Genomic DNA, 56,279 nt, shown 5'->3' with positions numbered 1-56,279 from the left:
CCGGTTTGGTGAGCGAGCTCATCACGAAGCTGCCGGCGCTGACATGGACATGGTCAACGATCTCCAGGTGCCCCAGCACCATGGCGGCGCCGCCAAAGGTGCAGTGCGCGCCGATGCGGGCACTGCCGGCCACGCCGACGCAGCCGGCCATCGCAGTATGGGCGCCGATGCGCACGTTGTGGGCGATCTGGATCAGGTTGTCGAGCTTGACGCCGTCGGCCAGCACCGTGTCATCGAGCGCGCCGCGGTCGATGCAAGTGTTGGCGCCGATGTCGACGTCGTCGCCGATCACCACGCTGCCGAGCTGCTCGATCTTCTCCCATCGGCCCTGGTGGGGCGCGAAGCCGAAGCCGTCGGAGCCCACCACCGCGCCGGGCTGCAGCGTGCCGCGCGCGCCGATCACGCAACCCGCACCGAAGTGCACCCTGGCGATCAGCCGCGTGCCCTCGCCCACCACCGCGTCCGCGCCGACCAGGCACTGCGGGCCGATGACGGCGCCAGCGGCGATCCGCGCACCGTCCTCGATCACCGCCTGGGCCCCCACGTGCGCGCTGGGATGCAGCTCGACGCCGCGGCCGATCACCGCGCTGCAATGCACACCGGCCGCCGCCACCGGGCGCCAGCGCGCGGCGAACCAGCGGGTCAGGCGGGCGTAGTAGAGGTAGGGATCGGGGGTGACGATGACCGCGGCGCCACGGGCCAGTGCGGCCTCGCGCAGGTCCTCGCGCACCACCAGCACCCCGGCGGCGCTGCGCTCCAGCAGCGGCCGAAGCCGGGCCTGGGCGACGAAGCTGAGATCCGCCGGACCGGCGTTGTCGAGGGAGGCGATGCGCGCGACACAGCGGTCGGCATCGCCATGCAGCTCACCGCCCAGCTCGCCGATGATCTCGGCCAGGCGGATGGTCGACAGGGCGCCTGACGTCGCCGTCATGCCCTGCCGCGGTGTCACTTGCCGGCGTTGAGCGCGTCGATCACCTTCTTGGTGATGTCGACACGCGGACCGGCAAAGACCACGTCCTGCAGGATCAGGTCGTACTTCTCGGTCTCGAAGATCTGCTTGATGACCTTGCTGGCGCGTTCGCTGACCGCGGCCAGTTCCTCGTTCTTGCGCTGGTTCAGGTCTTCCAGCAGCTCGCGGCGCTTGCGTTCGAAGTCGCGCTGCTGCTCGGCCAGGTCACGCTGGCGGCGGGTGCGCTCGGCTTCGGACAGCGTGGGGCCGTCCTTCTCGAGCTTCTCGAAGGCCTGGCGCAGCTTGTTGCCGGTGTCGTTCAGCTCGGTCTCGCGCTTCTTGAACTCGGCCTCGAGCTTGGCCTGGGCGGCCTTGGCGGGCGATGCCTCGCGCAGCACGCGTTCGCCGTTCACGTAGCCGATCTTCAGCTCCTGGGCCTGGGCGGCGGCGAACGAGAGCGCCAGCGCCGATGCGGCGAGCAGCGATTTCACGGGAGAGGTCATCATCAGAAAGCCGTTCCGATCTGAAACTGGAAGCGTTGGATTTTATCGCCACTGAAGGAGCGAATCGGTGTCCCCCAACTGAGCTTGAAGGGGCCCACCGGGGACACCCAGCTCACGCCGATGCCGGCGGAGGCGCGCAGGTCGCGCAGCGACAGCGGTTGACCCAGGCGCCAGACGTTGCCGGCGTCGGCAAAGGCGAAGACGCGCAGCGACTTGTCGTTGCCGCTGCCGGGCACCGGCAGGTAGAGCTCGCTGTTGAGGTTCAGGCGCTTGGGGCCGCCGTCATAGGCGCCGGTGATGTCGACGCTGCCGAAGGAGCCCTGGTCGAAGACCCGCACCGAGCCCAGACCGCCGCCATAGAAGTTCTTGAACAGCGGATAGGGCTTGCCGCGCAGACCGTAGCCCAGGCCGAGCTCGCCGTTGATGCCCAGCGTCAGCTTGTTGGTGATCGCGAAGTACTGCTGGTACTGGCCATTCAGGCGCGCGTAGGTGACGTCGCCCAGCAGGCTGATGTCGACGTTGACGCGCTGGTAGCGGCCCTTGGTGGGCACCATCGGGTTGTCGCGCTCCTCGCGGGCCCAGCCGATGGTCAGCGGGAACGAGGTGGAGTAGGCGCCGAAGGTCTCGCGGTAGGTGTAGTAGCTGTTGGGCACGCCCGACGAGGTGCCGATGATGGTCTGCTCGACGCCCAGGCCGAAGAAGACGGTGTCGTACTCGGTGAAGGGCACGCCAAAGCGCACCGCCATGCCCGGCGTGGCCAGCTGGTAGGCGTCGCCCAGGCTGTTCAGCGGCTTGGAGGTGCGGTAGTACAGGTCCAGCGCGCGCGACACGCCGTCGTCGGTGAAGTACGGGTCGACGGTGCTGATCAGCAGGTTGCGCTGCGACTTGCTGGTGTTGACGTCCACGCCCAGGTAGTTGCCCGAGCCCAGGATGTTCTCCTTGCGCACAGACGCCGACAGCGACAGCTTGTCGTACTGCGAGAAGCCGGCGGCCAGCTGCAGCGTGCCGGTCTGCTTCTCGGTGACGTTGATCACCAGGTCCACCTGGTCCGGCGCGCCGGGCACCTCGTTGGTGTCGATCGTGACTTCCTCGAAGAAGCCCAGGCGCTCGACGCGGTCGCGCGAGAGCTTGATCTTGGCGCCGTCGTACCAGGCCGATTCGAACTGGCGGAACTCGCGGCGGATGACCTCGTCGCGGGTGACGGTGTTGCCGGCCACGTTGACGCGGCGCACGTACACGCGCTGGCCCGGTTGGCCCTGGAAGACCACCACCACCTGGCCGGTCTTGCGGTCGATCTCGGTGCGCGGCTCGACGCGCGCGAAGGCATAGCCGTACGCGGCGTAGATCTCGCTGAAGGCCTTGACGGTGGCCGTGACCTCTTCGCCGCGGTAGTTCTGGCCCGGGCGCACCTGGATCTGGTCGCGGAAATCGCCGTCGCGGCCCAGGAACTCGCCGTCCAGCTTGACCGCGGTCACCACGTAGGGCTGGCCTTCGTCGACGGTGATCGTGATCGAGATGTCCTGCTTGTCCGGCGAGATCGTGACCTGGGTCGACTTGATGTCGAATTCCAGGTAGCCGCGGTTCAGGTAGTAGGAGCGGATCTTTTCAAGGTCGGCGTTGAGCTTGGTGCGGGCGTAGCGGTCCGACTTGGTGTACCAGGTGAGCCAGCCACCGGTGGTCAGGTCCAGCAGGTCCAGCAGCGTGGACTCGGACACCGCCTGGGTGCCCAGGATGCGGATCTCGCGGATCTTGGCGATGTCGCCTTCGCTGACGGTGAAGGCGATGTTGACCCGGTTGCGCTCGATCGGAGTGACGGTGGTCGTGACCTCGGCGCCGTAGAAGCTGCGGCTCAGGTACTGGCGCTTGATTTCCTGCTCGGCGCGGTCGATCACCGCCTTGTCGAAGGGCTGGCCTTCACCGATGCCGTTGTCCTTCAGTGCCTTGGCCAGGGTGTCCTTGTCGAACTCCTTGAGGCCGCTGAAGCTGACGGTGGCGATCAGCGAACGCTCGTCGACCACCACCACCACGACCTTGCCGTCGATGTCCAGGCGCACGTCCTTGAACAGGCCGGTGGCGAACAGCGCCCGCAGCGCGGCGGAACCCTTGTCGTCGTTGTAGCTGTCACCGACCCGGAAGGGCAGCGCATTGAACACGCTGCCGGGGTCGCCGCGCTGCAGACCCTCGATGCGGATGTCTTCGATCTGGAAGGGCTCGGCAGCCCAGGCGGGCGCCACGATGGCGGCGAGCGCCATGGTCACACCAGCCGGCACCGGGCGCAGCCGGCTCGTCAGGAAAGGAAATGGCATCGGAGGAGTCAATGCAGGCCCAGCAAGCGGGCCACGTCGTTGGACAGGGCGATGGACATCATCAGCAGGAGCACCACGGCGCCGCCTCGCTGCAGCCTGCGCAACCAGACATCCGTGACCGGACGACCGGTCAGGCCCTCGAAAAGATAATACATCAGGTGTCCGCCATCCAGGATCGGCAGCGGCAGCAGGTTCAGCACGCCCAGGCCCACACTGACGTTGGCCAGGAAGACCAGGAACTCGGTCAGGCCGACGCGCGCCGTCTGGCCGGCGTAGTCGGCAATCGTGAGCGGGCCGCTGAGGTTCTTGACCGACGCCTCGCCGATCAGCATCCGCCCCAGCATCTTCAGGCTCAGCTGGGCGGTTTCCAGCACCTGGCGAACACCTCGCAGCGCGCCTTCGATCGGCCCCATGCGCACGGTCAGCATCTGCGGCGGCTCGCCGATGTAGGCGTCAATCCGGCCGAAGACCTGGCCGCCCTCTTCCACCCGCCGTGGCTGCACCTCGAGTTGCATCACCACGCCGCTGCGGTCGATCGTCCAGCGCATCGGCTGTCCGGCGCCCTGGCGGATGCGCTCGCGCAGCGCCGCGCCGTCGGCCACCGGCACGTCGTCCACCCGCAGCACGCGGTCGCCCTGGCGCAGACCGGCCTGCTCGGCCGGTCCGCCGGCCACCAGCGTGCCCATCACCGGGTCGGTCCAGGGCCCCGGCAGGCCGATCTGGCGCCAGGTGGCGGCGTCCAGGTCGTGGCCCTGCAGCCGGTCCAGCGCGAGTGTCAGCACGCGGCGGTGGTTGCCGCGCTCATCGGTCACCTCCAGCTGCAGCGGGCGGTGCTCGGCGGCGGCCTGGGTGATGCGCCAGCGCAGATCGGTGAGCGATCGGATCTCCAGCCGCTCGTCGTCGTCGATGACCGCGTCCACACGGTCGCCCGGCTGCAGACCGGCCTGCGCCGCCAGGCCCGCCGCCGGCGGGGTGGCCAGGTAGGCCGCGGGCTCCCGGGTGCCGATCCAGTGCGTGGCCGTGAACAGCAGCGCGGCCAGCAGCAGGTTGGCCAGCGGCCCGGCGGCGACGATGGCCACGCGCGAGCGCAGCGGCTGCTGGTCGAAGGCCTGGGCGCGCCAGGCCTCGGGGACCGGGCCCTCGCGCGAATCGAGCATGCGCACATAGCCGCCCAAGGGCAGCAGCGACAGCGTGTATTCGGTGGACGAGGCGTCGCGCTGGCGGCGCCAGATCACGCGGCCGAAGCCGATCGAAAAGCGCAGCACCCGCACGCCGCACCAGCGGGCCACCTGGAAGTGGCCCCACTCATGGACGGCGATCAGCACGCCCAGCGTGACGAGAAAGGCCAGAACCGTGGTCATCGACAGGTCAGAGCGCCGCGCGGGCGATCAGTTCCCGTGCCGCCAGGCGGGCGCGCTGGTCCAGCGCCAGCAGTTCTTCCACCGCAGCCTGCGGCGGCAGCGCCGGGGTCACGCGCTCCAGCGTGCCCTGGTTGATGCGGTGGATGCCGTCGAAGGCCAGGCGCCGGTCCAGGAACGCCGCCACGGCTTCCTCGTTGGCGGCGTTGAGCACGGCGGTGCTGCCCTCGGGGCCGCGCAGCGCCTCCCAGGCCAGGAACAGGCCCGGGAAGCGTTCGGGGCTGGGCGCCTCGAATTCCAGTGCGCGCAGCGACAGCAGGTCCAGCGCCGACGCGCCGGATTCAATGCGCTCCGGGAAGGACAGGCCGAAGGCGATGGGCACCCGCATGTCCGGCGTGCCCAGTTGCGCCAGCACCGACTGGTCGCGGCACACCACCATCGAGTGGATGATGCTTTGCGGGTGGATCACCACCCGGATCTGCTCGGGTGTCAGGTCGAACAGCCAGCGTGCCTCGATGACCTCGAGGGCCTTGTTCATCATCGTCGCCGAATCGACCGAGATCTTGCGACCCATCACCCAGTTGGGGTGCGCGCAGGCCTCTTCCGGCGTGACCTGGGCCAGGCTGGCGCGGTCGCGCTGGCGGAACGGGCCGCCCGAGGCGGTCAGCACGATGTGGTCGATGCGCTGCTTCCAGACCGAGCGGTCCTGGGGCAGGCACTGGAAGATGGCCGAGTGCTCTGAATCGATCGGCAGCAAGGTGGCGCCGCCTTCGGCCACCGCCGCCATGAAGGCTGCGCCGCCCACGACCAGGGCTTCCTTGTTGGCCAGCAGCAGGCGCTTGCCGGCGCGCGCTGCCGCCATGCAGGGCGGCAGGCCGGCGGCGCCGACGATGGCGGCCATCACCGCATCCACCTCGGGGTGGGCGGCCAGCTCGACCAGGGCCTGCGGGCCGTCCAGCACTTCGGTGCGGCTGCCGGCCTCCCGCAGGCGGCGGCGCAGCTCGGCCGCGGCGCCACTGTCCGACATTGCGGCAAAGCGCGGCGCCACTTGCAGGCACTGGGCCAGCAGCTCCTCGACGCGGGCATGGCCGGTCAGCGCAAAGGCCTCGAAACGATCGGGGTGGCGCGCCACCACGTCCAGCGTGTTGGTGCCGATCGAGCCGGTGGCGCCGAGGATGCAGAGCTGGAGTCGTTTCATCGGTGGATCCTCGTTCAGGGCGCCAGCGAGGCCAGGGCCATCGCGGCGGGCAGCGTGGGCAGCAGCGCGTCGACCCGGTCGAGCACACCCCCATGCCCCGGCAGCAGGCGGCTCGAGTCCTTGGCCCCCACGGCGCGCTTGGCCAGCGACTCGATCAGGTCGCCCATCACGCTCAGCGCACACAGGAAGACGATGCCCAGCGCCAGGCCGGGCCAACCCAGGCGCTGCTGGATGGTTTCGAAGATGCTGGGTGCCACGCCAGCCCGCGCGGGCGACAGCGCCAGCCACAGCGCGGCCAGCAGCGCCACGCCGGTCATGCCCGACCAGACACCCTCCCAGCTCTTGCCCGGGCTAATCGCCGGCGCCAGCTTGCGCCGGCCGAAGCGGCGACCCCCAAAGTAGGCGGCGATGTCGGCCATCCAGACCACGCAGAAGACCGACAGCAGGAACTCCAGACCGCGCGCCCGACCAGCGCTGAGCGCCAGCCAGGCCGCACACAGCACGACCACGCCGATCACCAGGCGCAGCCCCTGCGACAGCTGCGGCCAGGCCGTGGGCCCCTTGGCCAGCGCCAGCGAGCCGCCCAGCACCCAGCAGGCGGTGGCCAGCCACCACACGGCCGGGGGCACCTGCTGCACCATCCCCTGCGACCAGGCCAGGCCGCACAGCGCAGCCACCAGCGCACCCAGGCCCAGCGACGGGGCGAAGGCCAGGCCGTTGAGCCGACCCCATTCCCAGCCGCCAGCACCGATCAGCACCAGGGTCAGCAGGGCGAAGGGCCAGGCCACCGGCGCCAGCAGTGCCGGCAACAGCAGCGCCAGCAGAACCAGCGCGGTGATCACGCGTTGCAGCAGCATGGACAACAGACCCGGTGGTCGATCAGGCGATCGAGGGAGTGGAACCGGCGGTCTTGACCCCACCGAAACGGCGGTCACGGCCCGCGAAGGCGGCCAGGGCGCGATCGACTTCGTGCTCGTCGAAATCGGGCCACAGGCAGTCGGTGAAATGGAACTCGGCGTAAGCGATCTGCCACAGCAGGTAGTTGCTGACGCGCAGCTCGCCCCCGGTGCGGATGAACAGGTCCGGATCGGGCGCGTAGGCCAGCGACATGCGGGCCGACAGCGCCTCTTCGGTGAGTTGCTCCGGTGCCAGGCCCTCGGCCATCGCCCGGCGCGCGGCCTGCACGATGTCCCAGCGGCCACCGTAGTTGAAGCAGACGGTCAGCACCAGGCCGGTGTTGGCCGCGGTGTCGGCTTCGGACTGGTTCCAGGCGGCGCGGACCTTCTCGGACACCGCACTGCGGTCGCCGACGATGCGCACCCGCACCCCCTGGCTGGCCAGCTTGCCCAGGTACTTGGCCACGCCGACCAGCACCAGGTTCATCAGGCCGGAAACCTCGTCCTCGGGGCGCTTCCAGTTCTCGGACGAAAAGGCGTAGACGGTCAGGTATTCGACGCCGCGCTTCTGGCAGTGGTCGACCACCCGGATCAGCGCGTCCATGCCGGCCTTGTGGCCCACGACGCGCGGCATGAAGCGCTTCTTGGCCCAGCGGCCGTTGCCATCCATGACGATGGCCACGTGCCGTGGGACGGCGGGATCGTGCGCGGCCACGTCAGACGGCCAGGATGTCGGCTTCCTTGGCGTGGACCAGCTTGTCGATCTCGGCCACCACCTTGTCGGTCAGCTTCTGGACATCGTCCTGGGCGCGACGCTCGTCGTCCTCGGAGATCTCCTTGTCCTTGAGCAGCTTCTTCAGGTGGTCGTTGGCATCGCGGCGCAGGTTGCGCACCGCGACCTTGGCGTTCTCGCCCTCGTGGCGGACGACCTTGGTCAGCTCCTTGCGGCGCTCCTCGGTCAGCGCGGGCATCGGCACGCGCAGCAGGTCGCCCTGGGCCGACGGGTTCAGACCCAGGTCGGACTCGCGGATGGCCTTCTCGATCTTCGCGCCCATGCCCTTTTCCCAGGGCGTGACGCTGATCGTGCGGGCGTCCAGCAGGCTGACGTTGGCGACCTGGCTGATCGGCACCATCGAGCCGTAGTAGTCCACATGGACCTGGTCCAGGATGCCCGGGTGGGCGCGACCGGTGCGGACCTTCTGCAGGTCGCTCTTGAGCGCCTCGACGGACTTGGCCATCTTGGACTCGGCGTTCTTCTTGATGTCGGCAATCGTCATGGTCGTGATCCTCAGACGTGAACCAGCGTGCCCTCGTCCTCGCCCTGCACCACGCGCTTGAGCGCGCCGGGCTTGAAGATCGAGAACACCTTGATCGGCAGCTTCTGGTCGCGGCACAGGGCGAACGCGGTGGCGTCCATCACCTGCAGGTTCTTCGCGATCGCCTCGTCGAAGCTGATGTTGGTGTAGCGCGTGGCGCTGGGGTCCTTCTTGGGGTCGGCGGTGTAGACGCCATCAACCTTGGTGGCCTTGAGCACCACCTGGGCACCGATCTCGGCGCCGCGCAGCGCGGCGGCGGTGTCGGTGGTGAAGAAGGGGTTGCCGGTGCCGGCGGCGAAGATCACCACCTTGCCCTCTTCCAGGTACTGCAGCGCCTTCGGGCGGACATAGGGCTCGACCACCTGCTCGATCGAGATGGCCGACATCACGCGGGCCGTCATGCCCTCCAGGCGCATCGTGTCGGCCAGGGCCAGCGAGTTCATCACGGTGGCCAGCATGCCCATGTAGTCGGCGGTGGCGCGGTCCATGCCCACCGAGCCGCCGGCCACGCCGCGGAAGATGTTGCCGCCGCCGATCACCACCGCCACCTCGCAGCCCAGCTGGGTCACCTCCTGCACCTCGCGCACCATGCGCACGATGGTGGCGCGGTTGATGCCGTAGGCGTCATCGCCCATCAGGGCCTCGCCGGAGAGTTTCAGCAGGATGCGCTTGTAGGCGGGCATGCAGGGGTGTCCTTGTAGGCGTCGGTCAGCAGGAAAAACAGTGTAGCCGGGCACCCCCTTGTGAGCGGCGCCCGGCGGCGGCGCTTTACGCGCCCTTGGCGGCGGCGACCTGGGCAGCCACCTCGGCCGCGAAGTCGTCGACCTTCTTCTCGATGCCTTCACCCACCACGTACAGGGTGAAGCCCTTGACGGTGGTGTTGGCCGACTTGACGTAGGCGCCCACGGTCTGCTTGCCGTCGGCGGCCTTCACGAAGACCTGGTCGAACAGCGAGACTTCCTTCAGGTACTTCTGCACCGAACCGTCGACCATCTTGGCGACGATCTCGGCCGGCTTGCCGGACTCGGCGGCCTTGGCGGCGGCCACCGAGCGCTCGCGCTCGATCAGCTCGGCCGGCACGTCGGCCGAGGTCAGCGCGACAGGCTTCATCGCGGCCACGTGCATGGCGACGTCCTTGGCGGCGACGGCGTCACCGTCGAACTCCACCACCACGCCGATGCGGGTGCCGTGCAGGTAGCCGGCCAGGGCGCTGCCCTCGAAGCGCTTGAAGCGGCGGAAAGACATGTTCTCGCCGATCTTGCCGACCAGGCCCTTGCGCACGTCTTCCAGCGTCGGGCCGAAACCGTCCTGCTCGTAGGCCAGCGCGCCCAGGGCGGCGATGTCGGCCGGGTTGTGCTTGGCGATCAGCGCGGCGGCGCCCTGGGCCAGGGCCAGGAAGCTGTCGTTCTTGGTGACGAAGTCGGTCTCGCAGTTGACCTCGATCATGGCGCCCACGGTGCCGTCGATCGCCGAGGCGACCACGCCTTCGGCGGTGACGCGCGACGCGGCCTTGCCGGCCTTGGTGCCCAGCTTGACGCGCAGGATTTCCTCGGCCTTGACCAGGTCGCCTTCGGCCTCGGTCAGCGCCTTCTTGCATTCCATCATCGGGGCGTCGGTCTTGGCGCGCAGTTCGGCAACCATGCCGGCGGTGATAGCAGCCATCGTGTGTTCTCCGTTGCTGGCGGCGGTGCCTTGGGCGCCCGCCGCGGGTTTGCTTCAGTGTTCGGTGGGGGGTGTGAAAAAGGGGCTGTGACAGCCCCTGCTTCACGACGGCGCCCGAGGGCGCCGGGAGCATCAGGCCTGCTCGTTGACCTCGACGAACTCGTCGCCGTCGGCGGCCACGGCCTGGGTCAGCTCGGTGGTGGCGTTGGCCTTGCCTTCCAGCACGGCGTCAGCCACGGCCTTGGCGTACAGCGCCACGGCCTTGGCCGAGTCGTCGTTGCCGGGGATCACGTAGTCCACGCCATCGGGCGAGTGGTTGGTGTCGACCACGCCGATCACCGGAATGCCCAGCTTCTGGGCTTCGGCCACGGCGATCTTGTGGAAGCCCACGTCGATCACGAAGATGGCGTCGGGCAGCGCGTTCATGTCCTGGATGCCGCCGATGTCCTTCTCGAGCTTGGCCAGCTCGCGGTCGAACATCAGGGCTTCCTTCTTGATGCGCATCTCGGCGCCAGAGTCCTTCTGGGCCTGCATGTCCTTGAGCTTCTTCAGCGAGCCCTTGACCGTCTTGAAGTTGGTCAGCATGCCGCCCAGCCAGCGCTGGTCAACGTAGGGCATGCCGGCGCGCTGCGCCTCGGCGGCCACCACTTCGCGCGCCTGGCGCTTGGTGCCGACGATCAGGATCGTGCCGCGCTTGGAGGCCAGCTGGCGCACGAACTTCATGGCTTCTTCGAACTTGGGAAGCGTCTTCTCCAAGTTGATGATGTGGATCTTGTTGCGATGGCCGTAAATGAACGGGGCCATCTTGGGGTTCCAGAAGCGGGTCTGGTGGCCAAAGTGGACACCGGCTTCCAGCATTTCACGCATCGACACGGACATAGGTCACTCCGAAGGTTGGGTCTAGAATCCCGACACGAATCGCTGCATGGGTTGACACCTCGTCACACCTGCTTGCAGCGACACCTGGATGGGTCGGGTTCGCGAATCGGGCCGCCCCGTCCGGCGGTGCAAGGCAAACGCCTTTCACCATCCTCACGACGAGACTCTCGGCCCGGCTTGTCTGGACGCCGCGCGATGCATCGCACCCCATGGTCCTCCAGATAAACCCGCAGAGTATAGCATCCCGCAGCGCCCCCGGCCTGGCCCGGATGCTCGAACCGATCCCGCAGGGCCGCCTGAGCTGCCGCGACCTGCTGGAACACCACCTGGCGCGCGCAGCCTCCCCTGACGCGGCGCAGGCCCACCTGCGCCTCTTCACGGCGTCGGCCCGCGCCCAGGCCGATGCGCTGGACGCGCAGCGCGGCCGCGGCCAGGCGCTGCCGCCGCTGGCCGGGCTGGTGCTGGGCGTCAAGGACCTGTTCGACGTCGCCGGTCAGCCCGCCACCGGCGGCTCGGTGGTGCTGGATGGCCGCAGCTCGGCGCTGAGCGGCTGGCCCGCCGCCCGGACCGCCGATGCGGGCGCCGTGGCCCGGCTGCGCGCGGCCGGCGCCGTGCTGATCGGCCACCACAACTGCACCGAGTTCGCCTTCTCCGGTGTCGGCCAGAACCCGCACCACGGCACGCCGACGAACCCGGTGACCGCGCTGCTGGACGCCACGCCGCGCATCGCTGGCGGCTCCACCAGCGGTGGCGCCCAGGCGCTGGCGCTGGGCGCCTGCATGACCGCGCTGGGCAGCGACACCGGCGGCTCGATCCGCATTCCTGCGGCCTTGTGCGGCCTGGTGGGCTACAAGTCCACCCAGTCCCTGGTGCCACGCGACGGCTGCATCCCGCTGTCCGACACCCTGGACACGGCCTGTGCGATGACGCCCGATGTCGACGGGGCGATCCGCGTGCACGAGGTGCTGGCCGCGCGCCGCGTCGACCGCACGGCGGCACGCCTGGCCGGCAGCCGGCTGGCCCTGCCCCAGGACCTGATGCTTGACGGCCTGGAAGCGCCCGTGGCCCGTGCGCTGGAGTCCGCGCTGACGCGGCTCTCAGCCGCCGGCGCGCGGATCGAATCCCTGCGCTGCCCCCTGCTGCCCGACGGCGCGGCCCTGCAAGGCGCCTTCAGCCTGGCGGCGGTCGAGGCCCACGCCTGGCACCGCCACCGCCTGGCCCATGACGCTGCGCGCTACGACCCGCGGGTGCTGACCCGGCTGCTGCGCGGTGCTGGCGTGTCGGCCGACGACTACCTCGACCTGTGCCGCGCCCGCCGGGCCTGGATCGACGCGCTGCAATCGGCGCTGAGCGGCTTCGACGCCGCGCTCAGCCCCACCGTCCCGCTGCTCGCGCCGCCGAGCGCGCCCTTGCTGTCTGACGACGACGTGTTCCACCGCACCAATGCTGCGCTGCTGCGCAATCCCTCGCTGGTCAATCTCTTCGATGGCTGTGCGATCAGCCTGCCCTGCCAGGCGCCCGGCGAGATGCCGGTGGGTCTGATGCTGTGGGCCGGCGCCGGCCGCGATGACGCTCTGCTGGGCCTGGCGCTGGACGCAGAGGCCGCGTTGGCCGGGCACGGAGGCTGACATGCATGTGGCCGTCATCGGCGCCGGCCTGGCCGGCGTGTGCAGCGCGTTCGAACTGGCCGCGGCGGGTCACCAGGTCACCGTGGTCGACCGCCACGCCGGGGTGGCCGCCGAGGGCAGCTTCGCCAACGGCGGGCTGCTGGCCGGCGCCTACACCGCCGCCTGGCAGGCGCCGGGCCTGCCCACCCGGCCGCTGGCGCCGGTGCAGGCCGGCGGCTGGGGCTGGCAGGGCCTGCGCCCGTCGGTGTGGTCGCCCTGGTGGCGCCAGCGCCAGCACCGCCGCTCGCCGCACATGGCGGCCAGCCGCTCGGCGATGCTGGCCCTCTCGCGCCTGAGCCGCGCCCGGCTGGACGAGCTGACGCTGCGCCTGGGACTGGCCCGCGAACACGCCGACGGCCTGCTGGTGCTGCTGCGCTCGGAGCGTGAGCTGGCGCAGATGCGCGCCGGTCTGGACTGGCTGGGCGAACAAGGGGTGGTGCACCACTGTGTCGATGCCGACGGCGCGCGGGCGATCGAGCCGGGCCTGAGCACCGAGCCAGGCTTGCACGCCGCCCTGCACTTCCCGGGCGATGCTGCGGCCAACAGCCGGCAGTTCGTCCACCAGCTGAAGACCGAAGCCCAGGCCTTGGGTGTGCGCTGGCTGTTCCAGCACCAGCTCACCGGCCTGTCCAGCGGCCTGGGCGGCGGCCCGCTGCAGCTCAGCTTGGCCGAGTCACGCGATCCGGTGCCGGCAGGACGCACCGGCGAGACGGTGTCGTCACTCAGTGTCGACGCGGTGGTGCTGTGCGCGGCGCAGGGCGCCCCGGCCCTGCTGCAGTCGCTGGGCGTGCGCCTGCCAGCGGTGGTCCACAGTGCCTGCAGCTTCACCGCGCCGCTGCGGCTGGAAGACGGCCTGCTCGATCCCACGCCGCGCGCCGCCATCCTGGACCAGCGCCAACAGATCAGCATTGCGCGCCAGGGCGACCGGGTGCGCGTGGCGGGCAGCATCCGCCCCGGTGTGCAACTGGGCCGCCCGCACCCGGCCGACATGCGGCGTCTGTACCGCGCATTGGACGACTGGTTCCCGGGCGCCGCCCACACCAGCCGCAGTCTGGAGTGGTGCGGCCCGCGCCTGGCGGTGGCCGACGGCCTGCCGGTGATCGGCCCCAGCGGCGTGCCCGGCGTGTGGCTCAACACCGCCCATGGCGCCAGCGGCTGGACCCTGGCCTGCGGCGCGGCCCTGCAACTGGCGTCGCAGATCGGCCAGCAGGCCGCGCCGGTCGATCCGGCGCCCTTCGCGATGGAGCGCTTGCGCTAAGCTCGGCGGCATGGCCGTCGACCTGCGCCTCGTCCTTCCCGGTACCACCGCTGCGCCCCTGCACGGACTGGCGGCGTCCCGGGCGATCGAGGCCCAGGCCTGTGCCCGCGCGGGTGATTTCACGCTGATGCTGCGCGCCGGCACCGATGCCGCCCGTCTGGCCCTGGCCCGCTGGCCGCACGCGCGACGCGTCTGGGTGGCCTGCGGCCCCGGCAACAACGGTGGCGACGGCCTGGTGATGGCGCGCTGCCTGCACCAGCTGGGCCGACAGGTCACGGTCACGCACCTGAGCGGTCGCGGCACCGTCCCGGCCGATGCACAGCGTGCGCTGGCCCAGGCCGTGCAGGCTGGCGTGACCTTCGGGGACGCACCCGCCCCTGGTGCGGTGGACCTGGCGGTCGACGCCCTGCTTGGCCTGGGCCAGGATCGCCCGCCCGGCGAGGCCGTGCTTGCGCTGATCGATGCGCTGCACGCCTGCCAGGCGCCGATCCTGGCGCTGGACCTGCCCACCGGCCTGGCCGCCGACAGCGGCCAGACCCTGGGTGAACACGGCGTGCGCGCCAGCGCCACGCTGTCGCTGCTGACGCTCAAGCCGGGCCTCTTCACCGCCGACGGCCGGGACCATGCTGGCGAGATCTGGTGGTCGACGCTGGGCGCCACACTGGACGGCGCCGCGCCGGATGCCCTGCTGCTGGGCGCCGACGAGGCCCGGCGCCTGCCGCCGCGGCCCCATGCCGGACACAAGGGCGCGTTCGGCGACCTGTGGGTGCTGGGTGGTGCTGCGGGCATGCAAGGCGCGGCGGTGCTGGCGGCCCACGCGGCGCTGGCAGCCGGCGCTGGCCGGGTCTATCTGGCCACGCTGGCCGATACCGCGGTCCACGCCCTGCCAGGCGCGCCGGCCGCGCTGATGCACCGCGACACCCACGCGCTGCGCCAGCCCGAGCGGCTGGCCGCGGCCACCGTGGTGGCCGGCTGCGGCGGCGGCGGCGACATGGGCGCCGAGTTGCCCGCACCGATCCGCCATGCAGCGCGGCTGGTGCTGGACGCCGACGCACTGAACGCCGTCGCCGCCGAGCCCGCGCTGGCCACCGCCCTGGTGGCCCGCGGCCACGCTGCCCGCCCAACCGTGCTCACGCCCCACCCGCTGGAAGCCGCGCGCCTGCTGGACAGCAGCACGCGTGCCGTGCAGGCCGACCGCCTGGCGGCCGCACGGGCGCTGGCCCGGCGCTTCGGCGCGGTGGTGGTGCTCAAGGGCTCGGGCAGCGTCATCGCCACGCCGGAGGGTCCGCCGTGGATCAACGCCACCGGCAACGCCCGGCTGGCCAGTGCCGGCACCGGCGATGTGCTCGCAGGCTGGCTGGGCGGACGCTGGGCGGCGCTGGGCGACGCCACCGACGCGGCCGCCCGTGCGGCCCGCGAGGCCGTCTGGCGCCACGGCCTGGCGGCCGACCGCGCCGGCCCGCATGTGCTGATCGCCGATTCGCTGATCGAGGCGATGCTGGCCAGCACGGCCGACGCCGCCTGACCCCGCGCCGACCGGCGGAGCGGGTCAGCCGCTCATCGCCTCATCTCAGCGCCGCCGGGTCGCCTTGCGCCGGCTGCTGGTCTTGCCCGAGGCAGCGTCCTGCCGCGGCGAGGTCTTGGACTTGGCCTTGCCCGCGCCAGTACGGCCCGAGGGCGACTGGCGCGCCTTGGCCGCCTTGGTGGCGCGCTTTTGCACCCGGTCCTCGGCCTCCACGCGCTCCAGCGGCGCCAGGCGCTCCTTGCCCGTCGGGCGGCCCTTGGCCAGCAGGCGGTCGGACTCGCCCTCGCGCACCATGCGGAAGTCGATGCGCCGGCCGTCCAGGTCGACCCGGCTGACCTGCACCCGCACCCGCGCGCCCACCGCGTAGCGCTGGCCGCTGCGCTCGCCGCGCAGTTCCTGGCGCGCCTCGTCGAACCGGAAGTACTCGCTGCCCAGTTCGGTGATGTGGACCAGGCCCTCCACGTACAACGCGTCCAGCGTGACGAAGACACCGAAGGTGGTGACCGCGCTGACGGTGCCCGAGTACTCCTCGCCCAGGCGTTCGCGCATGTAGCGGCACTTCAGCCAGGCTTCGACATCGCGCGAGGCCTCGTCGGCACGGCGCTCGTTGGCACTGCAATGCGCCCCCACCTGCTCCCAGCGCTCGAGCTCGGCGGCCTGGCCACGCGGCGGCTTGCCGCCCTTGCGCACCGGCGCGCCCACCAGCTCGCCGGTGCTCAGGTGGTAGCGGCGCGACTGCAGGATGGCCTTGATCACCCGGTGCACCAGCAGGTCCGGATAGCGACGGATGGGGCTGGTGAAGTGGGTGTAGGCCTGGTAGGCCAGGCCGAAGTGGCCGCTGTTGGCCGGCGTGTAGATCGCCTGCTGCATCGAGCGCAGCAGCATGGTGTGGATCTGCTGCGCGTCCGGGCGGTCCTTGGTGGCGGCGGCGATCGCCTGGAACTCGCCTGGCTTGGGGTCATCGCTGACCGACAGGCCCAGGCCCAGCGCGCGCAGGTAGTTCTGCAGGGTCTGGCGCTTCTCGGGCGTAGGCCCCTCGTGCACGCGGTAGAGCGACGCATGTTCAGCGCCGGCGATGAAGTCCGCTGCGCAGACGTTGGCGGCCAGCATGGCCTCCTCGATCAGGCGATGCGCCTCGGTGCGGGTGCGCGGCACGATCTTCTCGATGCGGCCGTTGTCGTCGCAGACGATCTGGGTCTCCGTGGTTTCGAAATCCACCGCACCACGTTGGGCGCGGGCCTTCAGCAGCGCGCGGTAGACATCGAGCAGGTCGAGCAGCTGCGGCATCAGCGCAGCGCGGCGCGTGGCTTCAGGGCCGCGGCTGTTGAGCAGCGCCGCAGCCACTTCGGTGTAGGTCAGCCGCGCATGCGAGCAGATCACCGCCGGGTAGAACTGGTAGGCGGTGACCTCGCCCTCGGCGCTGACCAGCATGTCGCAGACCATGCTCAGACGATCCACCTCGGGGTTCAGCGAGCACAGGCCGTTGGACAGCTTCTCCGGCAGCATCGGGATCACCCGGCGCGGGAAGTAGACCGAGGTGGCGCGCTCGAAGGCATCGTCGTCCAGCGCTTCACCGGGCTTGACGTAGTGGCTGACGTCGGCGATGGCCACCAGCAGCCGCCAGCCCTTGCTGGCCTTCTTGCCCTTGCCCTGGACATGCGGTTCGCAGTAGACGGCGTCGTCGAAGTCGCGCGCGTCCTCACCGTCGATGGTCACCAGCGGCACATCGCGCAGGTCGACGCGGTGCTTCAGGTCGGCGGCGCGCAGCTTGTCGGGCAAGGCCGCCGCCTGGGCCAGGGCCTCGGGCGAGAAGCGGTGCGGCACCTCGTACTTGCGCACCGCGATCTCGATCTCCATGCCCGGGTCGTCGATCTCGCCCAGCACCTCGGCCACGCGGCCCACCGGCTGCGAGTACATCGACGGCGGCTCGGTCAGCTCGACCGATACCACCTGGCCGGCACGCGCATTGGCCGCGGCGTTCTTCGGGATCAGGATGTCCTGGCCGTAGCGCTTGTCCTCGGGCGCGACGATCCAGCTGCCGCCCTCGTGCAGCAGGCGGCCGATGATCGGCGTCTTGCGCCGCTCGATGATGTCGACGACACGGCCCTCCGGGCGGCCCTTGCGGTCGAAGCGCAGGATGCGGGCGCGCACGCGGTCGCGGTGCAGCACCGCACGCATCTCCTGCGGCGAGAGGTACAGATCAGGTTCGCCGTCGTCGCGCTGCACGAAGCCGTGCCCGTCGCGGTGTCCGTTCACCGTGCCTTCGATCTCGGTCATGGTGACGCCCGGCAGCTTGTCGCTGCTTGAAATGATCTTTGTCTTGATGGTATAGTCCTATCTTTCGCTGATACGCGATGTTCTCACCAAAGAGCGTTGCCGTCTCGACGAAGCCCAGGTGGCGGAATTGGTAGACGCACTAGTTTCAGGTACTAGCGCTGAGAGGCGTGGAGGTTCGAGTCCTCTCCTGGGCACCAAGCATGCAAAGGCCAGCACGGAAGTGCTGGCCTTTTTTGCTTGGGGGACAGGAAGCAAGGCCCACTGCGGGCCTTGCGCGAGGACGAGAAAGGCCGGGCATGCAGGCCCGGCCGGGGTCGCGCCCATGTGACCGAGTCCTCTCCTGGGCACCAAGCATACAAAAGGCCAGCACGAGAGTGCTGGCCTTTTTGCATGGGCGCGACGCTGGTCGCGGTGCCGCTCGAAAAGTGGATGCGCGTTTCAAGTCGCTTGAAATCCATGCTATAGTTCAAGGCTCTGCTGATGACGAAAGTCTTCAACGCAGACATGCCCAGGTGGCGGAATTGGTAGACGCACTAGTTTCAGGTACTAGCGCTGAGAGGCGTGGAGGTTCGAGTCCTCTCCTGGGCACCAAGCATGCAAAGGCCAGCACGGAAGTGCTGGCCTTTTTTGCTTGGGGGACAGGAAGCAAGGCCCACTGCGGGCCTTGCGCGAGGACGAGAAAGGCCGGGCATGCAGGCCCGGCCGGGGTCGCGCCCGTGTGACCGAGTCCTCTCCTGGGCACCAGGCATGCGAAGGCCAGCACGGAAGTGCTGGCCTTTTTTGCTTCCGGTGCGACCGACCGCAGGCCGAACGCAGCCGTGCCATGACGAAGGGGCCCGCAGGCCCCTTCTCGTTGATGCTTCAGACCGACAACTTCTTGGCCAGGCCCTCGGGACGCAGTGCGTCGTACTCCTCGAAGGGTTGGTGGATCCAGGGGCTGGTGGCCAGCGCCTCGACGTAGTAGTCGGGCGTGTAGCTCGACACCGCCTTGGTCCAGATCACCGCCGAGCGCAGTTCGGTGATGGCCGGCATGCCACGCAGGCGGTCAACCACCGCCTTGAGGGTGACGCCCGAGTCGGCCAGGTCGTCCACCAGCAGCACGCGGCCGGCCAGTTCGCCCTTGGGCATGGTGATGTACTTGGCCATGTCCAGGCGGCCCTGGATCGTGCCCGCCTCGGCGCGGTAGCTGCTGGTGCTCATGATCGCCAGCGGCTTGTCGAACACGCGCGACAGGATGTCGCCGGGGCGCATGCCGCCGCGGGCGAGGCACAGGATCTGATCGAAGGCCCAGCCGCTGTTGTGGATCTTGAGCGCCAGGCGCTCGGTCAGCAGGTGGTACTCGTCCCAGGACACGTACAGGTGCTTGCCGTCGTCGGTGAGCATGGGGTCTCCAGCGTGGTCGGTTGGTGGGGAGGTGCCGCTCAGGCCTGGTAGGGCTGGCGCAGCAGGATGGTGTGGTCGCGGTCGGGGCTGGTCGAGATGACGTGGATCGGCACGCCGGTGACTTCCTCGATGCGGTTCAGGTAGCGGCGCGCATTGGCCGGCAGCTTGTCGAGTTCGGTGACGCCCACCGTGGTCTCGGTCCAGCCAGGCAGAGTCTCGTAGATCGGCTCGCAGCGGGCAATCTCGTCGGCGCCCATCGGCAACAGGTCGATGTCCTCGCCGTCCAGGCGGTAGCCGGTGCACAGCTTCAGCTCGGAAAGGCCATCGAGGACGTCGAGCTTGGTGATGCACAGGCCCGACAGGCCGTTGACCTGGGCCGAGCGCTTGAGCAGCGCGGCGTCGAACCAGCCGCAGCGGCGCGAACGACCGGTGGTGACGCCCTTCTCGGCGCCCACGGTGCTCATGTGGTAGCCCGGCGTGCCCGGCACTTCCCAGTCCAGCTCCGTGGGGAACGGGCCGCCACCGACGCGTGTGCAATAGGCCTTGGTGATGCCCAGCACATAGTGCAGCAGGCCCGGGCCGACGCCGGAGCCGGCCGCCGCATTGCCCGCCACGCAGTTGCTGGAGGTGACGTAGGGGTAGGTGCCGTGGTCGACGTCCAGCAGCGTGCCCTGGGCACCCTCGAACAGCAGGTTCTGGCCAGCCATGTGCGCCGCGTTGAGCTCGCGCGAGACGTCGGCCATCATCGGCTTGAGTTCCTCGGCGTGGCGCATCGCCTCGTCGTAGACGACCTGGAACTGCACCTCGCCGTTGGCGATGTACGGGCGCATGGCTTCCGGGAAGGTGAAGCCGCGTGAGCCCAGGAAGCTGGTCAGCACGTGGTTGTGCAGCGCCAGCAGCTCGCGCAGCTTGGCCGCAAAGCGCTCGGGATACTTCAGGTCCTGCACGCGCAGCGCGCGGCGGGCGATCTTGTCCTCGTAGGCCGGGCCGATGCCGCGACCGGTGGTGCCGATCTTCTCGGTGCCACCCTGCTCCCGCGCGGCCTCGCGCGCCACGTCCAGTGCGGCGTGGAAGGGCAGGATCAACGGGCAGGCCTCGGAGATGCGCAGGCGCGAACGCACCTCGACACCGGCCTTCTCCAGCCCGGCGATCTCTTCGAGCAGCTTGGCCGCGGACAGCACCACGCCATTGCCGATGTAGCAGCGCACGCCGGGGCGCATGATGCCGCTGGGGATCAGGTGCAGCGCCGTCTTGACGCCGTTGATCACCAGGGTGTGGCCGGCGTTGTGGCCGCCCTGGAAGCGCACCACGCCCTGGGCGCTTTCGGTCAGCCAGTCGACCAGCTTGCCCTTGCCCTCGTCACCCCATTGGGTGCCGACGACGACGACATTGCGCCCGCGCGCGGTGGAGCCTTGTTGCATCGCTGTGCTCGTCATGCTTGAAGATTCTGTGGGGACGGTCCGCGGCGCATTCACAGCGCGCGCAGGACCCACCGTCCGTCGACCTCGATCAGCTCGCGGTCGCATTCGAATTCCTGGGCCTCGTGCTCATGGCCCGGCAGTGCGCAGACCACGGTCTCGCCCTGGCGGCGCAGACTGCGCACCGCGGCACGCAGGCCCTCGGCCTCGCCCCAGGGGGCGCGGATCGCGCCCTCGGTGCGGGCGGCGCGGGACACCTCGGCCAGACCCTTCAGGTCCAGGCTGAAGCCCACCGCCGGGCGGTTTCGGCCGAATACCGCGCCCACCTCGTCGTAGCGGCCGCCGCGGGCCAGCGCATCGGTGGAGCCGCGGCCATAGACCGCGAAGCGGATGCCGCTGTAGTAGGCGTAGCCGTTCATGTCGGCCAGGTCGAAGCCCAGGCGAACATCCGGGAAGGCCTGACGCACATGGCCGGCCAGCCAGGCCAGGTCGCCCAGCGCGGTGCTGATCTGGCTGCGCTTGGGCAGGCGCTCGGCCGCCTGGGCCAGCACCTCCTCGCCACCGTACAGGTCGGGCAGGATGGCCAGCGCCTCGCGGGCCTCGGCCGGGCAGCCGGCCGACAGCGCGCGCAGCGTGGGCTGGTCCTTGACGCTCAGCGCCGTGACCAGCGCCTCCAGTTCGGCAGGGCCCAGCGGCAGACCGGCCAGCACCGAGCGCACGACGCGGGCATCGCCCAGGTCGATGGTGAGGTCGCGCACGCCGGCGGCGTGCAGACCATCCAGGGCCAGCTCCTGCACCTCCAGGTCGGCTTCCAGGCCGGCATGGCCGTAGATCTCGGCGCCCAGTTGCAGCGGCTCGCGCGTGGCGCGCAGACCCGACGGCCGGGTGTGCAGCACCGGGCCGCAGTAGCACAGACGGGTGACGCCCTGGCGGTTCAGCAGATGGGCATCGATGCGGGCGACCTGGGGCGTGGCGTCGGCACGCAGGCCCAGCGTGCGGCCGCTGAGCTGGTCGACCAGCTTGAAGGTCTTGAGGTCGAGGTCGCGGCCGGTGCCAGAGAGCAGCGAGTCCAGGTGCTCGAGCATCGGCGGCATGACCAGCTCGAAGCCATAGCTGCGGGCCAGGTCCAGCCACTGGCGGCGGAGTTCTTCGATGCGCCGCGCCTCGGCGGGCAGGACATCGGCGATGTGCTCAGGCAGCAGCCAGGCAGACGACATGAAACGGCGACCGGGTTAAAAACGGCATTGTACCCGCGTCGCCCGGGCCCGGCGCCAGCCAAGGCGCCTGTTCACACGACCGGAAGGGATTGCGAACAGGCCCTAGCTGCTCAGCCAGAGCACCAGCGCCCCGATCGCGATGCTGGCCAGACCGATGAAGCGGATCTGGCCATCCTGCATCGCCAGCACGCGCCGGAAGACCTCGCGCCAGCCCTGCGGGTGCAGCAGCGGCATCAGGCCCTCGAGCACCAGCATCAGGCCCAGCGCGGGCCACAGCCAGTCGGTCCAGCTGCCGCCGTCGGGCATCATTTGCGCGGCGCCGCCGGTGCTGCGGCGCCGGTGCCGCGCATCGCCTTGAAGAACTCGCTGCCCGGATCGACCACCATCACGTCGGACTTGTTGCGCCAGCTGGCGCGGTAGGCCTCGAGGCTGCGGTAGAACTGGGCGAACTGCGGGTCGCGCCCGAATGCGTCGGCATAGAGCGCAGACGCCTTGGCGTCGCCTTCGCCCTTGATCTTCTGGGCGTCACGGTAGGCCTCGGCGAGGATCACCTCGCGCTGGCGGTCAGCGTCGGCGCGGATCTTCTCGCCCTCGGCCTGGCCGGTCGAGCGCAGTTCGTTGGCCACCTGCTTGCGCTCGGACTCCATGCGGCGGTAGACGGCGTCGGTGATGTTGGCGACGAAGTCGACCCGCTTGATGCGCACATCGACGATCTCGATGCCGAAGCTCTTGGCCTCGTCACCCAGGCGCTGGCGCACATCGTTCATGATCTTCTCGCGCTCGCCGGCCAGCACGCCGCCGACCGTGCGCTTGGTGATCTCCTCGTTGAACGCGGCCTGCACCACCGGGCCCAGCCGGGCCTCCAGGTTGCGCAGGTCGGGGCCGCTGTTGCGGATGAACTGGCGCGGATCAGCGATGCGCCACTTCACCAGCCAGTCGATGACCAGGCTCTTCTTCTCGGCGGTGAAGATCGGACGGCTCTCGGGGCTGTCCAGGGTCTGGATGCGGCGGTCGAGGAAGACCACGTTCTGGAACGGCGGCGGCAGCTTCCACTGCAGCCCCGGCTCGGCGATGACTTCCTTGATCTCGCCCAGCGCGTAGATCACGGCGACCTTGCGCTGGTCGACGACGAACAGGGTGGAGGCGGCGAGCATCAGAAGGACGAGGCCCGCGGCGACGATACTGGCGATTCGGTTCATGGTGTGTCCCTGTGGCAGTCCGGATCAGCGGCCTTCACGGTCGCGGCTGCGGGCGTTGTCGCGGTTGCGCACATCCACGGTGGTGCTCTCGGTGGCGGCCGGTGCGGGCTGGGCCGCCGGGGCGGTGGCCGCCGCGGCGGCCGGAGCGCTCTGCTGGACCAGCTTGTCCAGCGGCAGGTACAGCAGGTTCGAGCCGCTGCGGCTGTCGGTCATCACCTTGGTGACGTTGCTGTAGACCTCGCGCATGGTGTCGATGTAGAGGCGGTCGCGGGTCACGGCCGGTGCCTTCTGGTACTCGGTGTAGACCGAGTTGAAGCGCTGCGCATCACCCTCGGCCTGTGCCACCACCCTGCCCTTGTAGCCTTCGGCCTCCTGACGCAGGCGTGCGGCCGTGCCCTGGGCCTTGGGAATGACGTCGCTGGCGTAGGCCTGGCCTTCGTTCTTGAAGCGGTCGCGGTCGGCGCCGGCCTTGACGGCATCGTCGAAGGCGGTCTGCACCTGGTCGGGCACCTGCACGTTCTGCAGGTTGACGTTGGCGATCGCCACGCCGGCGTTGAGGCGGTCGAGCTGTTGCTGGATCGACTTGACGAGGTCGGCGGCGATCGCGTCGCGGCGCTCGTAGAGCACCGAGTCGACCTTGCTGCGGCCGACGATCTCGCGCACCGCCGATTCAGCGGCCTGGGCCACGGCTTCCTCGGTGCTGGCGTTCTCGAACAGGAAGGCGCGGGCGTCCTTCAACCGGTACTGCACGGTGAAGCGGATGTCGACGATGTTCTCGTCCTGGGTGAGCATCGACGAGTCGCGCAGGCCGGTGGCGGGCACGGTGGAGGTGCGGCCGATCTCGACCGAGCGCAGCTGCGTGACACGCACCGTCTCGTGCGACTGGATCGGGTAGGGCAGGCGCCACTGGATGCCGGCGCCGGCCGTGCTGCTGTAGCGGCCGAAGGTGGTGACCACCGCCTGCTCGCCTTCCTGCACGATGAACACGCCGCTGCCGGCCCAGATCAGCGCCACCACGCCGGCGATCAGGCCGACGCCCACACCGGCACCCTTCATGTCGGGCGAGAAGTTGGGCGGATCCTCGGGCGGCTGGGCGCCACCGCCCTTGCCACTGAACAGGCCCGAGAGCTTGCGGTTGAAGTCGCGCCAGAGCTCGTCGAGGTCCGGCGGGCCGTCGTTGCGGCCATTGCTCAGCAGGCGCCAGCCCTTGGCCAGCCCAGCGGCCAGGCGTGCGCGCTGGGGGTGTCGCCGCGGTGCTGCCGACGCGCTCATTCGCTCGGTGTGCAGGGGCTCATCCATGGTGATCGTTGTCTCTAGTGTTGAGGGGGTGTGGCCGGCACCGCGGTGCCGTCCGGCAACTGGCTCACGACGCTGCGATCAGGGCTGTCGGGTGGCACCGCCTGCGCCGCGATCAGGCGGCGCAGCTGGTCCAGGCCCTGCCCTGTTCGGGCGCTGATGAACACGCGTGGGACCCGCAGACCCGCCGACAGTTCCAGCTCATCGCAGACTTGGCGCGGCTGCTGGGATTCGGGCAGCAGATCGGCCTTGTTGTAGACCAGGATCTGCGCAATGCCCTCGGCGCCGATCTCCTCCAGCACGCGCTCCACTTCGGCCCGCTGCTCCGCCAGCAAAGGGCTGGCAGCGTCGACCACGTGCAGCAGCAGGTCGGCATCGGCCGCTTCCTGCAGCGTGGCACGGAAGGCCTCGACCAGCTTATGCGGCAGGTCGCGGATGAAGCCCACGGTGTCGGAGAGCGACACGGCACGCCCCGCCTCGCCCAGGTAGAGCGAGCGGGTGGTGGTGTCCAGCGTGGCGAACAGCTGATCGGCAGCGTAGGCACGGGCCTTGGTCAGCGCATTGAACAGCGTGGACTTGCCGGCGTTGGTGTAGCCCACCAGCGAGACGCGGAAGGTGCCGCTGCGCTCACGCGCGCGGCGCTGCGTGCCGCGCTGGCGCTTGACCTTCTCCAGCCGCTCCTTGAGCTGCTTGATGCGGTCGCCGATCATCCGGCGGTCCAGCTCGATCTGGGCCTCACCCGGGCCACCGCGGTGGCCCACGCCGCCGCGCTGACGCTCCAGGTGGCTCCAGCGGCGTACGAGCCGCGTGGACAGGTACTGCAGCCGGGCCAGCTCGACCTGCAGCTTGCCCTCGTGGCTCTGCGCCCGCTGGGCGAAGATCTCGAGGATCAGCGCCGTGCGGTCGGCCACCGGCACGCCCAGGTGGCGCTCCAGGTTGCGCTGCTGCGCTGGCGAGAGCGCCTGGTCGAAGATGACGCCATGGGCGCCATGCACCAGCACCAGTTCCTTGATCTCGTCGGCCTTGCCCGAGCCGACGAACAGCGCCGGATCGGGCGAGCGGCGCTTGGCCAGCACCTTGGCCACGGTCAGGTCACCGGCCGATTCGGCCAGCAACTGCAACTCGTCAAGCGTGGGGTCGAACGAGGCGCCGGGGCCCAGGTCGACGCCGACCAGAACGGCGCGATTGCTGTCGACGTCCTGGGGCGTGCCGTGCTTGCTCAAGGCGCGCTCGGGTGGGAGGGGTCGGCGAGCGGCGCGGCCGGTTGGCCGGCGCCGGCCCTGTTCAGCGGGCTCAGTGGGCGTCGCCCTGATCGGCCGGGTGGAAATTGACGGCCCGGCCCGGCACGACGGTGGAGATGGCGTGCTTGTAGACCATCTGGGTCACGGTGTTGCGCAGCAGCACCACGTACTGGTCGAAGGACTCGATGTGGCCCTGCAGCTTGATGCCGTTGACCAGGTAGATCGAGACCGGAACATGCTCCTTGCGCAGCAGGTTCAGGAACGGGTCTTGTAGAAGTTGCCCTTTGTTGCTCACGATATTGGCTCCGTGTTGGAAGAAGTTGGAAAGCTGGCACCTTATCACAGGGCGACAGACCCTGTCGGAGCATCCGGCCCGGGGAAGGTTCCCGGCCTCAGGCGCTCTTGTCGGTGAAGGGGTTGGTGGAGTGCTTCATGTCGATGCGCAGGGGCGTACCGACCAGCTTGAAGTGGGCGCGAAAGCGCGCTTCGAGGAAGCGCTTGTAGGCGTCGGTGACGTGCTCCAACGCGTTGCCGTGGATCACGATCACCGGCGGGTTCATGCCGCCCTGGTGGGCATAGCGCAGCTTGGGCCGGCTGGTGCCCGCGCGCTTGGGCGCCTGGTGCTCCACCGCCTCGTGCAGCAGGCGCGTCAGCACCGGCGTGGGCATCTTGCAGTGGGCCGAGGCGTGGGCATCGGCAATCGCCTTCCACAGCGGGCCCAGGCCCTGGCGGCGGATGGCCGAGATGTGCAGGATCGGCGCGAACTTCAGGAAGGCCAGGCGCGTCTCCACCGAGCGGGCCAGTTGCTCGCGCTGGTAGGCATCCACCGCGTCCCACTTGTTGATCGCAATGACGACGGCGCGGCCCGACTCCAGCACATAGCCGGCGATGTGCGCGTCCTGCTCGCTGACGCCCTGGGTGGCGTCGACCATCAGCACGACCACGCTGGCGTCGGCGATGGCCTGCAGGGTCTTGACCACCGAGAACTTCTCGATCGCCTCGAAGACCTTACCCTTGCGGCGCAGGCCGGCGGTGTCGATCAGCTCGTAGCGACGGCCGTCGCGCTCCAGCGGCACGCGGATCGCGTCGCGCGTGGTGCCGGGCATGTCGAAGGCGATCAGGCGCTCCTCGCCCAGCCAGGTGTTGATCAGCGTGGACTTGCCCACGTTGGGCCGTCCGGCCACGGCCAGACGGATCGGTTTGTCGGCCTCGTCCTCGTCGTCGGCGTCGTCGTCTTCCGGGATGTCCTCGAGGGCGGCCTCCAGCAGGCTGCGAATACCCTGCCCGTGCGCCGCCGACACCGGGTGCGGCTCGCCCAGCCCCAGTTCATGGAACTCGGCCAGCAGCGGCGATTCCTGCATGCCCTCGGCCTTGTTCACCGCCAGCAGCACACGCTTGTTGGCCTGGCGCAGGTAGCGGGCGATGTCGGCGTCCTGGGCCGACAGGCCCGAGCGCAGGTCGGTGACGAAGATCACCACGTCGGCCTCGGCCACGGCCTGCCGGGTCTGGCGGGCCATTTCCTTGACGATGCCGGTGGTGCTGTCGGGCTCGAAGCCGCCGGTGTCGACCACGATGAAATGGCGCGAACCCAGCCGCCCGTCGCCATAGTGGCGGTCACGGGTCAGGCCGGCGAAGTCGGCGACGATCGCGTCGCGGCTCTTCGTCAGGCGGTTGAACAGCGTGGACTTGCCCACATTCGGGCGGCCCACCAGCGCGAGAACAGGTTTCACGGCCTCATTCCGGCCGGAAGGCGAAAACCCCGCCCTTGGCGGTGACCGCGAGCAGGTTGGTGTCGGAGAGCACCAGCGGCGCGGCGATGCGCGCGCCATCGGTGGGCAGGCGCAGCAGCGGCGCGCCGGTGTCCTTGGCCAGGAAATGCAGCTGGCCTTCAAAGTCGCCGAAGACCACCGCCGGGCCGGCCACCACCGGCGCGCTCAGGCCGCGGTTGAGCAGCAGCTCAGACGTCCAGGCCAGACCGCCACCGGCGCGCTGACGCGCGGTGACACGGTCGCTGGCATCCGCGCCGACGACGATGCTGGCGTCGCCGCCGATCGCCTTCTGGCCGCCCCCGTTCTGCGACCACTGCAGCGAGCGGGTGGCCGCGTTGACGCAGCCCACCGCGTTCTGGAAGGCGCGCACGCAGAAGCTGTCGCCCACGCGCGAGGCCGGTCCGGCCAGGTCGGCCAGGCGCTCGACCTCGTTGGTGCCGCGCGGGCTGGTGACGGCCACTTCCCAGCGCAGACTGCCCTTGAGCGGGTCCAGCGCCACCAGGCGGGCGCCCTGCCCCACCAGCAAGGTGTCCTGCCAGGCCGCCAGCAGGCCCGGGTGGGCCAGCATCAGCGGGTCGCCCGGGCGGCGGAAGGTCCACAGGCGGCGGCCATCCAGCGCGTCGAAGGCATGCACCGCGCGGTCCACGCCCAGCACGAAGACGCGCTCACCCGCCACCAGCGGCGGCGTGACCACGCCCGCCTCCAGCGGCACGCTCCAGCGTTGGGCGCCGCCATCCAGCAGCACCAGTTGCTGGTCGCGCGTGGCCACGGCGGCGAACCGTCCATCGCTGCCGACGCCGGCCGACAGGCGGGCGCCGACCTGGGCACGCCACAGCTCACGCCCGGTGGCAGCGTCCAGCGCCGCCACGGTGCCGTCATCCGAGGCCACCACGAACTGGCCCGCGCGCACCGCCACCTGCAGCGGGAAGCTCACGCTGCCGATCTGCGTCGACCAGACCTGGCGGCCGGCGATCGTGGGCGTGATCGGCTGCAGCGCCGCCGGTGTCGGCTTGTCGGCCGAGCAGGCCGCCAGCCACAGGGCCAGCGCCGGGGCCGCCAGGCGGGCGGCACGCGTCCACATCGCACTCATTGGGTGGCCTCCGACGCCGCCGACGCGGCCGGGGCCGGCGCGCGGCCCTGGGCATCGAGCTTGGCTTCGACGATGCGGCGGTACTGCTGCTCCTCGGGCAGCGCCTTCCAGGCGGCCTGCCAGGCGGCCACGGCCTCGTCCTTCTTGCCCTGGGCCATCAGCACATCGCCGCGGCGGTCCTGGACCAGGCCCTTGTAGGCCTCGTCGGTGACCGCATCGAGCTGCTTGAGCGCGTCGTCCAGGGACTTCTTGTCGATCAGCAGACCGGCCAGGCGCAGGCGGGCGACCGGGCCCAGGCCCTCGCTGCCGCTTTGCTCGGCCAGCCAGCCCAGGCTGGCGATCGCGGCGTCGGGTTGGCCCTTGTCGGCCTGCACGCGCGCGGTCAGCAGCGCGCCCTGGCGGGTCAGTTCGGCGCCACCGAAGCGCTCCTTCATGTCGCCGAAGATGCGCGTGGTGGCGTCGGCATCGCCCCGTTGCGCGGCCGCTTCGAGCTCACCGAACATGCCGGCGGCGCCCACCGCCTGCTTGGACTGCCAGTAGTTCCAGCCGTTGAAGCCGGCAATGCCGGCCAGCACCAGCGTGATCAGCCAGGTGATGAGGTTGCCGTATTGCTTCCAGAACGCCTTCAGCTCGTCGAGCTGTTCCTGTTCCTGGAGGTCGAGATTGCTTGCCATCGTGGATGTGTCAACAAGAAAGGCGCGGCCACAGGCTGGCGCCGAAGTCAGCGATTATGCGTTGCGCAGCGACGGCGCCCAGTCGGCCACCGCGTCGAGCGGGCGCAGCTGCTGCTCGGCGGCAGCGTCACGCAGCGGCTTGACCGCCACCTGGCCGGCCGCCAGTTCGTCGGCACCGAAGATCAGCGCGAAGCGGGCACCGCTGGCATCGGCCTTCTTGAACTGCGACTTCATGCTGGACTGGCCGGGGTGCAGCACCACCGACAGGCCGGCCTCGCGCAGCGCTTCGAGTGCCACCATCACCCGCGGCAGGCCCTCGGCCGAGGGCACGATGGCGTAGGCGTCGGGCACCGGCGCGGCGGGCGCCACGCCCACCTCCTCCAGCAGCAGCAGCATGCGCTCCAGGCCCATGCCGAAGCCCACCGCCGGGGTGGGCTTGCCACCCAGCTGCTCGATCAGGCCGTCGTAGCGTCCACCGCCACAGACCGTGCCCTGGGCGCCGAGCTTGTCGGTGATCCACTCGAAGACGGTGAGGTTGTAGTAGTCCAGGCCGCGCACCAGGCGCGGGTTGATCGTGTAGCGGATGCCCGCGGCATCCAGGATGGCGCGCACGCCGTTGAAGTGCGCCAGCGAGGCCTCGCCCAGGAAGTCCAGCAGCTTGGGTGCGGCATTGGCCATGTCCTGCAGCGCCGGGTTCTTGGTGTCAAGCACGCGCAGCGGGTTGGTGTACAGGCGGCGCTGGCCGTCCTCGTCGAGCAGGTCCTTGTGCGCTTCAAGATGGGCGATCAGGGCCTCGCGGTGGGCGCGGCGCTCGCTCAGCTCGCCCAGGCAGTTCAGCTCCAGGCGCACATGCTCGCCGTCGACCAGGCCCAGCTCCTTGAGCAGGCGCGCGCCCAGCAGGATGACCTCGGCGTCCACATCGGGGCCATGAAAGCCCAGGGCCTCGATGCCCATCTGGTGGAACTGGCGGTAGCGGCCCTTCTGCGGGCGCTCGCGGCGGAACATCGGGCCGAAGTAGTAGAGCCTGCGGCCGCCCTCGCGCAGGAAGGCGTGCTCGATCATCGCCCGCACCACGCCGGCGGTCATCTCCGGACGCAGCGCCAGGTGCTCGGCCTGGCCGTGCTTGTCGGCCCGGTCCTCGAAGGCGTACATCTCCTTCTCGACGATGTCGGTCACCTCGCCGATGCCGCGCACGAACAGCGCCGTGGGCTCGACGATGGGCGTGCGCACGTTCTGGTAGCCATAGCGCTGCAGCACGCTGCGCATGCGGGCTTCCAGCCACTCCCAGCGCGCCGATTCCGGCGGCAGGATGTCGTTCATGCCCTTGACGGCCTTGAGGGTCTCGCTCATCTTGGAAAAAAGGGCGCCCGAGGCGCCCGCCGGTGGGTGACAGGCAGCGTCAGGCGGCGTGGCCGAAGCGCTGGCGGATGTAGTTCTCGACGATGGCGTGGAACTCGGCGGCGATGTTGTCGCCGCGCAAGGTCAGCGCCTTCTCGCCGTCGATGAAGACCGGGGCGGCTGGCGCCTCACCGGTGCCCGGCAGGCTGATGCCGATGTCGGCATGCTTGCTTTCGCCAGGGCCGTTGACGATGCAGCCCATCACCGCGACCTTGAGGTTCTCGACGCCGGCGTACTGGCTACGCCAGACGGGCATCTGGGCACGCAGGAAGTCGTCGATCTGCTTGGCCAGCTCCTGGAAGGTGGTGCTGGTGGTGCGGCCGCAGCCCGGGCAGGCAGTGACGCTGGGGTTGAAGCTGCGCAGGCCCAGCGCTTGCAGGATCTCCAGCGCGATCACCACCTCCTGCGTGCGGGCCTCGCCCGGCTGCGGCGTCAGCGAGACGCGGATGGTGTCGCCAATGCCCTGCTGCAGCAGCACCGACAGCGCCGTGGCCGAGGCCACTGTGCCCTTGGTGGCCATGCCGGCCTCGGTCAGGCCCAGGTGGAGGGGGTAGTCGCAGCGCTGGGCCAGGCCCTGGTAGACCGAGATCAGGTCCTGCACGCCGCTGACCTTGCAGCTGATGATGATCTGGTTCGGGTCCATGCCCATCTCGCGGGCGGCCTGGGCCGACTGCAGCGCCGACTGGATCAGCGCCTGGTACATCACCTGCTTGGCGTCCCAGGGCTGGGTGCGGCGCGAGTTGTCGTCCATCATCTGGGCCAGCAGTTCCTGGTCCAGGCTGCCCCAGTTGACGCCGATGCGCACCGGCTTGTTCCAGCGGCAGGCGGCCTCGATCATCTGGCCGAACTGGCGGTCACGCTTCTCGCCCTTGCCCACGTTGCCGGGGTTGATGCGGTACTTGGACAGTGCCTCGGCGCAGGCCGGGTGCTCGGTCAGCAGGCGGTGGCCGTTGTAGTGGAAGTCGCCGATCAGGGGCACGTCGATGCCCATGCGGTCGAGCTGTTCGCGGATCGCCGGCACGGCGTCGGCCGCCTCCGGCGTGTTGACCGTGATGCGCACCATCTCGGAGCCGGCGATCGCCAGCTCCTTGACCTGGATCGCGGTGCCGATGACATCGACCGTGTCGGTGTTGGTCATCGACTGCACGCGCACCGGTGCATCGCCGCCGACGGTGACCACGCGCTCGCCCCAGACCACGCGGGCCTGGCGGCTGCGCCGCGGCGCCGGGCTGGCTTGGGTGACGGGCTGGTCGGGTGCTTCGCTCATGGGGCAGGATTCACTTCAGTTCGAGACGGGCCACGTTGTCGCGCGTGGCGGCGGCCAGATCGACCGGCTGGCCGCGGAAACGCAGCTCGGTGCCGACGGCATTGCCTATCTTGACACGCAGTGGCAAGGCCCCATCCAGGTCCACGGATTCACCCGGTTGCAGGGTGCGCGAGATCATGGCCTGGCCATTGCCGTCGAGCACCTCGACCCAGGACTCCACCGTGGCGCGCACCTGCAGCAGGTGGTCGGGCACCAGCACCGGGGCGGCCGGCGCCGGCGGCACGGCCGCGACGCTGGCGGCCGCCGCCGGGGCGGAGGCGATGGCGGACACGGTGGCCGTGGAGGCCGGCGCCGAAGCGGGCGTCAGTGCCGCGACGACCTGCGAGGCCGCCCCCAGGACCTGATCGACCGCCGCCGCCGAGGCGGCCGCGGTGGCGCCCTCCGGGTTGGCGGGCTGGCGCGGCACCAACCACATCAGGGCCGCGCCCACCAGCAGCACCAGCACGGTGACCAGCACGCCCTTGCCCTTGGCGTCCAGTTCCAGCGTCGGGTCGCGGCGCATGCCGTGCTCGCGGAACGGCGCGTTCAGACCGCCGCCCACATCGTCCAGCGTGCGCTGGCCGGCGGGCGGCAGCAGCGCCAGGATCGGCGCCGGGTCGATCTTCAAGGCCCGGCAGGCCGCCTGGGCCAGGGCGCGCACGAAGGTGGGGCCCTGCAGTTCGTCGTGGCGGTCCTGTTCCAGCGCCTCGAGCTTGCGCGGCGAGACCTTCAGGTGCGTGGCCAGCACGGCGATGTGCATGCCCTGTGCCTGGCGTGCCGCGCGCAGCAATGCGCCGGCACTGCCGGACAGCGGCTGGGTGTCGCCGGCGTCGCGCGGCTCAGTCATCGAAGCGCCTCCGCTCGTACAGGCCGGCCTCGGGCGAGTTCGGGAAACGGCTGCTCAGCAGGCTGCCGAGTTGATCGACCTGGCCCGCCTGGCCCAGCTGGCGCTCGATGCGCAGCGCCAGCCACAGCGATTGCGCGGTCACCTGGTCATCGATCTGGTTGACGCGGCGCACGTAGAAACGGGCCCGCTCATGCTCGCCGCGGCGGAACAGCACATCGGCGAGGTTGAAGCCGGTGGCGGGGTTGGACGGGTCCAGTTCATAGGAGCGGGCCAGCGAGCGCTCGGCCTCGGGCCAGCGCTGGGCGCGGGCCTGGCAGATGCCCTGGGCCAGCAGCGTGCGGGCCAGGTCCGGGTAGGCCGGCACCTGGGCCGCCAGCGCGAACTGCTGGTCGGCTTCAGCAAAGCGCCGCTCCTGGCAGAGGAACCAGCCGTAGTTGTGCAGCGTGTCCGGGTCGCGCGAGGACAGGCGCAGGCCCTGCCGGAAGCTCTCCTCGGCCTGGCCGGCGTCGCCCATGGCGGCATAGATCAGGCCGCGCAGGCCATAGGCCGGCACCTGGTTCGGATCGGCCTGCAGCGCCGCCTTGATCTCCTGCAGCGCGGTGGCGTTCTGGCCCCGCTGGAAGTAGGCCGCGGCCAGTTCCAGGCGGGTCTGCGACAGACGGGCCGCATCGGCCTTGGGTGGCGCGTCGGGCACGGGGTCGGGCGTGCGATTGCGCTCCGGCGCCGGGCTGGCACAGCCCGCGAGCAGCGCCAGCACAGCCAGCGCGGCGCCGACACGGGACTTCACACCAGGGCGACGTGGCTTCATCAGTGAGGCTCCGGGCCACCCGGGGCGGCCGAGGGGAACGATGGGGATGGGTTGGCGGCGCTGATCCAGGTGACCGGCTGGCGCTTCATGCGTTCATGGGCCCGGGTGCGGTCCTGCACCTCGCCGGCCAGTTGGCCGCAGGCGGCGTCGATGTCGTCGCCACGGGTCTTGCGGATGGTCGTCACCACGCCCGCATCCTGCAGGTGCTTGGCGAAGGCGGTCACCCGCTCGCGCGGCGACCGGGTCAGACCGGACGCGGGAAAGGGGTTGAACGGGATCAGGTTGAACTTGCACGGCACGCGCTGTGTGCCGCGGCCGTTGACCAGGGCCAGCAGGGCCTCGGCGTGCTCGTCGCTGTCGTTGACGCCGTCGAGCATGCAGTACTCGAAGGTGATGAAGTCGCGCGGAGCCGCGCTCAGGTAGCGCTGGCAGGCCGCCATCAGCTCGGCCAGCGGGTACTTGCGGTTCAGTGGCACCAGTTCGTCGCGCAGCGCATCCCAGGGCGCATGCAGGCTGACGGCCAGCGCCACCGGGCAGTCCTCGCGCAGGCGGTCGATCATCGGCACCACCCCGGAGGTGGACACGGTGACACGGCGGCGCGACAGGCCGTAGCCGTGGTCGTCGAGCATCACGCGCAGCGCCGGCACCAGCGCGGCGTAGTTCTGCAGCGGCTCGCCCATGCCCATCATCACGACGTTCGTGATGGCACGCTCGCCCGTGCCCAGGCCCAGGCGCACGCGCAGGCTGCGCTCGGCATGCCACAGCTGGGCCAGGATTTCGCCGGTGCTGAGGTTGCGCGAAAAGCCCTGGTGGCCGGTGGAACAGAACCGGCAACCCACGGCGCAACCCGCCTGCGAGGACACGCACAGCGTGCCGCGGTCGTCCTCGGGGATGAAGACGGTCTCGACCGCATTGCCGGCGCCGACATCGAACAGCCACTTGACGGTGCCGTCGGCGGAGACATGCTCGGAGACCACGGGCAGGTCACGGACCTCGGCCACGCCCTCGAGCTTGCTGCGCAGGGACTTGGCCAGGTCGGTCATGGCCGAGAAATCGGCCGCGCCCCGCTGGTGGATCCAGCGGAACAGCTGGACGGCACGAAAGCGCTTCTCCCCGAGGGACTCGCAGTAGGCGGCGAGCCCGTCGAGGTCGAAGTCGAGCAGGTTGACCTTGCTCACGCGTCGTGCCCGCCCGGCGCTGAAATCAGCGCTGGTAGACGTTCATGCCGGGGAAGAAGAAGGCCACTTCGACGGCGGCCGTCTCGGCGGCGTCGGAGCCGTGCACGGCGTTGGCGTCGATCGAGTCGGCGAAGTCGGCGCGGATCGTGCCCTTGTCGGCCTTCTTGGGGTCGGTGGCGCCCATCAGTTCGCGGTTCTTGGCGATCGCGTTCTCGCCTTCCAGGACCTGGATCATCACCGGGCCGGAGATCATGAAGTCGACCAGGTCCTTGAAGAACGGACGGGCCTTGTGCACGGCATAGAACTGCTCGGCATCGGCGCGCGACAGGTGCACCAGCTTGGCGGCGGCGATCTTCAGGCCAGCGCCTTCGAAGCGCGAGTAGATCTGGCCGATGACGTTCTTGGCGACGGCGTCGGGCTTGATGATCGAGAGGGTACGTTCGATGGCCATGAGGCGCTCCTTGGAGTCAATGGTGTACCGCGCCACGCGCGGCAACGGGAATGGGCAAAGCCCTTGATTCTAGTGCTGTAACAGCGTGTTCAGCGGCGGCGACGGCCGCCACCGCTGCCGCTGCCGCCGCCTCCGCGGCCTTGCAGCTTCTTGGCAAAGGCGTCGGCGCCGATGTAGCCCACCGAGGTGCGCATCGGGTCGGGCTGGCCGCCCTGGCCACCACCACCACCCTTGCCGCCGGGCTTGCCGCGCTTGCCGCCCCCCAGGCCACGATCGCCCTGGACAAAGCGCTTGTCGTAGGTCTGCTGCAGCGGGTTGGGGATGAAGTTCTCGTAGTCGATCTCGCGCGAGGGCTGACGCTCGCGCTGCACCTGGCGGCGGTCGAAGGTCTGCTGCAGCGGATTCGGGATGCGGCTCGGGTCGCCCGGTTCGCGGTCCTCGTCGTAATCGGGGCGCTCCTCGCGCTGGCGGCGCTGCTGCTGCTGCTGTTGCTGCTGCTGCGCGTTGCGGTTCTGCCCGCCACCCTGCGGCGCGCCGCCGCCCTTGCCCTTGCCGCCTTGGCGGTTGTCGGGGCCGCGGGACGGCTGGCTGGGGCGGCCGCCATCGCGCGGCTGGTCGGTCAGGCGGCGCAGCAGGCGCAGGTCGTCGCCGGACAGGTCCACCCAGTCACCGCGCTTGAGCCCGCGCGGCAGCACCACGCTGCCGTAGCGGATGCGGATCAGGCGGCTGACGGTCAGGCCCACGGTGTCGAAGAGCTTGCGCACCTCGCGGTTGCGACCTTCGGTGATGACGCAGCGGTACCAGTGGTTCACGCCCTCGCCGCCACCGTCAGCGATCGACACGAAGGACGCCGTCTGGCCCTCGATCTCGACGCCCGCCAGCAGGCGGTCACGGGCCTCGTTCTCGAGCGTGCCGAGCACGCGCACCGCGTACTCGCGCTCGACGCCGAAGCGCGGGTGCATCAGCTTGTTGGCCAGGTCCCCTGAGGTGGTGAACAGCAGCAGGCCTTCGGTGTTGATGTCGAGTCGGCCCACCGACTGCCACTTGCCGTGCTGCAGGCGCGGCAGGCGGCGGAACACCGTGGGGCGCTGCTGCGGGTCATCCAGCGTGACAACCTCGCCCACCGGCTTGTGGTAGGCGATGACACGCGCCGGCGGCGGCGCGATGCGCACCTTCACCGGCTTGCCATCGAGCGTGATGCGGTCGCCGAAGGAGATGCGCATGCCCACATGGGCGGGCTCGCCATTGACCTCGACCCGGCCGGCCTCGATGGCCTGCTCCATGTCGCGGCGCGAGCCGACACCGGACTGCGCCAGCACCTTGTGCAGCTTGGGCGCGTCGGCGTCCGGGGCCAGCACGCGCTTGTCGTCGGCAGGCTCGGCCGGCGCAGCGGCTTCGGGCTCCGCCGGGGACGGCGCCGGCTCGGCCAGCGGCTGGTCGGCCGTGGCATCGAACTCGCCGGCCAGCACGCTGGCGAAGACCTCGGTGCTGTCGACCCCTGGCGTGGCGGGAGCCGCGTCGGCGGCTGGCGCCGCAGCGGCACTGTTCTCGCCCTCCCCCTCGCCCCGGCGCGAGCCGCGGCGGCCGCGGCGGCGGCGGTTGCGGCGGCTGCCGCCGTCCTCGCCCCCCTCGCCGGCACCGTCGTCCTGGCCATCGCCCTGGCGCTCATCCGGACCGTCACCCGCGTCGTCGCCACCCTCGTCGGCCCGCACGGCGGCGGGCACCGGCGCGACGGGTGCAGGCGCAGGCGCAGGTGCCGCCGGGACCGGCGCAGCCTCAGCGGCAGCGGGGGCTGGTGCAGCGGCCTGGCTGGCCTCGCCGGCATCGGCCGCGGCGGCGGCCGGCTTGCGTGGCTTGCGCGGGGCCCGGGCGGGCTTGGCAGGCGCCGAGGCCTCGGCGTCCGCGGCCGGTGCCTCAGCGGCCGCTGCGGGGGCGGCGGCATCGCCGGCCGGTGCGGCTGCGCTGCGCGTGCGCCGGCGAGGCTTCGGGGCCTCGGTGGGCTCGTCGGGAACGGTGGGTTCTTGCGCGTCGTTGCTCATGGCTCGCTGGGGTCCTTCGGCACGTCGGCCTGGGGCAGTTCGGCGTCCGCAGGCGGCGCCGTCGTGAGGGGGGGCTGCTCGCCGGGGTCGGCGGGCGCGGGGGACGGGGTCTCGGGGGCCTCGTCCAGTGGCAGTTCGGGTTGTTCGTCGAGCAGATCCACCTGCTCGCCGGTCAGGGGCGCCAGCGTCTGGGCCGACAGCGGCCCATCGAGCGCAGGCAGGCGATCCAGGCTGTCCAGGCCGAGGTCGTCGAGGAACTGGCGCGTCGTTGCGTACAGCGACGGACGGCCGGGGCCATCGCGGTGTCCGATCACCTCGACCCAGTGGCGGTCCTCGAGCTGCTTGAGGATCTGGCTGGAGACGACCACACCGCGGATGTCCTCGATGTCGCCGCGGGTCACGGGCTGTCGGTAGGCAATGATGGCCAGGGTTTCCAGCACGGCGCGCGAGTAACGCGGCGGCTTCTCGGGGTTGAGCCGATCGAGGTACTCGCGCATCTCGGGACGGCTCTGGAAGCGCCAGCCACTGGCCAGGGCCACCAGCTCGACGCCGCGACCGGCCCAGTCACGCAGCAGCTCATCGAGCAGCTGGCGCAGGGTGTCGGCGCCGACCTGGTCGTTGAACAGCGCGCGCAGGTCGCGCATGGACAACGGCTGGTTGGCGCAGATGAGCGCCGTTTCTAGAACGCGCTTGGCATCCTGGGTATTCATGGACACATGTGTCGGGCGCCGGCGGGGTGCCACGGCGCGTCAGGCGGTCAGGGCCGGACCCCGGTGGCACGTCGGACACCGATGTCCGACATCGGACAGACGCGTGACTGGGGTTCAGGCAGCCCGCCGGCATGGACCTGCCTACGCGGCAGACCGGGCGGTCGGTGTCGGCCGGGCCGATCGGACCGCCCCACTCTCGGGGGGCTTGGGCACTGATTGTAGCGCGCTTCGCGTGGCGCGATGTGACGCAGGCGCGGTGCTCAGCCAGGGACCACGGCCTGCCAGGCCTGGGCGAAGTCGGCCGGCGGCGCGCACTCGAAGCGCATCGGCCGTCCGTCGATCGGGTGTGCAAAGCCCAGCTCGGTGGCGTGCAGCGCCTGGCGGGTCATGCCCAGCGCCGGCGCACCGCCGTACACCGCATCGGCCACCAGCGGATGGCCCTGGGAGGCCAGGTGGATCCGGATCTGGTGCGTGCGCCCGGTGTGCAGCGCGCAGCGCACGGCACTGATCTCTCCACGCAGCCCGAGGCGCTCGATGTCGGTGCGCGCCGGCTTGCCGCCGGCCACCACTGCCATGCGCACGCGGGCCGACGGGTCCCGACCGATCGGTGCCTCGATGCTGAACGGCGCCGCCGCCACGCGCCCGTGGGCCAGCGCCAGGTAGCGCCGGCGCACCGTGCGCGCAGCGATGTCGCGCACCAGTGCCGTCATGGCCGGCAGGCTGCGCGCCACGACCATCAGCCCCGAGGTGTCCTTGTCCAGCCGGTGCACGATGCCGGCACGCGGCAGCTGGGCACAGGCCGGGTCACGGGCCAGCAGGCCGTTGAGCAACGTGCCGGTCCAGTTGCCGGCCGCGGGGTGCACCACCAGGCCGGCAGGCTTGTCCAGCACCAGCAGGTGGGCGTCCTCGAACAGCACCGCCAGGTCCATGGCCTGCGGCAGGAACGCGCGGCTTTCCTCGGGCAGCTCCAGCCTCACCTCGACCGCCTGGCCGGCCTTGAGCCGGCGCGAGGCCTGCAGCGCGGCCTGGCCCGCGACCCGCACCAGCCCCCGCTCGATCAGCGACTGCAGGTGGCTGCGCGAGAACTCCGGCGCCAGCGTGGTGAGGTAGCGGTCCAGGCGGGCGCCATGGGCAGCGTCCGGCACCGTCGCGGCGCGGCTTTCGGCCTGGCCGTCCAGGTCGGTGTCGTCGATGCCCGTCTGCTCCAAGGAGCCCTCCTATAATCGGCCGCCTCTTCGCAGACCTTCCAACATGACCGCAGCTTCCTCGTCGCGCCGCCTGGCACGCCTTCTCTCGGCCCTGGCCCTGATCGCGCTGGCCGCCTGCAGCTCGACACCGCGGGAAGACGACGCGAAGAAGTCCGCTGAAAAATTGTATGCGGAGGCCAAGGACGACATGGCCACCGGCGCCTGGGACCAGGCGATCAAGACGCTGGAACGCGTGGAAGGCCGGGCCGCCGGCACCCTGCTGGCCCAGCAGGCGCAGCTGGACATCGGCTACGCCCAGTGGAAGACCAACGAGAAGGCCAAGGCCTTGTCGACCCTGGACCGCTTCGTCAAGGTCCACCCGTCCAGCCCCGGTGTGGATTACGCGCTCTACCTGCGCGGCCTGATCAACTTCAACGACAACCTGGGTCTGCTCGGTTTCCTGGCCGGCCAGTCGCTGACCGACCGCGACCAGCAGGCCTCGCGCGACGCCTACCAGTCCTTCCGTCAGCTGGTCGAGCAGTTCCCCGACTCGCGCTATGCCGACGATGCCCGCGTGCGCATGGACTACATCGTCAACTCGCTGGCCGAGTACGAGGTGCATGTGGCGCGCTACTACCTGCGTCGCGGCGCGCTGCTGGCGGCCGCCAACCGCGCCCAGCAGGCCGTTCAGGCCTACCCGCAGGCGCCCGCCGGCGAGGAAGCCCTGTTCATCATGGTCGAGGCCTACGACCGCCTGGGCCTGACGCAGCTGCGCGACGACGCCCGCCGGGTGCTGACCACCAACTTCCCGAACAGCCGCTTCGTGCAGCCGGAGCTGGCGCAGGCCAAGCCCTGGTGGAAGCTCTGGTGAGCCTGTGCGCCGGCTGAGCGGCGCGCTTCACGCAGCGCGCTCCTCGGCCAACGTGCGCAGCCACTGCAAGGCCTCCTCGCCGCTGTCCAGCGGCGTCATCGGCGGCAGGGCCGCCAGCAGGCGGCGCCCGTAGCCCTTGTCGCGCAGCCGGGTGTCGCACAGCACCAGCAGCCCCTTGTCCTGCTCGGTGCGGATCAGGCGGCCGGCGCCCTGCTTCAGCGACACCGCCGCCTCGGCGATGAAGTACTCGCTGAAGGCATCGCGCCCCTGTGACTTCAGCTGGCGCACCCGCGCCTCGACCAGCGGGTCGTTCGGCGGCGGGAAGGGCAGCTTGTCGATCAGCACGCATTGCAGCGCGTCGCCGGGCACGTCAATGCCCTCCCAGAAGCTCTGCGAGCCCACCAGCACGCTGCCCCCCTGGCCGAAGCGCTCGAGCAGCGTGCGCTTGGCGGCACTGCCCTGCACCAGCACCTGCAGCGGCGCGTCCAGGGTCTGCAGTTCGGCCTCCAGGGCCTCGGCCACCACCCTGAGGGCGCGCAACGTGGTGGTGAGCACGAAGGTGCGGCCGCCCAGCGCCTTGGCGCAGTGCGCGGCGGCGCGGCCGACCAGCGTCAGGTGACCGTCCTCGCCCGGGGCGGGAAAGCGTGGCGGCACATACACCCGCGCATGGGCGGCGTAGTCGAACGGGCTGCCCACCCGCAGGCGGCGGGCATCGTCCAGGCCGGCCGATTCGCAGAACCAGCGCAGGTCCGGCTCGTCACCCAGCGTCGCCGAGGTGAAGACCCAGGCCCGCGAGCCCGCGGCGCGCTGCTCGCCCATCATCGCCCGGATGTCCAGCGGCGACTCCACCAACCGGGCCTGGTGGGCCGTGAGGTCGATCCAGCGCACGCGCTCGGGCGCGCATTCGCGGTGGAAGCGCAGGCACTGCTGGCCCATCTCACGGGCGCGTGCCTGCAGGCGGACGAGGTCGGGCGCCGCCTCGACCACGCCCTCCAGCGCCTCGGCCGCGCGGCGCAGCGCCTCGGCCAGGCGATCCAGGGCCGGGCCCAGCGCGTCGTCGCGGGCGGCCTCGTCCCAGCGGCGCTTGAGCTGGGCGCGCACCTCCGGCAGGCCCTGGGCAGCGGCCAGGCGCAGCTCGCGTGCGGCCAGCTCGATCGTCGCCGACAGCTCCTGCCAGGGCGCCAGGCCGCGCGCATGCTGCAGGCCGGCGGCCACCAGGTCACGCGACAGGTCAACCGCCTGCCCCGTGCCCAGGGTCTGGCCCAGGAACTGCACGCCGGCCTCGACCATCTGGTGGGCCTCGTCGAACACCGCCACGTCCACCGTGGGCAGCAACTCGGCCACACCACTGTCGCGCAGCGACAGGTCGGCGAAGAACAGGTGGTGGTTGATCACCACCACGTCGGCCGCCATGGCGTCACGCCGGGCCTTCATCAGGTGGCAGTTGACGAACTCCGGGCACTCGCCGCCCAGGCAGTTGTCGCGGCTGGAGGTGACCAGCGGGATCAGCTCGGAGCGCTCGTCCAGGCCGTCGAGCTCGCCCATGTCGCCGCTGCGGGTGCCCTGGGCCCACTGCTCGATGCGGGCCAGCGCGCGGATCGAGCCGCGGTCGGCGAAGGTGGCGCCCTCGCGCGCCTGCTGCAGCCGGTGGCGGCACAGGTAGCTGGCCCGTCCCTTGAGCAGGGCCACGCTGGCCGGCACCTGCAGCGCATCTTTCAGGCGCGGCAGGTCGCGCAGGAACAGCTGGTCCTGCAGGTTCTTGGTGGCGGTGCTGACCAGGGTGCGGCGGCCCGACAACAGCACTGGCACCAGGTAGGCGAAGGTCTTGCCGACACCGGTGCCGGCCTCGGTGACCAGGCAGCCCTGGGCGTCGATGGCCTCGGCGACGGCCTGCGCCATCTCCAGCTGCTGCTGGCGCGGTGCATAGCCTGGCGCGGCGCGCGACAGGGCCCCGTCGGCAGCAAAGGCCTGGGCCACTGCCGCGGGCAATCCGGGCTCGGCCATTCAGGCCGGCTCCGGCGGTTCGAGGGTGGCCTCCAGCACCGCAATCTGGTCGCGCAGCACCAGGCGGCGCTTCTTCAGGCGGCGCAGGGTCAGCTCGTCCAGTGGCGTCAGCGGGTCGGTCCGGTCGATCAGATTGTCCAGATCGGCGTGCTCGATGCGCAACTCGATCAGGCGACGTTGGGGGGAATGGAGGTTCTCCGTCATCGAGGGGGCGGCGCAATATCTGCTGACAGTTTATATTGCATGCCATGAGCACCCTCAGCACCCAGGCCTACCGGCTGACCGCAGCGACCGGCCTGCACAAGGGCGATCGGGCCTACCAGCAGGACCAGGTCGAGATCCTTCCGCACCACCGGGTCGCCGGCTGCCTGCTGGCGCTGGTGGCCGATGGCATGGGCGGCAAGAGCGGCGGGCGCACCGCCGCCGACCAGGTGGTGCTGACCGCCCGCCAGGTCTTCGACCGCTTCAATCCCGCCGACGACGATGCCGAGGCGATGCTCAAGCAGCTGGTGGTCGAGTCGCATCTGATGATCAAGCTGACGGCCATCACCGCCGATGAAGAGCCGCACAGCACGCTGGCGGCCTTCCTGATCATGCCCGACCGCAGCGCCTGGACGGTGCATGCCGGCGATTCGCGCGTCTACCACTTCCGGGGCGCCGAGATGGTGCGGCGCACGATTGACCATTCCTACGTGCAGCGCCTGATCGACGAGGGCAAGATCACCGAGGCCCAGGCCAACACCCATCCGCAGTCCAACCTGCTGACCGGCTGCCTGGGCACCCAGCAGGACCCGCCGGTGGCGATCCAGCGCATCGAGCGCCTCGACCAGGGCGATGCGCTGCTGGCCTGCTCCGACGGCCTGTGGCACTACCTGAGTGGCAAGGAACTTGGCGCCATCGTCAACGCGCTGAACCCGCGCGAGGCCAGCGAGATGCTGATCAGCAAGGCCCGCCAGCGCGCCCGCGGCACCGGCGACAACCTGTCGCTGGCGCTGGTGCGGGTCGAGCCAATCAAGTAGTAGGCCGACCGACGCCCACGCGGGGCGCTCAGGTCAGGCGCGTGTCCACCTCGCGCCGCTCCAGCGACAGGAACTCCTTCGACTGCATCTCGTTGAGCCGCGAGACCGTGCGCGGGAATTCATGCGCCAGCGGGCCTTCCAGGTAGAGCTGCTCGGGCGGTACCGCGGCCGACAGGATCAGCTTCACGCGGCGGTCGTAGAGCACGTCCACCAGCCAGGTGAAGCGACGCGCTTCCGAGGCCATGCGCACCGGCATCTGTGGCACGTCCGACAGCAGCAGCGTGTGGAACTGGCTGGCCAGCTCCAGGTAGTCGTTCTGAGAGCGCGGGCCGCCGCACAGCGTCTGGAAGTCGAACCACACCACGCCGCCGGCGCGCCGGCGCGCGCGCAGTTCGCGGTGCTCGATGTGCAGCACAGGCGACTCATCACGCGCCTCGGCCAGCTCCTCGAAGGCCTGGGTCATCGCCTGGTCGGCCACCTCGCCCAGCGGCGTGTGGTAGAGCTGCACATGCTCCAGCGTGCGCTGACGGTAGTCGGTGCCGTTGTCGACGTTGATGACCTCCAGCTTGTCCTTCAGAAGCGCGATCGCCGGCAGGATGCGGTCGCGGTGCAGGCCGTTGGGGTACAGGCCATCAGGGTGGAAGTTCGAGGTGGTGACGATCGACACGCGGTTGGCGAACATCGACTCCAGCAGCCGGTGCAGGATCATCGCGTCGGTGACGTCGGCGACATGGAACTCGTCAAAGCAGATCAGCCGGTAGCGCCGGGCGATGCGCTTGCCCAGTTCGTCCAGCGGGTTCTGCAGGCCCTTGAGGTCCTGCAGTTCGCGGTGCACCTCGCGCATGAACTCGTGGAAGTGCAGGCGCGTCTTGCGGGTCAGCGGCACCGCCTGGAAGAAGGCGTCCATCAGGAAGCTCTTGCCGCGCCCCACGCCGCCGTACATGTACACGCCGCGCGGGATCGGCGGGCGCACCAGGGCCTTGGTGATGGCATTGCTGCGCCGCGCCTTGTAGGCCGCCCACTCGTCCTGGCAGCGCTGCAGCGCGGCCACGGCGCGCAGCTGCGCCGGGTCGCTCTGGTAGCCGCGCTCGGCCAGGGTCTGGTGGTACAGCTCGGTGACGGTCGTCATCGCAGAAGTCTCAGACGAACAAGGGCGGCTTGCGCCGCCCTTGCGGGTTTCCCTATATCGGTCGTCCCGGGTCAGAAATTCAGGGTGCGCTTGTCAACGGCCAGCGCCGCTTCCTTGGTCGACTCGGACAGCGACGGGTGGGCGTGGCAGATGCGGGCGATGTCCTCGCTGCTGGCCTTGAACTCCATGGCCATCACCGCCTCGGCGATCAGCTCGGAGGCCATCGGGCCGACGATGTGCACGCCCAGGATCTCATCCGACGCGGCGTCGGCGAGGATCTTGACGAAGCCGGTGGTGTCGCCCAGCGCACGCGCCCGGCCGTTGGCCAGGAACGGGAACTGGCCGGCCTTGTAGGCCACGCCATCGGCCTTGAGCTGCTGCTCGGTGCGACCGACCCAGGCGATCTCGGGGCTGGTGTAGATGACCCAGGGCACGGTGGCGAAGTTGACGTGTCCGTGCTGGCCGGCGATGCGCTCGGCGACCGCCACGCCCTCTTCCTCGGCCTTGTGCGCCAGCATCGGGCCACGCACCACGTCGCCCACCGCCCAGACGCCGGGCAGGTTGGTGCGGCAGTCGCCGTCCACCACGATGGCGCCGCGCTCATCGAGCTGCAGGCCCACCGCCTCGGGGTTCAGACCCGTGGTGTTGGGCACGCGGCCGATCGAGACGATCAGCTTGTCCACCGCCAGCTCCTGCGCCGCGCCCTTGGCGTCGGCGTAGGACACGGTGACGCCCTTCTTGCCGTTCTTGATCTCGCTGATCTTCACGCCCAGCTCGATCTTCAGGCCCTGCTTGGTGAAGGCCTTCAAGGCCTCCTTGGCGACGCCTTCGTCAGCGGCGCCCAGGAAGGTGGGCAGGGCCTCGAGGATGGTGACCTCGGCGCCCAGGCGGCGCCAGACCGAGCCCATCTCCAGGCCGATCACGCCCGAGCCGATGACGCCCAGCTTCTTGGGCACCGCACCCACGCGCAGCGCGCCGTCGTTGGAGAGGATGTTGACCTCGTCGAACTCGGCGCCCGGCAGCGGACGGGCGTTCGAGCCCGTGGCCACGATCACCTGCTTGCCGACGATCACTTCCTCGGCAGCGCCGGCGACCTTGATCTCGTAGGCGCCGTCCTTGGCCGCCACGAAGGAGCCGCGGCCGTGGAAGAAGCTGACCTTGTTCTTCTTGAACAGGTAGAGGATGCCGTCGTTGTTCTGCTTCACGACGCCGTCCTTGCGGGCGATCATCTTCGCCACGTCCATCTCGACCTTGCCGGTGGAGATGCCGTGCTCGGCGAAGTGCTTGCTGGCGTGCTCGAAGTGCTCGGACGACTGCAGCAGCGCCTTCGACGGGATGCAGCCGACGTTGGTGCAGGTGCCGCCCGGGGCCGGGCCGCCAGCGGCGTTCTTCCACTCGTCGATGCAGGCCACGTTGAAGCCCAGCTGGGCCGCGCGGATGGCGGCAATGTAGCCGCCGGGGCCGCCGCCGATCACGACGACGTCGAATTGCTTGGACATGAATCTTCCTGGTGAGCTTGGAAGAAGCGCCCCGTTGGACGGGGCGCTTCAATCAGGGGGCAGTGCTTAGATGTCGAAGAGCAGGCGGGCCGGGTCTTCCAGCGCTTCCTTCATCGCGACCAGGCCCAGCACGGCCTCGCGGCCGTCGATGATGCGGTGGTCATAGGACATCGCGAGGTAGTTGATCGGGCGCACCACGACCTGGCCGTTCTCGACCACCGCGCGGTCCTTGGTGGCGTGCACACCCAGGATGGCCGACTGCGGCGGGTTGATGATCGGGGTCGACAGCATCGAGCCGAAGGTGCCGCCGTTGGAGATCGAGAAGGTGCCGCCCGACAGCTCCTCGATGCCCAGCTTGCCGTCCTTGGCCTTCTGGCCGAATTCACCGATCTTCTTCTCGATGTCGGCGAAGCTCAGCTGGTCGGCATTGCGGATGATGGGCACCACCAGGCCACGGGGCGAACCCACCGCGATGCCGATGTCGAAGTAGCCGTGGTAGACGATGTCGTTGCCGTCGACCGAGGCGTTCAGGATGGGGTAGCGCTTGAGCGCAGCCACCGCGGCCTTGACGAAGAAGCTCATGAAGCCCAACTTGACGCCGTGCTCCTTCTCGAACTTGTCCTGGAACTTCTTGCGCATCTCCATCACCGGGGCCATGTTGACCTCGTTGAAGGTGGTGAGGATGGCGTTGGTCGACTGCGACTGCACCAGGCGCTCGGCGATGCGGGCGCGCAGGCGGGACATCGGCACGCGCTGCTCGGGGCGGTCGGCCAGGTTCTGCAGCGTGGGCGCGGCCACCGCGGGCAGCGGCTTGGCGACAGCGGCATTTACTGGCGCGGCCACCGGGGTCGGCACCGCGGCCTTGGCACCCGAGGCCACGGCACCCAGCACGTCGCCCTTGGTGACGCGGCCGTCCTTGCCGGTGCCGGCCACCGAGCCGGCGGCCAGGTTGTTGTCGGCCATCAGCTTGGCGGCGGCGGGCATGGCCACGCCGGACTTGTCGGCCGAGGGCGCGGCCGCGGGGGCGGCAGCAGGCGCCGGGGCGGCGGCGGCGGGTGCAGCGGCAGCGCCGGCCTTGCCCTCGGTGTCGATCTGCGCGATGACCTGGTCGCTGACCACGGTACCGCCGTCGCCCACCACGTGAGCGGCCAGCACGCCGGCGGCCGGCGCCGGGACTTCGAGCACGACCTTGTCGGTCTCGATCTCGATCAGGATCTCGTCCATGGCCACGGCTTCACCGGGCTTCTTCTTCCACTGCAGCAGGGTGGCCTCGGCCACGGACTCGGACAGTTGGGGGACCTTGACTTCTACGATTGCCATGATGTGTCTTTCGTGTCGGTGCGGGGGACGCTGTGCATCCGCCAGCCCCGGCCCGGGCGAGGCGCCTCAGGCCAGGACTTCGGCGGCGCCCTGAGGGCGTCCGCCGTCGTGCTTATTTGCTGAGAATGAAACCCTTGAGCTTGCCGTAGGCCTGGTCCAGCAGCGCCTTCTGCTGGTCCTGGTGCAGGTGGGCATAGCCCACCGCGGGCGAGGCCGAGGCCGGGCGGCCGGCGTAACCCAGGCGCTGGCCGTCAAGCATGTTCTCGTGGATCTGGTGCTGGATGAAGAACCAGGCGCCCTGGTTCTGCGGCTCGTCCTGGCACCACACGATCTCGGTGGCGTTGGGGTACTTCTTCAGCTCGGCGCCGAACACCTTGTGCGGGAACGGGTACAGCTGCTCGACGCGCAGGATCGCGACGTCGGTGGCCTTCTTGTCCTCGCGCTTCTTGACCAGGTCGTAGTAGACCTTGCCCGAGCAGGCGATCACGCGCTTGACCTTGGCGTTGTCGATCGCCTCGTTCTGCTCGCCGATCACGGTCTTGAACTCGCCGCGGGTGAAGTCGGTCAGCGGCGAGGTGGCGTCCTTGTTCCGCAGCAGCGACTTGGGCGTGAAGATGACCAGCGGCTTGCGCAGCGGGCGCACCATCTGGCGGCGCAGCAGGTGGAAGATCTGGCTGGCCGAGGTGGGCTGCACGATCTGCATGTTGGTGTCCGCCGCCAGCTGCATGAAGCGCTCCAGGCGGGCCGAGCTGTGCTCGGGGCCCTGGCCTTCGTAGCCGTGCGGCAGCATCAGCGTCAGGCCGTTGACGCGGCCCCACTTGACCTCGCCGGAGGCGATGAACTGGTCGATCACCACCTGGGCGCCGTTGGCGAAGTCGCCGAACTGGGCTTCCCAGATCGTCAGCGTGTTCGGCTCGGCCGAGGCGTAGCCGTACTCGAAGCCCAGCACCGCCTCTTCGGACAGGATGGAATCGATGACGGTGAACTGCGCCTGGTTGTCGGCCACGTGCTGCAGCGGGATGTAGGTGCCTTCGTCCCACTTCTCGCGCTTCTGGTCATGGATGACCGCATGGCGGTGGGTGAAGGTGCCGCGACCGCAGTCCTCGCCGGACAGGCGCACCGGGTAACCGGCGGCCACCAACGACGCGAAGGCCATGTGCTCGCCCATGCCCCAATCGACATTGATCTCGCCACGGCCCATGGCCGCGCGGTCGTCGTAGACCTTCTTGACCAGCGGGTGCATGTTGACGGTCTCGGGGATCGTCGTCAGGCGCTCGGACAGGCGCTTCCACTCGGTCAGCGGGATCGCGGTGTCGGCCGAATCGGTCCACTTCTTGCCCAGGTAGGGCAGCCAGTCCACGGCGAACTTGCTCTTGAAGTTGCTGAGCACCGGATCGACCGTGTGGCGGCCAGCGTCCATGGCGGCACGGTAGGCCTTGGCCATGTCGTCGCCCAGCGTCTCGCCCAGGCCTTGCGCAGCCAGCTTGTCGGCGTACAGCTTGCGCGTGCCGGGGTGCTGGGCGATCTTCTTGTACATCAGCGGCTGGGTCAGCGCCGGCGTGTCCTGCTCGTTGTGGCCCAGCTTGCGGAAGCAGATGATGTCCACCACGACGTCCTTGCGGAAGGTCATGCGGAACTCCAGCGCCAGCTGGGTGGCCAGCACGACCGCTTCCGGATCGTCGCCGTTGACGTGCAGCACCGGCGACTCGATCATCTTGACGATGTCGGTGCAGTACAGCGTGGAGCGCAGGTCACGCGGGTCCGAGGTGGTGAAACCGATCTGGTTGTTGATGATCAGGTGCACCGTGCCGCCCGTGGAATAGCCACGGGTTTCGGACAGCATCAGGGTTTCCTGGTTGACGCCCTGGCCGCCAAAGGCCGAGTCGCCGTGCACCAGCACCGGCAGCACCTGGGCGCCGACCTTGTCGCCGCGGCGGTCCATGCGGGCGCGCACCAAGCCCTCAACCACCGGGTTGACGATTTCCAGGTGCGAGGGGTTGAAGGCCAGGCTCAGGTGGACCGGGCCACCGGCGGTGGCGATGTCGGAGCTGAAGCCCTGGTGGTACTTCACGTCGCCAGCGGGCAGTTCCTCGGGCGCCGTGTGGTCGAACTCGGCAAACAGGTCCTTGGGCATCTTGCCCAGGGTGTTGACCAGCACGTTCAGGCGGCCACGGTGGGCCATGCCGATGACGATTTCCTGCACGCCCTGCTCACCGGCGCGCTGGACGACCTCGTCCATCGCGGCGATGAAGCTCTCGCCGCCTTCGAGCGAGAAGCGCTTCTGGCCGACGTACTTGGTGTGGAGGAAGCGCTCCAGGCCTTCGGCCGCGGTCAGGCGCTCGAGGATCTGCTTCTTCTTCTCGGGGGTGAAGCTGGGCTTGGAGCGGATCGATTCCAGCTTTTCCTGCCACCAGCGCTTTTGCGTCTGGTCGGTGATGTGCATGAACTCGACGCCCAGCGTGCCGCAGTAGGTCTCGCGCAGGGCCTGCAGGATCTCCCGCAGCGTCATGTTCTCGGCCTTGCTGAAATAGCTGTTGGCCGCCGAGAACGAGATGTCCATGTCGGACTCGGTCAGGTCGTAGAACGCCGGCTCGAGTTCGGGGATCTTGGGGCGCTCGGTGCGCTTGAGGGGGTCCAGGTCGGCCCAGCGGGCGCCCACGTTGCGGTACGCGGCGATCAGCGACTGGACATGGACCTGCTTGCGGGCGACGGCCAGATCGGCCGAACTGGCCTTGGCGGCGAAGGCGTTGGCCTTGGCGCGCTGGGCGAAGGACTCGACGACCGGCGCATGGGCGACGTCGCGGGCTTCGGTGCCGTCGGTGGCGGGGACGTGTTGCAGCGCGTCGAAGTAGGCGCGCCAGTTGTCGGGCACGGAGCCCGGGTTGTCGAGGTAGGCTTCGTACATCTCCTCGACATAGGGCGCATTGCCCCCGAACAGGTACGAGTTCGACCTGTATTGCTGCATCATCTTTCGCTCACCTTTCGCCCCGGTTGCCAGGACTCCGATGGGTTGATCAACCTTCCGCGGCCCGGCTTCACCGGTTGGCGGATTGCGACCCGCCTTGCTCGGTTTGTCTCGATAACCAGCAAGGGGACACAGAAGGACCGTTCAAGTCACATTCGGGACTGTACCACCGCCGTGACTTGTTGTTGTGGGCTGTATTACGCGCCCGCAAACCCTTTACTTTCCTGACAAATCGGTCGTCCGGACGAAAAATGCGTCAGTGAATTCCCACCCCCGCGCCACGCCACGCGTGATCCGCCTGCGGTCCGAGGCCCCGCCCATGCCCGCGATCGGCCAGCCCTGCAATGGCTGCGGGGTGTGCTGCGCCTGGGCGCCCTGCCCTCTGGGCATCGTGGTGAGCGGGCGGCGCCAGGGGCGCTGCCGCGCGTTGCGCTGGGATGCGGCGCAGCGCCTGTACCGCTGCGCGATGGTCAGCCAGCCGCGCCGGGTGTGGCCCTGGTGGCCACGCTGGGCCGAGCCGGCCTTGCGCCGGCTGGCGGCGCGCTGGATCTGGGCTGCCAGCGGCTGCGATGCCGATCTGGCGGCCGAACGCGCCGCCTGATCGGCCGGACCACTCAGCCCAGCAGGCGCGCGCGTGCCGCGGCGTACTCGCGCGCCAGCTGCGCCACCAGTTCGGCGGCCGGCTGGACACGGGTGATCGCGCCGATCCCCTGGCCACAGCCCCAGATGTCCTTCCAGGCCTTCTTGGCGTCGCCGCCGAAGTTCATTTTCGAGGGGTCGCTCTCGGGCAGGTTCTCCGGGTCCAGGCCGGCGGCGCGGATCGACGGCTTCAGGTAGTTGCCATGCACCCCAGTGAACAGGTTGGAGTAGACGATGTCGTCGCTGCTGCTGTCGACGATGCACTGCTTGTAGGCGTCCACCGCGCGCGCCTCATCGGTGGCGATGAAGGCCGAGCCGATGTAGGCGAAGTCGGCCCCCATGGCCTGCGCGGCCAGGATGGCGCCGCCGCTGGCGATCGAGCCCGACAGCGCCAGCGGGCCGTCGAACCACTGGCGGATCTCCTGGACCAGCGCGAACGGGCTCTTGACGCCTGCATGGCCACCGGCGCCGGCCGCCACCGCGATCAGGCCGTCGGCGCCCTTCTCGATGGCCTTGTGCGCAAAGGCGTTGTTGATGATGTCGTGCAGCACCACGCCGCCCCAGGCATGCACCGCCTCGTTGACGTCGGTGCGCGCGCCCAGCGAGGTGATCACCACGGGCACCTTGTAGCGCGCACAGACCTCCAGATCGTGCTCCAGCCGGTCATTGCTCTTGTGCACGATCTGGTTGATCGCGAAGGGCGCGGCCGGCGTGTCGGGGTGGGCCTTGTCCCAGGCCGCCAGGGTCTCGGTGATCTCGGCCAGCCACTCATCCAGTTGCGAGGCCGGACGCGCATTGAGCGCCGGCATCGAGCCGATGATGCCGGCCTGGCACTGGGCGATGACCAGCTGGGGGTTGGAGATGATGAACAGCGGCGAGCCGATCACCGGCAGACGCACGCGTTGCAGCGCGGCAGGCAGGCGGCTCATCAGAAGGCCTCCAGCGCCATGGCGGTGACACCGGCGTGGCCGTCGACGATGCTTTCGCGCAGGCCGGCGGTGCGGGTCAGCAGGTGGTCGGCGTAGAAGCGCGCAGTGGCGATCTTGGCCTGCATGAAGGCCACATCATCACCCGCGGCCAGGCGGTCTTCGGCCGCCATCAGTGCCCGCCCCATCTGCCAGCCGGCCATCAGGTTGCCGGCCAGCATCAGGTAGTTCACGCTGCCAGCGAACACGGCGTTGGGGCTGGCCTTGGTCTGACCGGCGACGAAGTCGACCACCGCCAGGAAATCGGCGCGCGCGGCGGCCAGGCGCCTGGCGAAGGCCTTCGCGTCGGCGCTGGGACGCGCAGCCAGGGCTTCCTCGGTGGCCGCGATCTGCGCCGCGATGGCCTTGGCGGTCTGGCCGCCGTCGCGCGCGGTCTTGCGGCCGATCAGGTCGTTGGCCTGGATCGCGGTGGTGCCTTCGTAGATGGTCAGGATCTTGGCGTCGCGGTAGTGTTGGGCGGCGCCGGTTTCCTCGATGAAGCCCATGCCGCCATGCACCTGCACGCCCAGGCTGGTGACCTCCAGGCTGGTTTCGGTGGAGTAGCCCTTGACCAGGGGCACCATGAACTCGTAGAAGGCCTGGTTCTGCTGGCGCACGGCCGCGTCGGGGTGGTGGTGCGCGGCGTCATAGGCGGCGGCGGCCACCAGCGACATCGCGCGACAGCCCTCGGCGGTGGCACGCATCGTCAGCAGCATGCGGCGCACGTCGGGGTGGTGGATGATGGCCGCAGCGCCCGGCACCGAGCCGTCCACCGGACGCGACTGCACGCGGTCGCGGGCATAGGCCACGGCGCGCTGGTAGGCGCGGTCCGACACCGCCAGGCCCTGGACGCCCACGCCAAAGCGCGCCGCGTTCATCATCACGAACATGTACTCCAGGCCGCGGTTCTCCTGGCCCACCAGGTAGCCCACCGCGCCGCCGTTGTCACCGAACTGCAGCACCGCGGTGGGGCTGGCCTTGATGCCCATCTTGTGCTCGATGCTGACGCAGTGCACGTCGTTGCGCGGGCCCAGCGAGCCGTCGGCGTTGACCAGGAACTTCGGGCAGATGAACAGCGAGATGCCCTTGACGCCTTCCGGCGCCCCGACCACGCGGGCCAGCACCAGATGGACGATGTTCTCGGCCATGTCGTGCTCACCCCAGGTGATGAAGATCTTGGTGCCGAAGATGCGGTAGCTGCCGTCGGGCTGCGGCTCGGCACGGGTGCGCACCGCGGCCAGGTCGGAGCCGGCCTGCGGCTCGGTCAGGTTCATCGTGCCGGTCCAGGTGCCGTCGATCATCTTCGGGATGAAGGTGGCCTTCTGCTCGTCGGAGCCGGCGGTCAGCAGGGCCTCGATCGCGCCGTCGGTCAGCAGGGGGCACAGCGCGAAGCTCAGGTTGGCCGCATTGACCATCTCCTGGCAGGCGGCGTGGATCAGCTTGGGCAGCCCCTGGCCACCCACATCCGCCGGGTGGTGCAGGCCCTGCCAGCCGCCCTGGGTGTACTGGTCGAAAGCAGCCTTGAAACCGGGCGTGGCGTGGACCTTGCCGTCGCTGAAGTGCGAGGGATTGATGTCGCCTTCCCAGTTCAGCGGCGCGACCACATCCTCGTTGAGCTTGGCGCACTCCTCCAGCACGGCCTGGGCGGTGTCATAGCCCGCGTCCTCGAAGCCGGGCAACTGGGCGATGGCGTCGATGTTGGCGAGTTCCTTCATCGCGAACAGCATGTCCTTGACGGGGGCGCGGTAGCTCATGGGATGTCTCCGGGAAAGGCAGGGGGCGAAAGAAAGGGCGCCACGACGGGCGCCCTTGCTGTGTTGGCGAGGGCCGCGCTGCGGCCCCTCAGGCGCGGATCAGAGGGCGTTGATCAGCTCGGGCACGGCGGCGAACAGGTCGGCCTCCAGGCCGTAGTCGGCGACGCTGAAGATCGGCGCTTCCGGATCCTTGTTGATCGCGACGATCACCTTGGAGTCCTTCATGCCCGCGAGGTGCTGGATCGCACCGCTGATGCCGCAGGCGATGTAGAGCTGCGGCGCGACGATCTTGCCGGTCTGGCCGACCTGCCAGTCGTTCGGTGCGTAGCCGGCGTCCACCGCGGCGCGGCTGGCGCCCAGTGCGGCGCCCAGCTTGTCGGCCAGCGGCGTCAGCACCTCGTTGAACTTCTCGCTGCTGCCCATCGCGCGGCCACCCGAGACGATGATCTTGGCGGCGGTCAGCTCGGGGCGGTCGCTCTTGGCGATTTCGCGGCCGATGAAGCTGCTCCTGGGCGCGGCGGCGGTCGCGGCGACGGTCTCGACGGCCGCCGAGCCACCCGTGGCCGCAGCAGCGTCGAAGCCGGTGGTGCGCACCGTGATCACCTTGACCGCGTCGGCGCTCTGCACCGTGGCGATCGCGTTGCCCGCGTAGATCGGACGCTCGAAGGTGTCGGCCGACACCACCTTGGTGACGTCGGACAGCTGCGCCACGTCCAGCTTGGCGGCCACACGCGGCGCGACGTTCTTGCCGTTGGCGGTGGAGGCAAACAGGATGTGGCTGTAGCCGGAAGCGATGGCCAGGACCTGCGCGGCCACGGCCTCGGCCAGCTGGTCGCCCAGGCTCGCACCATCGGCGTGCAGCACCTTGGCCACACCGGCGATCTGCGCGGCCGCAGCCGCAGCGGCGGCGGCGTTGTGGCCGGCCACCAGCACATGCACATCCCCACCGCAGGCCGCAGCGGCGGTCACGGTGTTCAGCGTGGCGCCCTTGACGCTGGCGTTGTCGTGTTCAGCAATGACGAGGACGCTCATCTCAGATCACCTTCGCTTCGTTCTTCAGCTTGCTCACCAGGGTGGCCACATCGGGCACCTTCACACCGGCGCCGCGCTGCGGCGGCTCGGAGACCTTGAGCGTCTTGATGCGCGGGGTCACGTCCACCCCCAGGTCGGCCGGCTTGACCGTCTCCAGGGGCTTTTTCTTGGCCTTCATGATGTTGGGCAGCGTGACGTAGCGCGGCTCATTGAGGCGCAGGTCGGTGGTGATCACCGCCGGCAGGGACAGCTTGAGCGTCTCCAGGCCGCCGTCGACCTCGCGGGTGACGGTGGCGGCGCCATCGGCCACCTCGACCTTGGACGCGAAGGTGGCCTGCGGCAGGTCGGCCAGCGCGGCCAGCATCTGGCCGGTCTGGTTGCAGTCGTCGTCGATCGCCTGCTTGCCCAGGATCACCAGGCCCGGCTGCTCCTTGTCGACCAGGGCCTTGAGCAGCTTGGCCACGGCCAGCGGCTGCAGCTCGGCATCGGTCTCGACCAGGATGGCGCGGTCGGCGCCGATGGCCATCGCGGTGCGCAGGGTTTCCTGGCACTGCGTGACGCCGCAGGAGACGGCGATGACTTCGGTCACGGCGCCCTTTTCCTTCAGGCGCACCGCCTCTTCGACGGCGATCTCGTCAAAGGGGTTCATGCTCATCTTGACGTTGGCGATGTCCACCCCCGTGCCGTCGGACTTCACGCGAACCTTCACGTTGTAGTCGACGACGCGCTTGACGGGTACCAGTACCTTCATGCTGCGTTGCTCCTGTCGGATGTCGAGGTTGTTGAATTGACGTTAACGTAAACCAAGTGATTCTAGGGGCGATGCGCGCTCCGCAGGCGTTGCCCTCGTGGAAACTCGCTGAATGCGGCCCTCAGGCTGACTCTTTTAAATCGAACGTTCGTGCTATTTTAAGGGTCCGCCAGCCACCACCGCAAGCCATCCTGGTGAAAACCCGTGGGTGCGCTGCCAGCGGTTAGACTGCCGGCCGCCATGTCCGTCCTGCCCACCCTGCCCCGCACCATCGGCGTCTTCGATTCGGGGGTGGGTGGCCTGTCGGTGCTGCGTGCGTTGCACCGCTTGCGACCCGAGCACCCGCTGCATTACCTCGCGGACTCGGCCCACGCACCCTATGGGGACCGCGATCCAGCCTTCGTCGCCCAGCGCAGCCTGCGCCTGGCCGAACACCTGCTGGCGCATGGCGCGGCCATGCTGGTCGTGGCCTGCAACACCGCCACCGCCTGGGCCATCGACGCACTGCGGCAGCGCTACCCGCAGCTGCCCCTGGTCGGCGTGGAGCCGGGCGTCAAGCCGGCCGCCGCGATGTCGCAGCGCCGCCGCATCGCGGTGATGGCCACCACGGCCACGCTGGCGAGCCCGCGCTTCGCGCTGCTGGTCGAGCGCCACGCACCCGGCTGCGAGGTGCTCCGCGTGCCCTGCCCCGGCCTGGCTGCTGCGATCGAGCGCGGTGACGACGGCCGCGACGAGGTGGAAGCCCTGCTCGACCGCCACCTGCACCCGCTGCAGGACAGCGGCATCGACGTGATGGTGCTGGGCTGCACCCACTACCCCTTCGTGGCCGAGCGCATCGCGCTGCGCTTGCCGCCGCAGGTGCACCTGCTGGACACCGCCGACGCCGTGGCCCGCCAGGCACTGCGCCTGCTGGGCGAGGCGCCACAGACACCAACGCCCCATCCTTGGCCGGCCCTGCGGCTGGAGAACACCGGGGACCCGGCGGTGCTGGAGCGCATGGCGCGCAGCTGGCTGCAGGTGGACGTCACCGCCCGGCGCTGCAACGCCTGAGCGACGACCCCTGGTGCCCGGAACCGGACTCGAACCGGTACGTCCGTTGCCGGACTGCGGAGTTTAAGTCCGCTGCGTCTACCAATTTCGCCATCCGGGCGCGGACAGCTGTGGCCGATGATAAGCGCGCCCTGCGCGCGCCACGGCCCTGAAACGACGAGGCGGCCGGACCCGGGAGGGTGCGGCCGCCTGCGCGTGACTGGAGCGGGAAACGAGGCTCGAACTCGCGACCTCAACCTTGGCAAGGTTGCGCTCTACCAACTGAGCTATTCCCGC

At 69.9% G+C, this 56,279-nt stretch carries 49 protein-coding genes and 4 tRNA genes (1 of these 53 running past the window's edge); 9 read left to right on the top strand and 44 right to left on the bottom strand.

The genetic code is table 11. From position 1 onward, the window contains the following. The 11 genes from lpxD to rpsB all read right to left on the bottom strand — a co-directional run. Window positions 1-931, bottom strand: partial view of a UDP-3-O-(3-hydroxymyristoyl)glucosamine N-acyltransferase gene (gene lpxD / locus KAK03_RS10370; protein ID WP_210853884.1) — the 5' portion only. 125 nt of this gene lie to the left of the window's left edge; the window shows 931 of its 1,056 coding nt (coding positions 1-931); its start codon is at window positions 929-931; the stop codon falls past the left edge of the window. A 14-nt stretch (window positions 932-945) separates the two neighbouring features. Beyond that, entirely contained in the window at window positions 946-1,440 is a 495-nt protein-coding gene (locus KAK03_RS10365) for an OmpH/Skp family outer membrane protein (protein WP_310738553.1), read from the bottom strand. Between the two features lie 14 nt (window positions 1,441-1,454). Next, window positions 1,455-3,758: an outer membrane protein assembly factor BamA gene (gene bamA / locus KAK03_RS10360; RefSeq protein ID WP_247661078.1), complete on the bottom strand. Its 2,304-nt coding sequence runs from the start codon at window positions 3,756-3,758 to the stop codon at window positions 1,455-1,457. 8 nt (window positions 3,759-3,766) lie between these two features. Next, the gene (gene rseP / locus KAK03_RS10355; RefSeq protein ID WP_210853883.1) at window positions 3,767-5,119 is read right to left on the bottom strand and encodes an RIP metalloprotease RseP; all 1,353 of its coding nucleotides are present in this window, start codon (window positions 5,117-5,119) and stop codon (window positions 3,767-3,769) included. Between the two features lie 7 nt (window positions 5,120-5,126). Continuing rightward, on the bottom strand, window positions 5,127-6,314 hold the full coding sequence (locus KAK03_RS10350; RefSeq protein ID WP_210853882.1) for a 1-deoxy-D-xylulose-5-phosphate reductoisomerase: 1,188 nt from the start codon (window positions 6,312-6,314) through the stop codon (window positions 5,127-5,129). Window positions 6,315-6,328: 14 nt separating this feature from the next. After that, complete coding sequence (locus tag KAK03_RS10345; protein ID WP_210853881.1) at window positions 6,329-7,171, bottom strand: phosphatidate cytidylyltransferase; 843 nt, start codon at window positions 7,169-7,171, stop codon at window positions 6,329-6,331. 22 nt (window positions 7,172-7,193) lie between these two features. After that, a complete protein-coding gene (gene uppS / locus KAK03_RS10340) occupies window positions 7,194-7,892 on the bottom strand; it encodes a polyprenyl diphosphate synthase (protein WP_310738552.1) in 699 nt (232 codons plus the stop codon). A gap of 34 nt (window positions 7,893-7,926) precedes the next feature. Beyond that, entirely contained in the window at window positions 7,927-8,487 is a 561-nt protein-coding gene (gene frr, locus KAK03_RS10335) for a ribosome recycling factor (RefSeq protein WP_210853880.1), read from the bottom strand. 11 nt (window positions 8,488-8,498) lie between these two features. Further along, entirely contained in the window at window positions 8,499-9,209 is a 711-nt protein-coding gene (gene pyrH, locus KAK03_RS10330) for a UMP kinase (RefSeq protein WP_210853879.1), read from the bottom strand. Between the two features lie 85 nt (window positions 9,210-9,294). Beyond that, window positions 9,295-10,188 carry a translation elongation factor Ts gene (gene tsf, locus KAK03_RS10325; RefSeq protein WP_210853878.1) on the bottom strand — a complete coding sequence of 298 codons (894 nt, stop codon included), beginning with the start codon at window positions 10,186-10,188 and terminating at the stop codon, window positions 9,295-9,297. Between the two features lie 132 nt (window positions 10,189-10,320). Then, entirely contained in the window at window positions 10,321-11,067 is a 747-nt protein-coding gene (gene rpsB / locus KAK03_RS10320) for a 30S ribosomal protein S2 (RefSeq protein ID WP_210853877.1), read from the bottom strand. 209 nt (window positions 11,068-11,276) lie between these two features. Between rpsB and KAK03_RS10315 the strand changes: the two genes are divergently transcribed. Genes KAK03_RS10315 through KAK03_RS10305 form a run of 3 tightly spaced genes read left to right on the top strand, consistent with a single transcriptional unit; the run spans window position 11,277 to window position 15,517 of the window. Beyond that, window positions 11,277-12,695 carry an amidase gene (locus tag KAK03_RS10315; RefSeq protein WP_210853876.1) on the top strand — a complete coding sequence of 473 codons (1,419 nt, stop codon included), beginning with the start codon at window positions 11,277-11,279 and terminating at the stop codon, window positions 12,693-12,695. Window position 12,696: 1 nt separating this feature from the next. Beyond that, window positions 12,697-13,992, top strand: a complete 1,296-nt coding sequence (locus KAK03_RS10310; protein ID WP_210853875.1) for an FAD-dependent oxidoreductase — start codon at window positions 12,697-12,699, stop codon at window positions 13,990-13,992. A gap of 10 nt (window positions 13,993-14,002) precedes the next feature. After that, window positions 14,003-15,517, top strand: coding sequence for an NAD(P)H-hydrate dehydratase (locus KAK03_RS10305; RefSeq protein WP_210853874.1), 1,515 nt, complete (start codon window positions 14,003-14,005; stop codon window positions 15,515-15,517). A gap of 45 nt (window positions 15,518-15,562) precedes the next feature. On the opposite strand, the gene rnr is transcribed toward KAK03_RS10305, so the two are convergent. After that, complete coding sequence (gene rnr, locus KAK03_RS10300) at window positions 15,563-17,794, bottom strand: ribonuclease R (RefSeq protein ID WP_210853873.1); 2,232 nt, start codon at window positions 17,792-17,794, stop codon at window positions 15,563-15,565. A gap of 112 nt (window positions 17,795-17,906) precedes the next feature. Between rnr and KAK03_RS10295 the strand changes: the two genes are divergently transcribed. Then, a tRNA-Leu gene (locus KAK03_RS10295) sits at window positions 17,907-17,991 on the top strand. Window positions 17,992-18,300: 309 nt separating this feature from the next. Next, a tRNA-Leu gene (locus KAK03_RS10290) sits at window positions 18,301-18,385 on the top strand. A 270-nt stretch (window positions 18,386-18,655) separates the two neighbouring features. Here the strand turns inward: KAK03_RS10290 and KAK03_RS10285 are convergent. The 20 genes from KAK03_RS10285 to KAK03_RS10190 form a co-directional block, all read right to left on the bottom strand. Beyond that, complete coding sequence (locus KAK03_RS10285) at window positions 18,656-19,177, bottom strand: phosphoribosyltransferase (RefSeq protein ID WP_210802197.1); 522 nt, start codon at window positions 19,175-19,177, stop codon at window positions 18,656-18,658. A 38-nt stretch (window positions 19,178-19,215) separates the two neighbouring features. Then, window positions 19,216-20,598 (bottom strand): adenylosuccinate synthase, encoded by a 1,383-nt coding sequence (locus KAK03_RS10280; protein ID WP_210854026.1) that lies wholly within the window; start codon window positions 20,596-20,598, stop codon window positions 19,216-19,218. Window positions 20,599-20,648: 50 nt separating this feature from the next. Next, complete coding sequence (locus KAK03_RS10275) at window positions 20,649-21,812, bottom strand: ATP phosphoribosyltransferase regulatory subunit (protein ID WP_210853872.1); 1,164 nt, start codon at window positions 21,810-21,812, stop codon at window positions 20,649-20,651. Between the two features lie 102 nt (window positions 21,813-21,914). Continuing rightward, the gene (locus KAK03_RS10270; protein WP_310738551.1) at window positions 21,915-22,121 is read right to left on the bottom strand and encodes a DUF2065 domain-containing protein; all 207 of its coding nucleotides are present in this window, start codon (window positions 22,119-22,121) and stop codon (window positions 21,915-21,917) included. Further along, complete coding sequence (gene hflC / locus KAK03_RS10265) at window positions 22,118-23,011, bottom strand: protease modulator HflC (RefSeq protein WP_210853871.1); 894 nt, start codon at window positions 23,009-23,011, stop codon at window positions 22,118-22,120. The genes KAK03_RS10270 and hflC overlap by 4 nt, the downstream gene beginning before the upstream one ends. Window positions 23,012-23,035: 24 nt before the next feature. Beyond that, window positions 23,036-24,310, bottom strand: a complete 1,275-nt coding sequence (gene hflK / locus KAK03_RS10260; RefSeq protein WP_210853870.1) for an FtsH protease activity modulator HflK — start codon at window positions 24,308-24,310, stop codon at window positions 23,036-23,038. 14 nt (window positions 24,311-24,324) lie between these two features. Next, window positions 24,325-25,530, bottom strand: a complete 1,206-nt coding sequence (gene hflX, locus KAK03_RS10255; protein ID WP_210853869.1) for a GTPase HflX — start codon at window positions 25,528-25,530, stop codon at window positions 24,325-24,327. A gap of 70 nt (window positions 25,531-25,600) precedes the next feature. Next, window positions 25,601-25,843 (bottom strand): RNA chaperone Hfq, encoded by a 243-nt coding sequence (gene hfq, locus KAK03_RS10250; protein WP_210802209.1) that lies wholly within the window; start codon window positions 25,841-25,843, stop codon window positions 25,601-25,603. Window positions 25,844-25,940: 97 nt separating this feature from the next. Beyond that, on the bottom strand, window positions 25,941-27,278 hold the full coding sequence (der, locus tag KAK03_RS10245; protein WP_210853868.1) for a ribosome biogenesis GTPase Der: 1,338 nt from the start codon (window positions 27,276-27,278) through the stop codon (window positions 25,941-25,943). A gap of 4 nt (window positions 27,279-27,282) precedes the next feature. After that, entirely contained in the window at window positions 27,283-28,407 is a 1,125-nt protein-coding gene (gene bamB, locus KAK03_RS10240) for an outer membrane protein assembly factor BamB (protein ID WP_210853867.1), read from the bottom strand. After that, window positions 28,404-29,081: a YfgM family protein gene (locus tag KAK03_RS10235; protein ID WP_210853866.1), complete on the bottom strand. Its 678-nt coding sequence runs from the start codon at window positions 29,079-29,081 to the stop codon at window positions 28,404-28,406. The genes bamB and KAK03_RS10235 overlap by 4 nt, the downstream gene beginning before the upstream one ends. Window positions 29,082-29,135: 54 nt before the next feature. Beyond that, window positions 29,136-30,431 (bottom strand): histidine--tRNA ligase, encoded by a 1,296-nt coding sequence (hisS, locus tag KAK03_RS10230; protein WP_210853865.1) that lies wholly within the window; start codon window positions 30,429-30,431, stop codon window positions 29,136-29,138. 49 nt (window positions 30,432-30,480) lie between these two features. Next, window positions 30,481-31,746, bottom strand: a complete 1,266-nt coding sequence (ispG, locus tag KAK03_RS10225; RefSeq protein ID WP_210853864.1) for a flavodoxin-dependent (E)-4-hydroxy-3-methylbut-2-enyl-diphosphate synthase — start codon at window positions 31,744-31,746, stop codon at window positions 30,481-30,483. Between the two features lie 10 nt (window positions 31,747-31,756). After that, window positions 31,757-32,632, bottom strand: a complete 876-nt coding sequence (locus KAK03_RS10220; protein WP_210853863.1) for a helix-turn-helix domain-containing protein — start codon at window positions 32,630-32,632, stop codon at window positions 31,757-31,759. Further along, entirely contained in the window at window positions 32,625-33,440 is an 816-nt protein-coding gene (gene pilW, locus KAK03_RS10215) for a type IV pilus biogenesis/stability protein PilW (protein ID WP_210853862.1), read from the bottom strand. Before pilW ends, KAK03_RS10220 begins: the two co-directional genes overlap by 8 nt. Next, window positions 33,440-34,618 carry a dual-specificity RNA methyltransferase RlmN gene (gene rlmN / locus KAK03_RS10210; RefSeq protein ID WP_210853861.1) on the bottom strand — a complete coding sequence of 393 codons (1,179 nt, stop codon included), beginning with the start codon at window positions 34,616-34,618 and terminating at the stop codon, window positions 33,440-33,442. Before rlmN ends, pilW begins: the two co-directional genes overlap by 1 nt. A 25-nt stretch (window positions 34,619-34,643) precedes the next feature. Continuing rightward, a complete protein-coding gene (gene ndk / locus KAK03_RS10205; protein ID WP_210802224.1) occupies window positions 34,644-35,069 on the bottom strand; it encodes a nucleoside-diphosphate kinase in 426 nt (141 codons plus the stop codon). 89 nt (window positions 35,070-35,158) lie between these two features. Further along, entirely contained in the window at window positions 35,159-37,108 is a 1,950-nt protein-coding gene (locus KAK03_RS10200) for a pseudouridine synthase (protein WP_210853860.1), read from the bottom strand. Beyond that, entirely contained in the window at window positions 37,105-37,818 is a 714-nt protein-coding gene (gene scpB, locus KAK03_RS10195) for an SMC-Scp complex subunit ScpB (RefSeq protein ID WP_210853859.1), read from the bottom strand. The genes KAK03_RS10200 and scpB overlap by 4 nt, the downstream gene beginning before the upstream one ends. Window positions 37,819-38,078: 260 nt before the next feature. Continuing rightward, window positions 38,079-39,026 (bottom strand): RluA family pseudouridine synthase, encoded by a 948-nt coding sequence (locus tag KAK03_RS10190; protein WP_375140976.1) that lies wholly within the window; start codon window positions 39,024-39,026, stop codon window positions 38,079-38,081. Between the two features lie 43 nt (window positions 39,027-39,069). Here KAK03_RS10190 and KAK03_RS10185 point away from each other — a divergent pair, with 43 nt between their 5' ends. Further along, window positions 39,070-39,876 (top strand): outer membrane protein assembly factor BamD, encoded by an 807-nt coding sequence (locus KAK03_RS10185; protein ID WP_210853858.1) that lies wholly within the window; start codon window positions 39,070-39,072, stop codon window positions 39,874-39,876. 27 nt (window positions 39,877-39,903) lie between these two features. On the opposite strand, the gene yoaA is transcribed toward KAK03_RS10185, so the two are convergent. Together yoaA and KAK03_RS10175 are read right to left on the bottom strand one after the other, a co-directional pair. Beyond that, complete coding sequence (yoaA, locus tag KAK03_RS10180; protein WP_210853857.1) at window positions 39,904-41,880, bottom strand: DNA repair helicase YoaA; 1,977 nt, start codon at window positions 41,878-41,880, stop codon at window positions 39,904-39,906. Further along, window positions 41,881-42,084, bottom strand: a complete 204-nt coding sequence (locus KAK03_RS10175) for a YdcH family protein (protein ID WP_210802412.1) — start codon at window positions 42,082-42,084, stop codon at window positions 41,881-41,883. A 44-nt stretch (window positions 42,085-42,128) separates the two neighbouring features. Here KAK03_RS10175 and KAK03_RS10170 point away from each other — a divergent pair, with 44 nt between their 5' ends. Continuing rightward, window positions 42,129-42,899, top strand: coding sequence for a PP2C family protein-serine/threonine phosphatase (locus tag KAK03_RS10170; RefSeq protein ID WP_210853856.1), 771 nt, complete (start codon window positions 42,129-42,131; stop codon window positions 42,897-42,899). Between the two features lie 28 nt (window positions 42,900-42,927). On the opposite strand, the gene zapE is transcribed toward KAK03_RS10170, so the two are convergent. The 4 genes from zapE to KAK03_RS10150 all read right to left on the bottom strand — a co-directional run bounded on the left by zapE (window position 42,928) and on the right by KAK03_RS10150 (window position 49,815). Next, window positions 42,928-44,028: a cell division protein ZapE gene (gene zapE / locus KAK03_RS10165; RefSeq protein WP_210853855.1), complete on the bottom strand. Its 1,101-nt coding sequence runs from the start codon at window positions 44,026-44,028 to the stop codon at window positions 42,928-42,930. 71 nt (window positions 44,029-44,099) lie between these two features. Further along, the gene (gene lpdA / locus KAK03_RS10160; RefSeq protein WP_210853854.1) at window positions 44,100-45,527 is read right to left on the bottom strand and encodes a dihydrolipoyl dehydrogenase; all 1,428 of its coding nucleotides are present in this window, start codon (window positions 45,525-45,527) and stop codon (window positions 44,100-44,102) included. 66 nt (window positions 45,528-45,593) lie between these two features. After that, complete coding sequence (odhB, locus tag KAK03_RS10155; protein ID WP_210853853.1) at window positions 45,594-46,847, bottom strand: 2-oxoglutarate dehydrogenase complex dihydrolipoyllysine-residue succinyltransferase; 1,254 nt, start codon at window positions 46,845-46,847, stop codon at window positions 45,594-45,596. A gap of 112 nt (window positions 46,848-46,959) precedes the next feature. After that, window positions 46,960-49,815, bottom strand: a complete 2,856-nt coding sequence (locus tag KAK03_RS10150) for a 2-oxoglutarate dehydrogenase E1 component (protein WP_210853852.1) — start codon at window positions 49,813-49,815, stop codon at window positions 46,960-46,962. 256 nt (window positions 49,816-50,071) lie between these two features. Here KAK03_RS10150 and KAK03_RS10145 point away from each other — a divergent pair, with 256 nt between their 5' ends. Then, window positions 50,072-50,413, top strand: a complete 342-nt coding sequence (locus KAK03_RS10145; protein ID WP_310738549.1) for a hypothetical protein — start codon at window positions 50,072-50,074, stop codon at window positions 50,411-50,413. A 13-nt stretch (window positions 50,414-50,426) separates the two neighbouring features. On the opposite strand, the gene KAK03_RS10140 is transcribed toward KAK03_RS10145, so the two are convergent. The 4 genes from KAK03_RS10140 to KAK03_RS10125 form a co-directional block, all read right to left on the bottom strand. Continuing rightward, on the bottom strand, window positions 50,427-51,380 hold the full coding sequence (locus KAK03_RS10140) for an NAD(P)H-dependent flavin oxidoreductase (RefSeq protein WP_210853851.1): 954 nt from the start codon (window positions 51,378-51,380) through the stop codon (window positions 50,427-50,429). Then, complete coding sequence (locus tag KAK03_RS10135; RefSeq protein WP_210853850.1) at window positions 51,380-53,170, bottom strand: acyl-CoA dehydrogenase; 1,791 nt, start codon at window positions 53,168-53,170, stop codon at window positions 51,380-51,382. Before KAK03_RS10135 ends, KAK03_RS10140 begins: the two co-directional genes overlap by 1 nt. A gap of 99 nt (window positions 53,171-53,269) precedes the next feature. After that, entirely contained in the window at window positions 53,270-54,202 is a 933-nt protein-coding gene (locus tag KAK03_RS10130; protein WP_210853849.1) for an electron transfer flavoprotein subunit alpha/FixB family protein, read from the bottom strand. A gap of 1 nt (window position 54,203) precedes the next feature. Further along, complete coding sequence (locus KAK03_RS10125; RefSeq protein WP_210853848.1) at window positions 54,204-54,953, bottom strand: electron transfer flavoprotein subunit beta/FixA family protein; 750 nt, start codon at window positions 54,951-54,953, stop codon at window positions 54,204-54,206. 240 nt (window positions 54,954-55,193) lie between these two features. Here KAK03_RS10125 and murI point away from each other — a divergent pair, with 240 nt between their 5' ends. Then, a complete protein-coding gene (murI, locus tag KAK03_RS10120) occupies window positions 55,194-56,003 on the top strand; it encodes a glutamate racemase (protein ID WP_210853847.1) in 810 nt (269 codons plus the stop codon). An 11-nt stretch (window positions 56,004-56,014) separates the two neighbouring features. Here the strand turns inward: murI and KAK03_RS10115 are convergent. After that, window positions 56,015-56,103, bottom strand: a tRNA-Leu gene (locus KAK03_RS10115). 100 nt (window positions 56,104-56,203) lie between these two features. Then, window positions 56,204-56,279 (bottom strand) — tRNA-Gly (locus KAK03_RS10110).

It is taken from the genome of Ideonella alba (genome assembly GCF_018069845.1).
Taxonomy (GTDB): Bacteria; Pseudomonadota; Gammaproteobacteria; order Burkholderiales; family Burkholderiaceae_C; genus Ideonella; species Ideonella alba.
The sequence above is the reverse complement of the archived record's forward strand: the minus strand, read 5'-3'. Positions and strand labels throughout refer to the sequence as shown.

Bases quoted from the DNA above. Each gene is read 5' to 3' on its own strand.
- KAK03_RS10350 (WP_210853882.1), bottom strand. From the start codon at position 6,314: ATGAAACGACTCCAGCTCTGCATCCTCGGCGCCACCGGCTCGATCGGC.
- ispG (WP_210853864.1), bottom strand. From the start codon at position 31,746: ATGAGCGAAGCACCCGACCAGCCCGTCACCCAAGCCAGCCCGGCGCCG.
- hflC (WP_210853871.1), bottom strand. From the start codon at position 23,011: ATGAACCGAATCGCCAGTATCGTCGCCGCGGGCCTCGTCCTTCTGATG.
- hflK (WP_210853870.1), bottom strand. From the start codon at position 24,310: ATGGATGAGCCCCTGCACACCGAGCGAATGAGCGCGTCGGCAGCACCG.
- KAK03_RS10275 (WP_210853872.1), bottom strand. From the start codon at position 21,812: ATGTCGTCTGCCTGGCTGCTGCCTGAGCACATCGCCGATGTCCTGCCC.
- ndk (WP_210802224.1), bottom strand. From the start codon at position 35,069: ATGGCCATCGAACGTACCCTCTCGATCATCAAGCCCGACGCCGTCGCC.
- KAK03_RS10170 (WP_210853856.1), top strand. From the start codon at position 42,129: ATGAGCACCCTCAGCACCCAGGCCTACCGGCTGACCGCAGCGACCGGC.
- KAK03_RS10235 (WP_210853866.1), bottom strand. From the start codon at position 29,081: ATGGCAAGCAATCTCGACCTCCAGGAACAGGAACAGCTCGACGAGCTG.
- pyrH (WP_210853879.1), bottom strand. From the start codon at position 9,209: ATGCCCGCCTACAAGCGCATCCTGCTGAAACTCTCCGGCGAGGCCCTG.
- pilW (WP_210853862.1), bottom strand. From the start codon at position 33,440: ATGAAGCCACGTCGCCCTGGTGTGAAGTCCCGTGTCGGCGCCGCGCTG.
- KAK03_RS10345 (WP_210853881.1), bottom strand. From the start codon at position 7,171: ATGCTGCTGCAACGCGTGATCACCGCGCTGGTTCTGCTGGCGCTGCTG.
- KAK03_RS10150 (WP_210853852.1), bottom strand. From the start codon at position 49,815: ATGATGCAGCAATACAGGTCGAACTCGTACCTGTTCGGGGGCAATGCG.
- zapE (WP_210853855.1), bottom strand. From the start codon at position 44,028: ATGACGACCGTCACCGAGCTGTACCACCAGACCCTGGCCGAGCGCGGC.
- odhB (WP_210853853.1), bottom strand. From the start codon at position 46,847: ATGGCAATCGTAGAAGTCAAGGTCCCCCAACTGTCCGAGTCCGTGGCC.
- rpsB (WP_210853877.1), bottom strand. From the start codon at position 11,067: ATGTCCGTGTCGATGCGTGAAATGCTGGAAGCCGGTGTCCACTTTGGC.
- tsf (WP_210853878.1), bottom strand. From the start codon at position 10,188: ATGGCTGCTATCACCGCCGGCATGGTTGCCGAACTGCGCGCCAAGACC.
- frr (WP_210853880.1), bottom strand. From the start codon at position 8,487: ATGACGATTGCCGACATCAAGAAGAACGCCGAGTCCAAGATGGCCAAG.
- bamB (WP_210853867.1), bottom strand. From the start codon at position 28,407: ATGAGTGCGATGTGGACGCGTGCCGCCCGCCTGGCGGCCCCGGCGCTG.
- KAK03_RS10140 (WP_210853851.1), bottom strand. From the start codon at position 51,380: ATGAGCCGCCTGCCTGCCGCGCTGCAACGCGTGCGTCTGCCGGTGATC.
- KAK03_RS10175 (WP_210802412.1), bottom strand. From the start codon at position 42,084: ATGACGGAGAACCTCCATTCCCCCCAACGTCGCCTGATCGAGTTGCGC.
- KAK03_RS10310 (WP_210853875.1), top strand. From the start codon at position 12,697: ATGCATGTGGCCGTCATCGGCGCCGGCCTGGCCGGCGTGTGCAGCGCG.
- KAK03_RS10135 (WP_210853850.1), bottom strand. From the start codon at position 53,170: ATGAGCTACCGCGCCCCCGTCAAGGACATGCTGTTCGCGATGAAGGAA.
- hisS (WP_210853865.1), bottom strand. From the start codon at position 30,431: ATGAGCGAGACCCTCAAGGCCGTCAAGGGCATGAACGACATCCTGCCG.
- lpdA (WP_210853854.1), bottom strand. From the start codon at position 45,527: ATGTCCAAGCAATTCGACGTCGTCGTGATCGGCGGCGGCCCCGGCGGC.
- KAK03_RS10130 (WP_210853849.1), bottom strand. From the start codon at position 54,202: ATGAGCGTCCTCGTCATTGCTGAACACGACAACGCCAGCGTCAAGGGC.
- yoaA (WP_210853857.1), bottom strand. From the start codon at position 41,880: ATGGCCGAGCCCGGATTGCCCGCGGCAGTGGCCCAGGCCTTTGCTGCC.
- KAK03_RS10315 (WP_210853876.1), top strand. From the start codon at position 11,277: ATGGTCCTCCAGATAAACCCGCAGAGTATAGCATCCCGCAGCGCCCCC.
- scpB (WP_210853859.1), bottom strand. From the start codon at position 37,818: ATGAATACCCAGGATGCCAAGCGCGTTCTAGAAACGGCGCTCATCTGC.
- rnr (WP_210853873.1), bottom strand. From the start codon at position 17,794: ATGACCGAGATCGAAGGCACGGTGAACGGACACCGCGACGGGCACGGC.
- bamA (WP_247661078.1), bottom strand. From the start codon at position 3,758: ATGCCATTTCCTTTCCTGACGAGCCGGCTGCGCCCGGTGCCGGCTGGT.
- KAK03_RS10220 (WP_210853863.1), bottom strand. From the start codon at position 32,632: ATGACTGAGCCGCGCGACGCCGGCGACACCCAGCCGCTGTCCGGCAGT.
- murI (WP_210853847.1), top strand. From the start codon at position 55,194: ATGTCCGTCCTGCCCACCCTGCCCCGCACCATCGGCGTCTTCGATTCG.
- KAK03_RS10200 (WP_210853860.1), bottom strand. From the start codon at position 37,108: ATGAGCAACGACGCGCAAGAACCCACCGTTCCCGACGAGCCCACCGAG.
- KAK03_RS10185 (WP_210853858.1), top strand. From the start codon at position 39,070: ATGACCGCAGCTTCCTCGTCGCGCCGCCTGGCACGCCTTCTCTCGGCC.
- KAK03_RS10305 (WP_210853874.1), top strand. From the start codon at position 14,003: ATGGCCGTCGACCTGCGCCTCGTCCTTCCCGGTACCACCGCTGCGCCC.
- KAK03_RS10285 (WP_210802197.1), bottom strand. From the start codon at position 19,177: ATGCTCACCGACGACGGCAAGCACCTGTACGTGTCCTGGGACGAGTAC.
- KAK03_RS10280 (WP_210854026.1), bottom strand. From the start codon at position 20,598: ATGCAACAAGGCTCCACCGCGCGCGGGCGCAATGTCGTCGTCGTCGGC.
- rseP (WP_210853883.1), bottom strand. From the start codon at position 5,119: ATGACCACGGTTCTGGCCTTTCTCGTCACGCTGGGCGTGCTGATCGCC.
- KAK03_RS10125 (WP_210853848.1), bottom strand. From the start codon at position 54,953: ATGAAGGTACTGGTACCCGTCAAGCGCGTCGTCGACTACAACGTGAAG.
- KAK03_RS10270 (WP_310738551.1), bottom strand. From the start codon at position 22,121: ATGATGCCCGACGGCGGCAGCTGGACCGACTGGCTGTGGCCCGCGCTG.